Here is a 57,671-nt window from a genome sequence, read left to right as displayed (position 1 = left end):
CACTAGAAATATGGGTAAATCGGCCTAGACAATATGTTGAATTAATACAAAACCTTGCGGATCAATCATTTACACCAGAAACAGGCATTAAAGTACAATTCTCGATTATGCCGGATGAAAGTAAATTGATTTTAGCTAGTGCAGCCAATAATCAGCCGGATGTTGCAATCGGAGTAAGTAACTGGTTGCCATATGAATTAGCGATTCGGGATGCAGTATACGACCTACATCAATTTGGTGATTTTGAGAGCTATAGTAAGCAGTTTTCACCTGGTGCATTCCTGCCGTTAATGATTGATGATTCTGTTTATGCAATTCCTGAAACGCAAGATTTCTTTGTGCAATTTTATCGGAAAGATATTTTGGAAAAGTTAAATATTCCAGTGCCAAATACTTGGGATGATGTTGTACAAATATTACCAGAATTACAGAGATATGGAATGAATTACTATACACCAATTGCAGGTGCGACAGGTTCGAAGCCGTTTGCTACTACTGTACCGTACGTATACCAATTTGGTGGAGAGCTATATTCCGAAAATGGGATGCTAACAGCAATTGACGAAGAAGAATCATTGCAGGCTATTCAATTCATGGCCGATTTAAATACAATTTATAGTATGCCGATGCAAGTGCCAAATTTTTATAATCATTTTCGATATTCCACATTGCCTGTAGGGATCGCGAATTTTACCACATATGTGCAGTTAACCTCTGCAGCACCAGAAATTGCGGGATGGTGGGACATCTCACCATATCCAGGAGTTGAACAGGAGGATGGGACTGTTTCCAGATGGGCGACAGGATCTGGTCAATCTGGAATGATATTTAATGGTACGAAGAGTGCAGATGATTCTTGGGAGTTTTTAAAGTGGTGGATGTCAACCGATACGCAAACGGAATTTGCTAACACATTACAATTGCTTTACGGTCCCGAATATATGTGGAATACAGCTAACCTAGAAGCTTTTAAAAATCTTCCTTGGCCAGAAGAACATAAAGAAACAATCTTAGCGCAATGGGAATATTTGAAGGAAGTTCCGAAGACACCTGGATCCTATATTTTAGAACGGGAAATTAGTAATATTTGGAATAAAATTGTGTTTGAAGGCGAGAATACACGAGCAGCAATTGATGACTCTGTTATTGCCATTAACCGGGAGATGATTCGAAAAATGGAGGAGTTTGGTTATATGAAAAATGGACAAGTAGTAAAACCTTATCATATTCCTACCATTGAACAAGTAATGGAGTGGGGTGGCAATGAAAATGAAGAGTAGAAGATTAAATTTAACACCTTGGGGATTTCTATCACCATATTTACTATTGTTTTTATGCTTTATTGTGATCCCGGTAGTTTCAGCCATCGCCTTATCTTTTACTTATTTTAATGCCATTGAGGCACCTACCTTTACCGGTTTAAGTAATTACGTCAATCTTATTACGCAAGATCAAGTGTTCATGCAATATGTATTGCCAAATACATTAACCTTTGCCTTAATTGTCGGACCGGGTGGCTATATTTTATCTTTCTTTCTTGCCTGGTCATTGGCACAGGTTACAAAGAAAATGCGTACTGTCCTAGCATTAATCATATATTCACCATCGATGACCTCAGGGATTGCGATGGCGGTTGTGTGGACGATTATCTTCAGTGGTGATGAAGCTGGTTACTTAAACAGCCTTTTAATAAGAATGGGAGTTATTTTGGAGCCTATTCAATGGCTGCAGTCCCCACAATATTTAATGATTATCATGATTGCAGTTACCCTTTGGGGAAGTATGGGTGTCGGATTTTTGGCGATGCTTTCTGGTGTCTTGAATATTGATAATGAAATATATGAAGCAGGTTATATTGACGGAATAAAAAATCGTTTTCAAGAGATTATTTATATTACAATTCCATCCATGAAACCACAAATGCTATTTGGGGCAGTAATGGCAGTAGTAAATACATTTCAAGCAGGAGCGATAGGTGTCCAGCTCTCGGGTGCCAATCCAACTCCTCAATATGCTGGTCAGCTAATGGTCAACCATATTGATGATTATGGATTTATTCGTTATGAAATGGGATATGCAGCGGCCATCTCTGTTGTCCTTTTATTACTAGTGTATGTATTTTCAAAGGTAGCCTGGAGATTGTTTGGAGATAAGGATTAAGAAAGGGTGAACATATATGGCTTCGTTTCAAGGTACGAAAATTAACCCGACAAAGTTTGATAAAAGCCAATTAAAGTTTTATGCATATTTAATTCCGCTTGCTCTGTTTATGATTATGCCGATCGTCTATATTTTTAACCATGCATTTAAACCAATTGATGAATTGTTCGCCTTTCCACCAAGGTTTTTTGTGGAAAAACCAACATTTCAAAATTTTATCGACCTATTTACGGCAACGAATGATTCTGGAATACCAATTTCCAGGTATTTATTCAATAGTGTCGTAGTAACTGTAATTGTTATGGCGCTTACGATTTTATTTGGAACAATGGCAGGTTATGCGTTCTCCAAACTGCGTTTTAAAGGAAAGAGCGTATTATTTGAAATTAATACAGTAGCGTTAATGTTTGTACCCGCTGCGGTTACAATTCCACGCTATTTGTTTATTGAAAATATCGGATTGATAAATTCATTTTGGGTGCATATTTTGCCAGCTTTGGCGATGCCTATTGGTTTGTTTTTAATGAAGCAGTTTATTGATCAAATACCGGATTCTTTAATAGAGGCAGCGAAGATGGATGGAGCCTCTCATTTTAAAATCTTTTGGAAGATTATATTACCGCTCATTAAGCCGGCGATTGCTACTGTGGCAATTTTATCATTCCAATCGGTTTGGAACAGTGTAGAAGCCTCGACTCTATATATTAATGATGAAGGATTAAAAACATTTTCCTTTTATATGTCAACTTTGGCTTCGCAAACATCTGGAAACACAGTCGCTGGACAAGGTATTGCAGCAAGTGCTTCCTTAATAATGTTCTTACCAAATTTGATTATCTTTATTATTCTTCAAAGCCAAGTAATGAATACAATGGCTCATTCAGGAATTAAGTAACTATGAGGGGGAGGAACATGCGTCGATATTTAAAAGTCTTCCTATGTGCATATATTTTATTTCTTTTTCCCTTTTCAAAGGATGCATCGGCAGCTGCCCCATATTTGACTGGAACACTTTCAGCAGATGGGTATTTAATTGAAACCCAAACAGCGTACGAACCACTGGGAAACTTATTCCCATATACTGAGATCGTTAACCCTGAAGATATTTTTATTGATAATAATGGTTCGATATATGTAGTGGATTCTGGTGCAAAGAGGGTATTAGTTTCAAAGGAAAATGGTGCCAAAAGTTATGTAATAGGTGAAGGTATTTTAGGTTTGCCTACCGGTGTTTTTGTTGATAGGCAAGGAGATATTTATGTAGCTGATTATGAAAAAGAAAAGGTATTCCGCTTTTCGAATACTGGTGAGTTGAAACAGGAGTTTGGAAAGCCAGATTCACCTTTATTTGGAAGTAAGTCTCCCTATAAGCCACAGAAGGTAACGGTGGATTTGCGAGGGAATGTTTATATTATTGGTGAAGGCTCCACCAATGGGATTATCCAGCTAAGCAATAAAGGAGAGTTTTTAGGATATTTTGGTGTCAATCGTACAGAGGTATCCTTTGTTTCTGCTATAAGAGATATGTTTGCATCAGAGGAGCAAAAATCAAGATTATTTATGAAAACTCCACCAGCTCCAAATAATATTTCTATTGATGATCGTGGATTAATTTATACAATTACGGCGGGTACAACAAATGAGGTTGTTAAAAAGCTGAATGTTGCTGGTCAAAATATGTTGCCACCATATATAACTGATTTTTCCAATTTAGTAGACATTACGGTTGATAAAGATGGAAACATATTTGTCCTTAATACAGATGGGCTTGTTATTGAATTTGATAGTTACGGAGATTTGTTATTTGTTTTTGGAGGGAAGGATGACGGCACTAATAGACAAGGTCTTTTTAAACAACCGAGTGGTATTGCTGTGGATGATACAGGTATTCTTTTTATTACCGATAAAGAGCTAGGGATGGTTCAAGTTTTTGAACCAACAGAGTTCTCAAAAATTATTCATAGTGGGATTGCATTGTATAAAGAAGGCTTATATGTCGAAAGCCAAAAGTATTGGGAATCTGTTATTGATTTGAATTCTTCCTTTGGGTTAGCCCACACGGCGATGGGGAAATCATTTTATAAGCAACAAGATTATGAAAAAGCATTAGAAGAATATAGGCTGGCAAAGGACGTGGAAGGGTATAGCGATGCTTTTTGGGAAGTTCGTTATACATGGATGCAGGATCATTTAGAAATTATTTTCTATTATGCACTCGGCATACTCGCACTTTACTTTATTTTAAAATGGCTAGATAAGAAGTTTTCTATCTTTCATGGAGTTCGTCGTTCATTCAAACGATTATCAGCTTATAAACTAGTTAGTGATTTGCTGTTTATGTTTCGATTTTTGAAGCATCCCATTGATAGCTTCTATGATTTAAAACGAAAAGGAAGGGGATCCATTCTTTCGGCAACCATTCTATATTTTGTTCTTTTCGTTTTCTATTTAATTTTCCGTTTTCAAACAGGCTTTATCTTTTCAACGAATCGTAGTGGGGAAGCTAATCTGTTGATGGAATTCTCGATTATTTTTATACCAATTGTATCGTTTATTATTGTCAACTATTTAGTAAGTACCATTAATGACGGAGAAGGTAAATTCCGAGATATTTATATCGGTACAGCTTATTCACTAGTACCTTATCTTTCTTTTGTTTTACCAGTAACACTTATATCGAATTTCTTAACATTAAATGAAGCATTTGTTTATAGTTTTTCGATGACAATTATTTATGCATGGTGTGCTGTTATTTTGTTCATCATGATTAAAGAGATTCATAATTTTACTTTCTCAGAGACATTGAAAAACATTTTCATAACGCTGTTTGGTATTACGATTTTATTATTGGTAGTGGTCATAATATTCGTGTTAATAGATCAAGTGTATGACTTTATCTATTCCATCATAAAGGAGGTTTTACTGCGTGTATAAAAAAATGATGGTTGCAGTAATCCTTTTCATTCTCCCTGTTAGTCTCATTACACATTATGTTTTAGGTGCAAACTCGAACGGTGCAGAGAAGGAAGAAGTAAATTCGCATCAATCGGCATTACGTTACACATCTGCTCAGTTTACACAGCCTGAACCTGCACTTAAAGAGATAAATCAAGCTGTATCATTAGAGGGGTTTACAAAAGCGGCTGAAAGCGACGAAATGGTTTTATATGTAGATGAAGATTCGTTAGCGATTAAGCTGGAAAATAAAACAACTGGTTACGTATGGAGTTCAGGAATAGATAATCCCGATAATTATCGATTAAATAATACTTGGGAACAAATTGTACAATCTGCTATAACGATAGATTATACAGATCGGCAAGGAAAGCTAAAGACCGAAAGTATTTTAACAAATGATTCAACTCCTGAAATTGAATTTACGGATAATGGTTTTACAGCAGATATATTTCTATTCCAAGCAAAGCTTGAATTTCAGTTAAAGGTGGAGCTGGATGGAAATGAGTTAGTTGTTTCCATACCATACGAAAGTATAAAAGAAGACAAATATAATAGGCTTGTCTCCATGCAAGTATATCCATTTTTAGGTGCTGCACATCAAGATGATATACAAGGATATATGTTTATTCCAGATGGTAGCGGGGCATTAATTCGTTTTGAGAAAAGTAAACAGTATTCTGTAAGTCCATTTATCGGCTCCATTTATGGCATTGATGAAGGGGTTGAATCAAAAATTTACTCGGATAGTTATGTATTACCAGCGGAGCAAGTAAAATTGCCAGTGTTTGGAACAGTACATGGTACAGAACAAAATGGATTTATTGGCATAGTAGAAGATGGAGATTTATATGGGGATATTGTTGCATACCCAGCAGGAGCTACGACAGACTTCAATCGAGTATCCAGTCAATTCCGTTACCGAAATGATTATTTTCAACCAACAAGTAAAGATAAGAGTGGCATTTATGTTTACCAAAAAGATATGAATCCGGTCAATGTGAAGCTCCGTTATGTATTTTTAAGTAATGAAGAAGCGGATTATATCGGTATGGCGAAAAAATATCAGCAATTTTTAGTAGATAGCGGACAATTGGAGCAGCAAGAAGATAAAGTAGATGTTCGTTTAGAATTTTTAGGTGGAGAGAAGAAAGAAGGGCTATTATGGGATTCCGTTCTTTCGATGACACCAATTTCTGAGATTCCTAGTTTTGTTAATCAATTAAAGGCACAAGGTGTCGACAATCTTTCTGTTGTTTATAAGGGATGGTCAAAAGGCGGATTAACTGGTAGCCTACCGGATAAGTTCCCATTTGAAAAGTCATTAGGGAATAAGGATGATGTATTGAATACCATTGTTGCATTGAAACATGAAGAAGTACCGATCTACTTTTCCACTGATTATACAACTGCTTTTGATGGAGCAAGTGGATTTTCTAATAAAGATATTGCAAAACGGATAAATTCTGAAACTATTGCAGGAAGAGTAAATGGAGTTTCTTCTTATTATTTATCACCAAATCAATCGTTACAAATCGCCGATGATGATGTTCCACAATATCAGAAATACGGAATTGAATATTTAGCGATTGAAACAAGTGGGAATGTATTATTTTCGGATTACAAGGATTCTGAGGTGCTAACGAGAGAAGGAACAAAAGCGATCTATCATGACTTGTTTGAGAAACTACAAAAAAATGTTGGGCGTACTGCCTTATATGAACCAAATGTATACGCCTGGAAGGATGCAGATAAATTTTTTGATATTCCTATGTATTCCTCAAATTATATGTATGAAACAGATACGGTACCATTTTTACAAATTGTATTAAAGGGGTATTTACCATATTACGCTCCGTATTCCAATTTTAATTCCAATCCTGAGGATGGATTGCTTCGAATGGTGGAATATGGCGCATATCCTTCTTTCTTATTAACGAAGGAACCTTCCCATCTATTAGCAGATACAAGCTCGAGTGATGTTTATACTTCTGAATTTGATATATGGAAAGAGGATATTATCAATCAATATGCATCAGTAAAAAATGCACTAGAATCAGTGGAAGGTGCAACTATCGTGGATAGAAAAATACTAGAAGCAGGAATTGTAGAGGTCCTATACTCGAATGGGAAGTCGATTATTGTGAATTATAACAACGAAGAATATGTATACAACGAAGTACATGTACCAGAAAAAAGCTATGTAGTAGTGGATAGGGAGGGATAGTAGTGAAAAAACTCAGTAAGCTAAGCACGAAAAATAGTTTAATCGGGTTATTATTTGTATCACCATGGATTATTGGTTTTCTGATTTTTACTGCTTTTCCTCTTTTCTATTCATTGTTTTTAAGTTTTCAAAAGGTAAAAATAACAACCGGCGGAATTCAAACAACATTTACTAGCTTTGAGAATTATCGTTACGCCTTTGGGGTGGATGTTGTTTTTGTAGATTATATTTTTCAATATTTAGAGCAGCTATTAGTTTCAGTCCCAATTATTATTGTTATCTCGATCATTATTGCGTTGCTTCTAAATAAAAAAGTAAGATTCCGCGGGTTTTTCCGTACGATATTCTTCCTGCCAGTTATAATTTCTAGCGGTCCCGTTATAAAGGAATTAATTGATCAAGGGGTAACAACGATTCCAGCATTATCACAAATCGAAAGTGTGCTTAGTCAAAGTGGAGATGGCTTTATTATCGGACTTCTACTCTACTTAATTGATAATCTGATAGTTATTCTTTGGTTCTCGGGTGTGCAAATATTAATATTTTTAGCTGCTTTACAAAAAATGGATCCACAAATATATGAAGCAGCCAAAGTTGATGGGGCATCCACTTGGGAATCCTTCTGGAAGATTACACTTCCAAGCCTTGTTCCGATGATTATTGTTAATGTCGTTTATACGATAGTCAATCTCTCCGTATTTTCATTGAATACAGTCATTGGCCATATTCAAAGTAATATGTTTAAAGTCGATACCGGCTTTGGATATGCTTCTGCACTAGCATGGATCTACTTTTTAATTATTACCGTCGTCCTTGCTATCGTTGTTGGAGCGATGACATTGAAAAGAAGGAAAAAGCATGCATATTAAGGAGGGACCCAAGTGCAAAACTTTGCTGGAAAAATAGTAGAAAGTGATGCTTATAAGAAGATTAAAAAAATCTTGTTTGGTATGAATGAGAAGGATGGCTTACTTTTAAAGATTTTAGTTTATATTCTATTAATAGGAATTGGCTATGTCTTTTTATATCCAATCCTACGCATGGTAGTGGAAAGCTTCAAAAGCTTGGATGATATATTAAATCCATTGGTAAATTGGATTCCAACCCAGTTATATTTGGATAATTATTCGAAGGCGAACGATGTTTTGAATTTTTTCCCAACCTTGTTGGAAACACTGTATGTTACTGTACTCCCATCTATAGCCCAGACAGCAGTTGCTGCAGTTGTCGGTTATGGTTTGGCAAGATTTACGTTTCCTGGAAAAAAGATAGTTTTTGCACTTGCATTAATGACATTTATCATACCACCGCAAGTAACATTAATTCCGAAATATATCTTTTTTAGTGATTTAAACTTATTAGGTAGCTTAAATGCCTTTACGTTGCCTGCAATTAGTGGACAAGGTTTAAATAGTGCGATATTCATTTTAATATTTTATCAATTTTTCCGAATGGTTCCGAAGTCATTAGAAGAAGCAGCACAGCTGGATGGTGCGGGACATTTTCGAATCTTCTTTACCATCGCAATTCCGATGGCAGTGCCTGCTTTTATTATCTCATTCTTGTTCTCATTTGTTTGGTACTGGAATGAAACATATTTAGCATCACTATACTTTGGGAATGAGTTGACTACATTACCTTTATCGCTTCAACAATTTGTTGCAACCTATACACAGATGTTCGCAACCGGAGCTGAAGCAGATGTAAATAAAATAAATGAGGGTATTCGGATGGCAGGAACATTATTATCGATCCTCCCATTATTAGTTGTTTATTTCTTAACGCAAAAATGGTTCGTAGAAGGTGTCGATCGTTCAGGTATTACAGGGGAATAATAGAATAGGAGGAATAACGATGGCGAAAACGAAAGTGTTGGATTTAGAAGCAAAAGGATGTTTTGATTTTTTCTGGAATGAGGCTAATTCTGATAGCAATTCACCTGGATATGGGTTGATTTTAGATCAATCAGGAAATAAAAAAGTTGCCAGTAGTGCATCTGTTGGCTTTGGTTTAGCTGCCATTGTCATTGGTATTGAAAGAAACTGGATAACTTATGACGAAGGGTATGTGCGTGCAAAAGGAACATTAGAAACTTGCTTAAACAATGTGGAACATGATAGTGGCTTTTTATATCATTTTTTAAATATCCAAACGGCTAAAAAAAATGAAACTTTCTATGATTGTGCATCCATTATTGATACAACCTTATTTATTAATGGTGCAATTGTAGCAGCTGAATATTTTGGTGGAGAAATTAAAGAGCTTGTCGACCAATTGTACACCCGAATGGATTGGACAGTATACTATGACAAGGATGTTAATCAATATTACATGGGATATACAAAGGAACGTGGGGGTTTTGGCCATTGGGATACGTACGCAGAGCAAATGACACAATATGTACTAGGTGTGGCATCACCTACCCATCCCGTGCCAGTTAAAATATATGAAGGCTTTGAGCGAAAAGTTGGTTCCTACGGTCCATATGAATTTATTAACTCACCAGGTGGTGCTTTATTCGTTCATCAATTCTCTCATGCCTTTATTGATTTTCGTAATTTACTAGATAGTGATGGAATCGATTGGTTTGCTAATTCGGTTAAAGCATCACTCGCAAATCGCCAGTATTGCATTGACAATCCAAATGGTTTAAAAACGTACCATGAAAATTCATGGGGACTAACAGCCTGTGCATCACCAAATGGTTACATCGTACCAGGTGGACCACCATTTTATCCAAATGTAACGCCACCAAATGAGGGAACAGTTCCCCCAGCAGGTGCAGCCGGCTCCATCGTATTTACGCCAGAAGAATCAATCGCTGCTTTAAATTATTTCTATGAAAACCATCCGCAGTTATGGGGAGAATACGGTTTTCAAGACGCCTACAATTTAGATGTAGAACCAGAATGGTATGCAAATCACGTTATTGGTATTGATAAAGGAATTACTTTACTAATGATTGAAAACTATCAATCTGGATTGATTTGGGATTTATATATGAAAAATAAATATGTGAAAAAAGGTATTGAACTTCTAAACTGGAAAGAAAAATAAAAGCGTAAAGATTGGAGCTTGAAAAACATGATTGAAATTAAAAATAAACAAATTTTAATAGATGGTAAGCCTCAATTAATTATGTGTGGAGAAATTCATTATTACCGTTTGGATCGGGAAGACTGGCAGGACCGAATTGATAAATTAAAAATGGCAGGATGCAATGCAGTTGCATCCTATGTGCCGTGGTTACTTCATGAACCAACCGAAGGTGAAATTGATTTACATGGGAACACTCGTCCGGAGTTAGATCTAGAAGCGTTTATCGATTTATGCAATGAAAATGGACTATACTTCTTTTTACGACCTGGCCCCTTCATTATGGCAGAAATGAAAAATGAAGGATTACCATATTGGATTTATAAAAAACATCCGGAAATCGTGCCAGTTGGCTGGGACGAAAATCCTGCGACAACACCAACAGTGGATTATTTACATCCTGGATATTTACAGGATGTAAAAAAATGGTATAAGGCAATTATGGAAATGGTTGCTCCGAAGGTTTATCCGAAAGGGAATGTGATAGCCGTTCAATTAGATAATGAAATCGGGATGCTATCTTGGGTAAGTAATACGCCAGATTTAACCGATGTTACATTAGAAGATTTTTCAAAATGGCTACAAGAAAAATACGAAACGGCAGAGTTGCAAAGACGTTATCCGATTGACTTCGATAATAAAGAAGCAAGAGATAAAGCGTTGCGGTCTCCTAGTGAAGAATATTCTTTATTTCTACTAAAAGATTTGGGCTACTATATGCGATATCGTTTCGCGAAGTATGTTGCGGAATTACGTAAGTATTCTGAAGCATACGGTGTTGGAGATATCCCATTTGTCATAAATATTCACGGTACATCTGCTGGTAGAGGCTTCACGTTCCCTATCGGAATCAGTCAATTATACGAAAGTTACACACAAGAAGAAGGCTATTTATCAGGCTCTGATATTTACTTTGGGGATCTAACAGTTACCGATTTCCAAGATTATTATATTATTAATGGTTTCATGGATGCGGTACATCCCCCTGATCAACCATTAACCTCAGTAGAATTCAACTGTGGAGACGGTAATTTTGGAGATAATCTTGGTGGCAGAATCGATCCATCTGCTGCTGATTTTCGAACGAGAATGGCTATTGCCCAAGGAAATCGTCTGTTAAATTACTATTTATTTGCTGGTGGAAGAAATTATCGTTTTGATGAGCTAGTTCATGATGGAAATGATCGGATTGCAATTACTGGCGAACATCATGGCTTCGCAGCACCAGTGGGGCCAACAGGGAAGTTAAATTATACATTCCCTCGAATGGCTCGCTCCATACAAACAATGATGGCAGTTGCGGATAAACTAGCGGCAATGAACGAAGAAAGAGATGATGTAGCATTCGCATTTATTCCTGATTACTATATGACCGAATATCGCTATCCTCATAGCAAAAAAATGCGTGAAATTCTTGCAAATATCGAGGCAAATCGTGGAGCTGGTGCATGGGAAAGCGTTGGACGTGCACTTTTACTACTAGGTTATCGCTTTACAGCACTAGATATTCAAAACAAGCAATTTACAAAAGAAAATGCGGCTGTATTAGTAGTACCATCTGCTAAGTATTTGGATCAAACAATTCAATCGAAATTAGTTCAATATATGAATGAAGGTGGAACAATCATATTGTACGGAGAAGTTCCACAATTCGATATGGAAGGTAATCCATGTACTATTTTAGCCGAAGCATTAGGAATTGAAGAAATGACCGAACGCTACGATGTTGACCGCTATTGGTTGTCAGTATATACTTCAGGATGGGTGGAAGCTAGACCAGAAAAACGGACCCATTTTGCCCAAGCATTAAAAGCTCCAAATGCCTACGCACTCATAAAGGTTTATGGGACGGGTGAGGTTTGTGGACTTGATGCAACCGTGGGGAATGGAAGAGCAATCGTCCTTGCTGCAGCATATCCATGTGATCTTGATTTCTATCGTTCAATTTTTAAAGAAATTGGCTTAACGGCAGGACTTACACATGATTGTCCGGAACACGGCATCTTTAGTACGGCATCTGTTAATTCGAAAGGTGAAAAATTTATTCATCTTTTAAATCTAGATGGTTTTGATAAGACATTTAGAATTTACAGTAATGGTGAAACTTTATTAGATGGTAAGGAATTCCTTCTACAAAGTAAGGATGGGGTTATGCTACCAATCAATGTTCAGCTTAAAGATTGTAAGGTTGTTTATTCAACTGCAGAAATCACGAAGGTTTCGGACTCAGCTATAGCATTTCGATTAACACAGGCTGAGGATGTTATTCTTTTAAGAACAGAGAAGGGCGTAGCTACAAGTGATGACTATCGAGTAGAAAAACAAGGTGTGTTAACCTATATTTATTCCAATAAACATGGAAAAGTCGATTCCGAGCTAGTAGTATGTTTTAACTAATAATAAATTTACCACCTATAATGAATCTTTCAAAAGATTATGATAGGTGGTATTTTTTATGTGAGGCTATTTTTTATGTGGTCCTTGAACGGAATTTCCCTCTATTAACGATACTTCAATCGTTTGTGGTTCGGATTTTTCATTATGAATAAGTTTTAATATTTGTTCTCCAGCTCTTGAACCCCATTCCTCCTTGGAATAGTGAATTGATGCGAGTCTAGGACGCAAAAACTGGGAAAGTTCGATATTATCGAAGCCGATAATATGAAAATGTTCTCCTACATGGAATTCCGTTGTTTCTAAGTATTGGTACATACCAATTGCCATTTCATCATTTAAGCAAAAAACTGCTACTGGTGTTGTATATTGCTCCACTAATAGCTTGGCAATTTTTGCCCCTGATTGTTTATCGAAATCTCCCTGATACGTAGAAAATTGGAGATTTGGGTATTGCTGGATTATTTTATTTACAGCTTTCATCCGTTCAATAGAATCATAGGAATTATTTGGTCCAGATACGATGGCAATATTTTGATGGCCTTTTTCAATTAAATAATGTAGTGCGATTTCTGCACCAGTCTGATTATCTAATAATACCCGTTCAATATTGGAATGCTCTAGTATCCGGTCCAATACGACTAGCTTATGTCCACGTTCTGCATAGTTAACAATTTCATCATCTAGAAAATTTGCATCTAGAATGATTGCACCATCGATTATACCTTCTGGTAAAAAGCGATGGGATTCCTTTCCTGTACTAACTACAAGATCATAGCCTGCTTCATTTAATTTTTTCCGAAGTCCAGTCAAAAGCTGTCCGAAAAATTGACCACTATAATCAGTAAAAAATGCACCAATGATATTCGTATTTCGTTTTTTTAATGTTCTTGCTGCTGCATTCGGAACATAATTTAGCTCTTTCGCGATTCTTAATACCCTTGCTTTTGTTTCCTCTGTTATTTTCGTACTGCCATTTAAAGCGTATGAAACCGTTGAAATCGAAACATCCGCCTTTTTCGCAATATCTTTAATACTTACCATCCCGTTCGCTCCGTTTCAATAGATTAACTATATATATTTTACAAAACTTATTTGCATTTCACCAATGGTAATACTTAAAAATGGAAATAAAGTAAATTAAATAGGCAGCAGATAAATTATCTGCTGCCAAACGTCCTTTTATAGAGAAATTTCTATTATATTTCTATCATTGTTTAATTTTGTATGAAGAACTTCCTCGTCTATTACAAATCCACCATTACGGTATATGTTATCCAATTGTTCAAAAGGTACGGATTCATTATTTATAACGATGGCTTGTTCATTATTTTGAAGATTATATATGAATGTTACTGGTTTTCCATTTACTTCAAAATGGAAATGTAGTCCATCAAATTGCTTCGGAAGAACAGGATCAATAACTAAATTCCCACGTAAAATTCGAATACCTAACACATTAGAAATTAATTGGTTCATATAAATTCCTGGTCCGCTTGAGTAAATTCTCCAGCCTGCTTTTACAGGTACATCACCAGTCCGAAGTTTATCAAAGTTTTCTTGTGCTTCGTATCTAGTATTAAACTTGCCATCAGAACTACTGAAATAGCTATTGCTTTGGCGGTAATCCGCATTTGCAACTGCTTGCTTAATATTTACTGGATTGATAACTTCTAGACCTCTCCATGCCTCATCAGATTTTCCAAGCTTTGCCATTGCCTCAATAAAGCGAATATGGGCGTGAACATATTGTAAGCCAATTTCCCGACCAAAGTTAGAGGCTTGCTCGGCCCGTTTAAAATGCTTGCTCACACCACCAGTGTAAGTGGAGGGACGGTTCATTAGGCGAACACCGTCTGGATGGTATAAGTTTTCTTTTATAATTTCGTAATGTGCTTCTGCTTGTTCGAGGTCAAATAACTCACTTATAATGCTTTGTTGCATTGGTAATAGACGGTATTGTATACCTGTTTTTGTATCTTCCGGATGAAGCATTTTTTCTGGTTGATTAGGTGATTCCATATATAAGAAGCCAGGGACAATATCTGAATGATTAGGCATCATATATTTATGGAAATCTGCTTTAATCCCTTTTGCCATTGCATGTAATTGCGTAGCTTCCTGTTCCTCAAATTTTTCAAGGGCAAGAGCGTATTGGCTAATAGATTGGTAGGTAAGAGCAATTGTCCAGCTGCTCGCCATAAACTGTTTTAATTGAGCATCCGCAGGCTGTAATGTATCATCCCAATCTCCGTCTCCATAAGAAGATAAATACGTATCATGTAAGAAATGATTTTGAATATATTCGATTTCTTTTTTTACATGATCAAAAATGGTTGCAGTTGTTTCTGTTGACTTTGCAGTTGAACGATCGATATATGGGACTTCTTCCTTCAAAATACTATAGTCTTTTGTTTGTAATAAATAATCACTTAATACTTTTAATGGCCAAACAATGATATCTCCATGACTTTCGCCAGCACGAATATGTTGATATTTATCAAACATGAACCATTGTGGCCAGTTACCATCGTCTGCATATTGGTTAGCATATACGGTTTTTAAAACCTCTTTTACGACAGTAAATTTTTGCGTTGCCATAAAGTATTCCACTGGTCCTTGACAAACGTCGCGAGTACCCCAGGCAGCTCCTCCATATTGCTCTAAACCATGGGGAACCGAATAGTGAACCAACATATTATGTGTATACCACCAGGCTAGCGTATTGAATTTTTCTATTGATTCCGGTGTGGAATCTCCTAAGGAAAGTTGAAAACGATTCATCGTCTCTGCGAAAAACAGTCGATAGCGTTCAATCTCATCCTGCTCATTTTTATAGGTGATTGCATCAAAGCTTCCATTTAATGAACCTTGAATAATCATATTCCAATCAGCTGTTTCCCGCACCTCAAATAGTGCGATAGATGCAGCATTCGGCTCATTATTTTCGGTTAGTAGTCGTTCGTCAGCAATGTGAACCTCTGAACCTGAAATTTGTACACGGTATGCAAGATCAGGATAAATATGTTTGTTATCAGAGCCTTCGCTAGATGTAAACAGGAAGGTACCATTGCTTTCTTCTACGACAAAAGGAGTATGGTACTCATTTCCGTTCATCGTTACTTGATTTGTAACTAAATAATTATATGCTTTTCCACTTAATGCCTGCACATGTAATTGGACTTCTCGTGAATCTAAAGTTGTGAAATTCGTGATAACAAATGTTTCATTTTCTGTTTTATAATACCAACGAGCATAGTTAAAGCCAATTTCAAATAAGGAAGGCATTGTAAATAAATGATAGCTTCCGTCGATATTTACATATAATCGTTGACCAGATGTTTTTAGGACATTTAGAGCATTTCTTGTATTGGAAATAAATTTATTCATCGATGTGTTGCCAATAACAAGCTGTGAGTTGAAAACACCATACATATACGAAGTAGTTGTAATTACTTCTTCGATAGTTTCCACATTGTTACCACTCATTAATATATGACCATGTGGACGTTCTACTAAAAGTTCTTTTTCCTTTAATACGATATGCTCACGAGTTGGGGTAAAGAATGCAAGCAGTTGGTCGCCATCATATTCTTCATGAAGCTTTGTCGGATATAGCTTATTAATTTCTTCTTTTGATAGAGAAACGGTTTTTAGTGGTTCTCCAATAGTAGCAGAAATTTGTACTTTTTCTACGGGAACAAAGTCAGTAGCTTCCATTTCCTTTATTTCATTCCAAGCAGCTAATACTTCATTTTCAAATTCCAGCTCATAAATTGCATCCGGATGGTTTTCTTTAAATAGACCATAAAAAACAAATTGGTCTTCACTTGAAAGCTCAACCTTTTCAGATTGTAATGCCGTATAGGCAAATTCGTATTGGTAAATTTCATTTGCAAGCATATCTGCTTTTAATGCTTCTGGTTGGTTCGTTTCCTTATAGGACTTGCCAAAAAATTGGAATCCATCCGTAGAATAGCCAATAGCTTTCGTTAATGATCCTTGCTGTAAATATGGGAATCCAGTCGATGCAGGTTGATTTTGCCGAGAGCATACAACATATCCATTATTACTGCTGGCAAAAACTTTATGGTCAATATATTGGGATACATATGCTTCATTACTTCTTACTGCTCCCATGTCAGCAAGACCTAAATCCTGTCCATAGATGATGTCTATCTTTTTATTGGAACCTTTTACTTTCACATCCCAAAACCATACGTGTTTGTGTAAAGTAAAGATAATCGTATAGGAGATATCTTGAACTGTACCTTCCCAGCGCACTTGAGAACCTGCGGTGGAAAAAAGACTAGCTGATTTTATCCCTAATAAAGGATAGGATGTAATGCCATCATTATCATGAATACGCAAAAATAAGTTATTAAAAGATCCATCGAAAGGATTGGATATCATTTGATTAATCATTAGGTGATTATATCCGATCATTTTGATATCTCCACTATTTAAAAACGAAAATTGGAGCTCGCCAGAACGAACGGTATAGGTATCTTTCCTAGTTGTCATTATAAAACCTCCATATGTGTATTAAACAAGTGTAAATGTAAAGGCAACTACATCGCTGCTATTTGGTCCTACATAAACTTCGAATAATCCATTATCACTCTTGAATTCTAGATTTCTATGATAGTAACGTAATTGTTCCTCAGTAATCGTGAAGGAAACCGTTTTTGTTTGATTAGCTTCCAGGGCTACCTTTTGGAATGCTTTTAGTTCTTTTAATGGACGGACAACTTCACCAGTAATATCGCGAATATATAGTTGAACGATTTCTTCTCCTGCACGAGCACCTGTATTCCTCACTTGAACAGTTACTGTTATTGGATTATCGGCAGAAAGTGTATTATTAGAAATATAGTGCTTACTGTATTCGAAAGTTGTATAGCTTAAGCCAAATCCGAATGGGAATATTGGCTCGTTCGGGATGTCGATATATTTCGATACATAACGATTATCAGGATCATCTTTCGAAAATGGTCGGCCAGTATTATAGCAATTATAGTAAACAGGAACTTGCCCAACCGAATATGGGAATGACATCGTTAGTTTTCCAGATGGATTAGCATCACCGAATAACAGATCTGCAATAGCTGCTCCGCCCTCTGTACCAGGGTACCAAGCTTCTAATATTGCGTTTGATTGTTCAACAACTCCGTGTAAATCAAGTGGTCGACCATTAAATAATATGGTAACAATTGGTTTATTAAGCTGTTTAAGTTCGTTTAACAATGTAAGCTGTGCTTCTGGAATACGAATGTCCGCTCGACTACCACCTTCACCAGACATATAGGAGCTTTCACCTAAAGCAAGAACGATTACGTCGGCATGTTTAGAAGTTTCCACTGCCTGTTGTAGTTGTTCTTCGGCTATCGTTAATACATCAGAACCTTTGGCTACAAGGAGCTTTTCCTCGGTAACTTTGTTTTGAATTCCCATTTCCACTGTAATTACATCTTCTTTTGCACCGTGCCAAGACCAAGGTCCCATCAGATCACCGCTTTGGGCAAATGGACCAATCAATGCTATTTTTTGGTTGCTATTTAAAGGAAGAATATTTTCGTTTTTTAATAGAACACAAGATTTCGTTGCTAATTCGCGGGCTACCTTTCGATGGGACTCAGATAAGATAACTTCCTTTTCTAACGCTTCACTTGATCCACGATAAGGATCCTCGAACAAGCCGAGTTTATTTTTTAATTCTAAAATTCTTAGAACAGACTCATCTAATAAAGATTCTTCTAATTTTCCTTCTAAAATAAGTGATTTTACATGATGAACATAGCAAGTGGTCATCATTTCAATATCTACCCCAGCACGTAAAGCTTTTATGGCAGCTTCCTTTTCATCTTGCGCGACACCGTGAGGAATTAATTCTTTTACCGCACCCCAGTCTGATATAACTACACCGTTAAATCCCCATTCTTGACGGAGAATATCTCGCATTAAATACTCATTTCCAGAAGGAGGAATTCCATCCACTGTGTTAAACGCTGTCATTACCATTTCACAGCCTTCATCGAGTGCAGCTTTATATGAAGGTAAATATAATTCTCGTAATTGACGCTCAGACATATTTACCGTATTGTAATCACGCCCACCTTCAGGAGCTCCATAGGCAGCAAAGTGTTTCACACAGGCTGCAATATGATTTTTATCATTAGTTAAATCATTCCCTTGGAATCCTCGTACAAATGCGCGTGCATACTCACTATTTAAGTATGGATCTTCACCAGTTGATTCCATTACTCGCCCCCAACGAGGATCACGAACTAAATCCACCATAGGTGCGAACGTAACATGAACACCAGATACTGCACTTTCCTTTGCTGCAATTTCTGCACTTTTTTCTGCTAATTCAAGATCCCAAGAGGATCCGATCGCAAGAGGTACAGGGAAAATCGTTTTAAATCCATGAATGACATCAGCCATAAATAGCAATGGAATTCCTAAACGATTTTCTTTTAAATGTGCTTCCTGTAGATTACGAGTCAGTGTAGCACCAGAAGCGCCAAGTACAGAACCAGTATTAAGTACGACATCCTCAGTTATACCCATTTCTGTTATAGGTCCTGTGATTTCGCCTTCTTCTGAAGCTCCTTTAAAGAAATGCGTTGCCAGCTGTTGAAGCTGGTCTATCTTTTCATCAAGTGTCATTTCTTTTAATAGATTTAGTAATGCTTTTTGCTCCATTGTAAGCCCCCGTTTCCGAATGGTTTCTTTTTGATTTTATCGTTATAGAAACGTTTCAATTTTTGACTAAAAGTTTCCGAATACCGAGAGTATTAGTATTCGGAAGACATTACTTATTAGAAGTTATTTCGTATTACTTTTCTTTTCCGACGATTCTATATAGAGACATTTTTGATGATGCAAATATTATCGCCTGAATTTGTTCCTCGATTGCCGCCGAAGCAATATGTGAAAGCGAGGGTAGCAATCGTTAGTAAAAATCATTATTTTCATTTGGCTCAGCCTTCTTAACGATTAGTATACAAAATCAATTCCCAAGAAAAAAATAATCCAATTGAAACGTTTCACCTGTCCTAATAATAAACTAAATTGTACCCGCTTTCAACTAATTTTTTACATTTATTCGAGTGAAAGGAAGAATAGATAGAGGAAAGAGGATGTGTTCTATTAATGGCGAGTTTCTTCTAATAAAACAAATCTTTTTCCTAATAGATTTCTGCTGGGAAATTCTCTATTATAGTATTAAAATGGATAAAAATTTTGACACGTTAGGGTGGGCATAAAATGAGTCGAATTATGGTAATTGGCAGTCTTAATATGGACATTGTAAGTAGAGTGGAAAACTACCCACTTCCGGGAGAAACGATTAAAGGGATAAAAACAGATGTGAACCCAGGTGGGAAAGGAGCCAATCAAGCGGTAGCGATAGCGCGAGCGGGTGGTAATGTGTCGATGGTCGGTGCTATTGGAACAGACGTATTTGGGGATCAACTGCTGGAGGCGCTACAGCAGGAAAATATTGAAACCAATAATATAATTCGCAAAGAAGGTACATCAGGACTAGCTGTGATTACTGTCGATTCCAAAGGATCCAATAGTATTATTCTGTTAGAAGGAGCCAACGGGTTATTGAGTATGGACGATTTAACCGATATATTGCCAGAAGCTATAAAAGATCCAGCAAATATATTTTTATTACAAAATGAAGTCCCGTGGGAAACAACAAAAAATATAATCGAAAGCCTAAGTGCATCTAACGCAAGCATATATTTAAATCCGGCACCAGCCCAACATATACCTACCGAAATCATATCGAAATTAACCGGTATATTTTTAAATGAAATTGAAGCAACAATCATTACGGGTTTGTCTGTAATTGATCAAGAATCTGCCAGTGCTGCTGCAGAAAAATTAATTGCATATGGTGTAACAGAAGTGATTATTACGTTAGGGGAAAAAGGGTCCTTATATCGCGATTTCCGTGAGCATGTGTATTTTACACCAGGGCGTAAAGTTAATGCAATGGATACTACAGCTGCAGGTGATACTTTTATTGGTGCTTATTTAGCATCTAAGCAACAAGGATATTCGATTGAGGCTAGCCTTGAATATGCAACTGCAGCAGCTGCGCTAACGGTGTCACGAGAAGGTGCACAAAAATCCATTCCATATCAGGAGGAAATCCTCCAGTTTTTAACATGAGGAATGTATCGACCTGTATTCTTTCCTATCAAGTAATGGCCGGAGATTAAATATTCCATCGAAAAAGAAACAAAAAATTAAAAGTGGACGTCATTTGTGTTCGCCTTTAATTGGCCATTTTTTCATTATTAATTATGATGGTTTCGATCTTTTCAAGAATCGCTTGTGTCGAAATATTGTAGGCGAGTGCTAGCTCCTTAAACAAAATGGATTGGATGGAGAGTAACAATTTGCTGTCAAGCTCATATAATTTCTTTCCATCTTTTTCAAGCTCGTATTTTTTCCGTAACAATGTGTTCGCTAGCTTGGCAATTTCCAGACGATTTCTCGAGTTAATAATATTTGAGTATACCTTTCCACGGATTGGTGTTTTTTCGATCCAATCCACACCATCTGAATAAAAGGATTGGAGGACATGATTTGCTTCCTCTTGATCCATTAAATGCATAATGGCTGTCTCATTATCTACAGGGGTACTGATTGTTAATTGTTGGTTATTTTCAATAGGATGTAATACATAGTATGTTTTCGTAATTCCTGCATAGGTTTTATCACAGATTTCATCTATCCGACATATCCCGTGTCCTGCATAGATTATTAAATCGCCAATTTTTAACATGTTTTAATCTCCTTTTGAAAATAAATTCACTTATTTTAATGATTGCATGGAACTAGTTAATGGAATGCATGAAAAGAAGTTTTAAGATGGAAATGGTAAATAAAATTACGGAAAAGAGGTGGCTGAATAAGTACTTTAGTTGAAAAAAATCATCCTAGATTGGGGTGATAATTAATGGTTCGCCCTATCATAACAATTATATCATTGTTTCAGTCACTACACCTAATCATTCGGAAAAGGCGTAGTGAATGTTAACTTTCCTTTCCTTTTCTTTGTGCAAGTGCCTTTCGATCAATTGCTTCGGGCTGTTTTTCTAACCAGCAATGCTTTACTAAAATATTGTAACAAAAGACCACAGCCATCATTGCGTGGTTGAATATTTTTTTATAATTGACAATAATATCAGAACGAAGACTTGATCTAGTGCAGCACCATAATAGGAAAGTGCTGCATTTACTAAAAAGGCAGCATGAAACATCATTAATTTATCCGAAAACGGACTTATAATGGAATCAGTAATTTCTGCATCCCATTTCTCTGGTACCGGTAAATTGTCTTCCTTAATATTACGTCTAAGCTTTCCGCATTCTTTCCTGCTAATTTCGTATTAATGGACATACTTTTTCGAACCTCTTGAAGCTGTGCCACCTGACTAAACGCCAAGCTTAGCGAGCGGATCATTCCTGTTTTCTTCGAATTAAAAAAAGATTGCTGATTTCTGATATATTGAGTGGCCGCTTGTCGCCAAATAAATTGCGAAGAATTCCTGTCGAATCAATAAAGTCCGCTTCATGAGGAGAAGGAATGGTCGGAACACTTGAAAAATTCATTTTTGCTTTTGCTAATACAACAATTTTTTGGAATAATTCTTTTGATGACTTTGTACAATCAAAAAAATAATTTTGGATGTCCTGTCGTTCGGAGTTCGTAATTGCCAAGCTATAGGCTGTTATTCCATGTAAGGTCATAATATAGGAGTAAAAAAGTAGGAATTTGTCCGAGAACAGACGAGGAGCCTCCAGATTTACATCACAATCAGTAAACCCTTTTGGAATTTGAAAATTTGCTTAATGGAAAAACTCCTTAATGGTCGCAATATGATTCGCCGATAAGTATAATGCATTTTCTAAAATCGGCTTTATCTGCTGGTCTTCAACGATTTGAAGAAAATATTTGTAAATACATATTGCCATACTATCACCCATATACTGCAGCCAAAGTGCGGAAACCTCTGCAGCAGTCAAGGGATTTTTTGCTCATTCCTTAAATTCCCCAAAGAAATACCTCCATTGTCTTTGGCATAATCATTCGAAAGGCTAAAGTTATTTTATGGAATTTTTGATGAACTATACAGAAAACTTAGAGAAATTTTCTGTTCTAACAATTAGAGTGGAGATAAAAAGTATAGGATTCAGTTAGCGGATTATTTATGAATAACAACAACACATACAACACGGATACTATTTTTGCCCCAAAATATGTAAAAAAGGCAGGACATTAGGAATCGAGCGAATAGAATTTATTAAAATAGAGACAGTTTACAAGAAAGAAAAGCTGTTATAGAATTTGAAAGGCATGGAAAGTTGTTGAAATCCAAGCGAATAATTTATTCAATACAACCATTTTTTAGGAATGGTTGTCAGACGTTTCGAAAATACTAGAAATATAGATAGTCATTGCACTTATATTATGGGATAGGAGTATTCAACAAAATGAGAAAGAAAATCATCCTGATCATTGCAATTGTTATTGTTGTGTTAGCAATCGCTTATGGGGCAGTTGGCAATTATTTTTATAATTATGCATTAGATGCGAAAGATGAAAAAGAGTTTATGGAAGGAAATCCCCATTTAGAGGAAAGTGTTGCGGTGATGGCAGATGTAGCTGAAGAGGCAGAGATTGCCGATAATGAATTTAAAGCACAATATCCAGCATCTTCCTGGTCGATTACTTCTAAAGATGAGGAAAAATTAAAGCTACATGCAGACGTATATGCAAATGGTAAGGAAAATTCGAAATGGGCAATCGTTGTCCATGGCTATACTAGTAATGCTTCCAAAATGACAAGATACGTTCGAAATTTTTATGAGCAAGGATACAATGTGCTAGCACCTGACCTTCGTGGGCATGGAAATAGCGAAGGCGATTATATTGGCATGGGCTGGCCAGATCGATTAGATATGCTTGCTTGGATTGACGAAATTGTCGAAAAAGATCCAGATGCAGAAATTGTCCTATTTGGTGTTTCCATGGGTGCTGCGACTGTAATGATGGCTTCAGGTGAAGAGCTACCAGTAAATGTGAAAGTTATTGTCGAGGATTGTGGCTATTCATCCGTTAGTGATGTATTCATTTATCAGCTCGATGATTTATTCGGTTTGCCAGAATTCCCAGTAATTCAAGCAGCAAATACGATAACAAACTGGCGTGCTGGCTATGATTTGTATGAAGCTTCAAGTGTGGAACAGGTGAAGAAAAGTAGAACCCCAATGCTATTTATTCACGGTGATGCCGATACATTTGTACCATATGAAATGTTAGATGAAGTATATAATGCGGCAAATGTGGATAAGCAAAAGCTTGTTATACCTGGTGCAGGTCATGGGGAGGCAGAAAAAGTGGATCCGCAAACGTACTGGAGTACTATTTGGGGATTTGTAGGGAAATATATCGAGGAATAAACTCTATCTTTATTGAATAGTGGATTAAACAAGGCAGTGTCTAATTAATTGGACGCTGCCTTCGTCATTTTATTATGATTCTATCGATTTGCGTTTGTCTATCGTATTTTATTATATTTTTGTCTCAACTGAAACGCACCTATAATAGTAAATTGTTTTTCATACATGTAAATGTATAAATGATTAGAAATTTAATTTATTCGACATTTTGATATGGTAGAATAATAATGTGAAGGAATACTCAAATGATATCAAGAACAACAGGAACTAGAAATGGAGTGTTAGTATTGAAGGCAAAATGGTGGCAAACAGCGGTTGTCTATCAGATATATCCGCGTAGTTTTCAGGATAGTAACGGTGATGGAATTGGTGATTTGCAGGGGATTATTACGAGATTGGATTATTTAGAAAACCTTGGGATTTCGGCCATTTGGTTAAGTCCAGTCTATCAATCACCGAATGATGATAATGGGTATGACATTAGTGATTACCAAAATATCATGACAGAGTTCGGTACAATGGAAGATATGGATGAGCTAATAAAACAGGCAGAAAAACGAAACATAAAAATCATTATGGATTTAGTCGTCAATCATACATCTGATGAGCATCAATGGTTTATTGAATCACGTAAAGGTAAAGACAATCCATATCGGGATTATTATATTTGGAGAGACCCAGTGAATGGTCGAAAACCAAATGACTTACGTTCTATCTTCAGTGGATCCGCATGGGAATTTGATGAGGAAAGTGGTCAATACTATCTCCATCTGTTTAGCAAAAAGCAGCCAGACTTAAATTGGGAAAATGAAAGCGTTCGACAAGAAGTATGGGATATGATGAATTTTTGGTTAGAAAAAGGTGTTGGTGGCTTTCGAATGGATGTTATTGATCTGATTGGAAAAATTCCCGATCAAGAAATAACAGGAAATGGTCCGAAATTACATGAATATTTACAAGAAATGAATGAGAAGACGTTCGGAAATTATGATGTTTTAACCGTTGGTGAAACATGGGGAGCAACACCTGAAATTGCAAAGCTATACTCTAATCCGAAGCGTAAAGAACTATCTATGGTATTCCAATTCGAGCATATTGGCCTAGATCAACAGGAAGGCAAGGACAAATGGGATACAAAGCCATTATCTGTAAATGAATTAAAGAAAGTGCTAAGTAAATGGCAAACGTCGTTAGGCAATGAAGGATGGAACAGTCTGTTCTGGAATAATCATGATTTGCCAAGAATTGTTTCTCGCTGGGGAAATGATACAACCTATCATAAAGAAAGCGCAAAAATGTTTGCGATATTGCTTCATCTGATGAAAGGTACTCCGTATATTTATCAAGGGGAAGAAATTGGAATGACCAATTGTAAAATCACCGATATCAGTGAAGTAAATGATATTGAAAGCATTAACATGTATAAAGAACGTTTAGCGCAAGGATATTCAAAAGAAGAAATTATTGATTCCATTAATAAAAAAGGGCGTGACAACGCACGGACGCCGATGCAATGGGATAATTCCGAAAATGCTGGATTTACAACAGGTACACCGTGGTTAAGAGTAAATCCAAATTATAAAGAAATTAATGTTACGGCAAATCTTGCGGATGCGAATTCAATTTTCTATTGCTATAAACAATTGATCCAATTACGTAAGGATAATCCAATCATTGTTTGGGGAGATTATGTGCTTGTTGAAGAAGTGCCAGAACAAGTATTTATGTACTTACGCAAATTTGAGGGAGAAACTTGGGCGGTTGTTGCAAACTTTGGCGATCAAGCAGTGGCAATTCAATTACCTGAGTTTGGTCAAAGTACAAGGATTTTAATTGCTAATTATCCGAGATCCTCTGTTGAATTCAGCCAATTGGAATTAAAACCATATGAAGCATTTGCAGTGAAACTGTAATCTCTTTATTTCTTAAAAATATATGTATTATCCAAAAAAAGTCAGTATCTACGAAAATGGATGCTGACTTTATCTTATCGATATGCTATTTTCGTAAAGATTGTTGCTTTTTCTAAAAAGATCGCAGCCTGAATACACTTCGAGCATTCATTCTGTCGAGCAGCGTGGCTAGCTGCGTCTCCCAGCGATTAGCAAATTTTTCCAACGCTCCGTACGATAAGTCAACATCGGTTGGTAAACTCAACGTGTGCCTTTATCGCCTGCGGATTAGCTTCAGTTTCTACGTCGCTAAACAGTCGCCTCCGCTTTTCAATTAGCCCACAAGATGCAGCAAAACAATTAACGAAAATTGGCAGAACGGATTGGTTAAAATTTAATCGCTAGAATGTTGCGAAATTGTAATACATAATAATAGCTAACGAAAATGTAAAAGAGGAACACACCAACAGAAAATGTGGAGTGTTCCTCTTTTGCTTAATTATTTTTAAAGAAATCAATTGCTTTTTGGATGAATTTTTCCTCTACTTCAGGTACATCCTCTTCGTAATAGATTGCAGCTACTGGACAGACTGCTTCACATGCACCGCAATCAATACAAATATCCGGATCAATGTAATATTGATCTTCTCCCTTAGCAATACAGTCTACAGGACAAACATCCACACAATCTGCTGCTTTTTCCTGCATACATGGAGAGGTAATGACAAAAGCCATTGTAATATCCTCCTTTCAAAATTCCGTACAATTACTTTTATTTTATCACAAATCTTTGAAATGCTTGTCTACGATAATACTATGACGAAGAAATTATACTATATAATACTTCATTCATTCTATTAATATTTTCTTGAATTTTTGTTGCACTTAAGTAATCTATTTTATTGTGATATGTTTCCTTTTGCTCCACCTGCTCCTCAAAAGCCATTTGTTCATAGCTTTCGATTTGATTTCCAGTTGCTTGTTTATACTCCTCCATTAACTGTGTTTCAAGCTGTTGGACTTTCGTATTGATTGCATGTAATTGCTTTGTCATCGAAACAGCAGACTGAATGCGCTGTTCACCAGTATGCTTGCTGAGCGCTTCGACTTTATTGTTTTGTTCTTTTATTGAATGTTTTATTGTACGAAGTATATCGTTATGTACAGAATTAACCTTCATATGATCAAGAATTTGTAATGTATCGCCCATTAATATTTCCAATCGTCTTAAGGCGTCACTCATTTTGACTCCTCCCGTTTAATGTAGTTTGATTTTAATTATTATTAATTGTAAATCTTTTATAAAAAGTGAAGCTGAGGGGATTCGAATCACAATGCTTCTAATAAAAAACGACCAAAACAAAATATATTATTAGTGTGTTCAAAATATTACTGAATATACTGCCAGAAGCGTTATAATATACGTGGAAAAATAGAAAAGATAGGTCTGAATAATATCCAATGACTAATAAATGAAATAAATGAATATGATTTGGCTTTTTCTTACATAAGATTTAATATGCCTATCCTTATTGTTGGTGCATAGTCGTTCTTTATTTGGTAAATATAAGTAATGCCATTTCATGTGAAAATGAATTTCTTTTTTTGGGATGTTGGTTCCATTAATGTATTTAGTATAGAAGGCAGGGATAGAGGTTATGAATAAATTTTTTTCCATACTTGTAATTGCTGGGGTTCCGTTATCGGTGATCGGGTCTCTTTTTCATTGGTCAGCAATCATTATGTTTATTGTGTACTGTTTAACAATTATAGCGCTAGCGAGTTTTATTGGAAGGGCAACGGAAAGCCTGGCAATCGTTATGGGACCAAGAATTGGTGGCTTGCTTAATGCAACCTTTGGTAATGCTGTGGAACTGATTATTTCCATTTTTTCTTTAAAAGCTGGTCTTATTGGTATTGTTTTGGCTTCGTTAACCGGTTCAGTATTAGGAAATTTATTGCTTGTTGCCGGACTTTCCTTTTTTGTTGGCGGTTTGAAATTTAAACGCCAATCCTTTGATATTTATGAGGCAAGACATAACTCTGGGCTACTTATTTTTGCGGTTATCGTCGCATTTGTTATTCCAGAGGTATTTACTAATACGATGAATGATCAAGAAACAATGATGCTTAGTGTAGGGGTTTCGATTATTTTAATTCTATTATACTTAGCAGCATTATTATTTAAATTTGTTACGCATCGTGGGGTTTACCAAAATATTGATGATACGAATAAGGAGCATGATGAAACACCGGAATGGGGAAAGGTAAGGGCGATGTTAGTGCTAGCATTAGCAACTGTCGCTGTCGCCTATGTGTCAGAGCACTTAGTCGATACGTTCGATGTCGTTGGCGAGGCATTTGGCTGGTCAGAGTTATTTATCGGGATTATTATTGTAGCCATCGTAGGGAATGCGGCAGAACATGCTTCGGCCGTTATTATGGCTTATAAAAATAAAATGGATGTGGCAGTGGAAATCGCGGTAGGCTCTACTTTGCAGGTCGCTATGTTTGTCCTACCATTGCTTGTGTTACTATCTCTTTTCTTTCCTACGACAATGCCACTTGTGTTCACCTGGCCCGAGCTAATTAGTATGGTAACAGCTGTTCTATTAATGATAATGCTATCGAATGACGGGGATTCCAATTGGTTCGATGGATTAGTTTTATTGGCAGCATATGTCATCATGGGCATCGGTTTTTATTATGTATAGGCTTTTTGTTTTTTCTACTAGAGCAGAATTTTAGTGAAAATGGCGTGTGTAATACACGTCATTTTTTTGTTATGATGCTTCGTCTGTTATGCCCGAATATCGTAATCAATCCAATGTAGGACGGTAAATAATTTATAATAAAGTATTGGAGACATATTAAGAGTACTATTCAACCACTAGCGGTTGAAATGATAGGGGTCTTTTAATCCCAGATTTCTCGTATACATTCCCGGAAGAGGATAGCCATCTATTAAAGGGATTTGGGCATGATAACTTGCTCAACTTCCTGATGTACCCTCCATTAAACGGATTTTGGCTAGATTTTTTTCATAGAAACCTATTGATAGAATCCATCAAACGGATTTCAGCTAGAAATTTCTCTTAGAATCCTATTGATACTACCCATCAAAAGGATTTGAGCAAGAATTTTTTCAAAGAATCCTATTGATACTACCCATCAAAAGGATTTGAGCAAGGATTTTTCCTTAGAATCCTATTGATACTACCCATCAAAAGGATTTGAGCAAGAATTTTTCCTTAGAATCCTATTGAACCCACCTATCAAACGGATTTGAGCAAGAATTTTTCCTTAGAATCCTATTGAAACCACCCATCAAAAGGATTTGAGCTAGAAATTTTTCAAAAAATCCTATTGGTACTACCCATCAAACGGATTTTGGCTAGAATTTTTCCCCCGAATCCGATTGAACCCCTGCATCAAACGGATTTCGACTAGATTTTTTTCAAAGAATCCGATTGAACCTACCCATCAAAAGGATATGAGCAAGAATTTTCCCACAGAATCCTATTGATACTACCCATCAAAAGGATTTGAGCAAGAATTTTTCCTTAGAATCCTATTGAAACCACCCTTCAAAAGGATTTGAGCTAGAAATTTTTCAAAAAATCCTATTGATGCTACCCATCAAAAGGATTTTGGCTAGAATTTTTCCCCCGAATCCGTTTGAACCCCTCCATCAAACGGATTTCGACTAGATTTTTTTCAAAGAATCCGATTGAACCCACCCATCAAACGGATTTGAGCAAGAATTTTCCCACAGAATCCGATTGAACCCACCCATCAAACGGATTTGAGCAAGAATTTTCCCACAGAATCCTATTGATACTACCCATCAAAAGGATTTGAGCTAGATATTTCTCTTAGAATCCTATTGATATTACCCATCAAAAGGATTTTGGCTAGATTTTTTCCACCGAATCCGATTGAACCCACCCATCAAACGGATTTGAGCAAGAATTTTCCCACAGAATCCATTTGATACTATCCATCAAAAAGATTTCAGCTAGATATTTTTCTTAGAATCCGATTGAACCCACCCATCAAACGAATTTCGACCAGATATTTTCCCAGAAAATCCAATTGATCCCAGCCATCAAACGAAATTCATACTAAAAAAGCACAATATGTGAGTGCGGTTGGACTCATAAAGTAGCGATTAAAAATATCGTCCAGGAAAACAATGGCTGGTTCCTAAAGCAATAGAGTTTTGCAGGTAAGGAGTGGAGATGATAGAATTAATTTGTCTATTAATGTCATTGAAAGGAGCGGAAAAACATGAAGGTTAGTCTTAATCATAAAATAATAAAAGAATTGTGTGGATCCGTCTCCTTCAAAAGAGGAGATTCTTTTTATCAAGCAAATAAAGTTGCAATCCATGAGTATCGCGACGATTTTGTTGATGCGATTGTGCATGGTTCTGAAGATTTTCATGTTACGGTCGAAACAAATGGTTCTCGTGGCATTCAAACGAGCTGTAGCTGTTCAGCACTACTTGATTTTCACAAGAGCTGTCAGCACGTTGCAGCGGTGTTATTGGCAATTTATGAACGGAAGCGGCAAGGAATCACTGGTAGGAAGAATAATTGGCAACAATTAACTGATAATGAACTAACAGAAGACTTCCTAGCAATTTTTCAAAAGCGAGTCACTCCGTCGAGTGGTCATCAGCTTCATTTTGAAAAGCGGGAAGTACTAGATGTTCAATTTACGATAAAGCCACTTGTTTTGGCGGATAGCCAGCATTTGATCGGCATTGAGGTTGCCATCAATGGGAAGAAAATTTCAAATATCCGTAGCTTTTTAGAGGATATTAAAGATGGGAGAACAAGCGAAATATCGCCATTATTTATTTATGATCCAGCACTGCATTGCTTTCGAAAGGAATCCGATGCAGTTCTTCATTTACTCATTCGCGTTTCCAAGGATGAGAGTACCTTTTTAGATGCCATAGCAAACCTTTCAAATGAATTTATCAATCAACAAACATTATTTTTAACACCATCTTCCTGGAATGAGCTTTGCGAAATAGTATTAACCGAATCATTCCTTTCTTTAGAATACAAAGGCAAACACTATGCGAGCGTAAAAATTATCGATGGACCACCTCCGATACAGTTTACATTAGATGAAAGCACTTCCCATGATTATCAATTGAATATGAATGGCTTTGAGCGAATGATTGTATTTCATACTTATCGTTCCGTTCTATTTGAAGGAAATGTGTATCGTTTAGAGCAACAGGATAGTGAACGGTTATTTGAATTAAAGCAAATGATTGTTACACCTGGTATGAAATATATTCCAATTTCCAAGCGACAACTGAATTTTTTCCTGAAAAAGGTTGTCCCAGGGTTAAAACGAATTGGAAATGTTCAACTATCGGAAGCAATCATGCTAGAGATGAGGAGAACGCCACTAGTTGCAAAGCTTTACTTTGATCGTGTAAGAAATCGGCTTCTGGCAGGTGTGGAATTCCATTATGAAAATGTTGTTATTCAGCCATTAGAGAATGCAGAAACACGAACCGGACCTTTGCTCATACGGGACGTGAAAAAGGAAGCAGAAATTCTGCAGCTGATGGAAGAAAGTGGATTTTCAAAAACAGAAGGCGGCTATTTTATGCAAAATGAAGAATTGGAATATGACTTTTTAGTCTATTCACTTCCAAAGCTGCAAAAGCTTGCACAAGTTTTTGCAACTACAGCAGTCCGCAATCGTGTCATTCGCAACAATGCCAACCTAAAAATTCGAGTGAAGGTGCAAAAGGAGAGAACGAACTGGCTAGAGTTTAAATTTGAAATGGACGGCGTTTCTAATAGACAAATTAAAGATATTTTACAAGCACTTGAAGTAAAACAAAAATATTATCGACTTCCGAATGGCTCCTTACTATCCCTTGAAACAAAGGAAATGGAAGAGGTTCGACGTTTCTTACAAGCAGAGCCTATCCAGGATGACCAATACGAAGCGACGCTCAATAGACCAATTTTGCAAAGTCTTCCGTTTTTAGATTTAATGAATGAATCCGAAGTCTTTGAACCTGAACAATCGTTTCACCAGTTTCTTGAGCAATTACTGCATCCAGAACGATTATCTGTTGAAGTACCAAAAAGCTTGGATACTATTTTACGTGATTATCAAAAACATGGGTATCGTTGGATGAAGCTACTTGCTCAGTATGGATTTGGTGGTGTACTTGCCGATGATATGGGGTTAGGGAAAACAATACAAAGTATAAGCTATATTGTCTCAGAGCTAGCAAATATTCGCGAGCGAAAATGTCCGGTGCTCATTGTATGTCCATCCTCTTTATCCTACAATTGGCTGCATGAATTCATGACGTTTGCCCCAGATCTACAAACCATCATCATAGATGGAACGAAGACAGAACGTGAAGCACTACTACAGAGGATGAATGAAGTTGATGTAGTAATCACTTCCTATCCATTATTGCGAAGAGATATTACTACCTATGAAAAGGCAAGCTTTCATACCATTTTCTTTGATGAAGCACAGGCATTTAAAAATCCCTTTACACAAACAGCACGTTCAGTGAAAAAACTTCAGGCGGAGCATCGCTTTGGTTTAACAGGCACACCAGTGGAAAATTCATTAGAGGAACTCTGGTCTATCTATCATGTCATTTTTCCTGAACTCTTCAAGGGGCTTGAGGAATACAGCCATTTAACAAGAAAAACAATTGCTCGACGAGTACGCCCTTTTTTGCTACGGCGGATGAAGGAGGACGTATTAGGGGAACTACCGGGAAAACAGGAGACGCTAGAAATAACAGAGCTACTACCGGATCAAAAACGGCTTTATGCTGCTTATTTGGCAAAGCTGCGGCACGAAACATTAAAACATCTTGATAAGGAAACATTCCGGAAAAATCGAATTCGAATTTTAGCAGGCTTGACGAGATTACGACAAATTTGCTGTCATCCTGCCTTGTTTGTAGAAGGCTATGAAGGTTCCTCTGCAAAATTTGAACAGCTCATGCAAATATTGGAGGAATCTCGGCTTTCGGGAAGAAGAGTGTTGATATTTTCTCAATTCACAAAAATGCTAGCGTTAATTGGCAAGGAAATTACGAAGCGTGAACAAGCATTTTTTTATCTTGATGGACAAACACCTGCGGAGGAGCGTGTTGGGCTCTGTCAGCGATTTAATGAAGGGGAGCGCGATTTATTTTTGATTTCCTTAAAGGCTGGTGGCACTGGGTTAAACTTAACTGGTGCAGATACTGTCATTTTATATGATTTATGGTGGAATCCAGCAGTAGAGGAACAAGCAGCAGACCGGGCCCATCGGATGGGTCAGCAAAATGAAGTACACGTAATCAAGCTACTATCTCGAGGAACGATTGAGGAAAAGATGAATGAGCTACAGGAGAAAAAACGAAATCTTATTGCTGAAATTCTAGATTCAGAGAATAAAGCACCAACCGCATTAACGGAAGAGGATATTCGGGAAATTTTAATGATTTAATTTTGTCCGTAGAAAAATAAGTAAAAGATTTTGGGCTATTCTTTAATTGTGAAGGATAGCTTTCCTTCTTTTTCCAACTATCCATGAGCAAAATAAATGAATACTTGCTCTCTACAATATTGCGCATGAAATCTTCTATAGTTACTTACAATTTTGTTTTTTCATGAAAGGACGAGCAATTTTGATTATTTTTTCAATTGTAGCATTGACAATGAATATTGCAATCAAATAAAATAAACGTATAAAGTATTTTGTTAAACAAAGTAGTGTATTCGCGCACTATCTTGTTAAACAAAATAGTATAAAATCATTCACTATCTTGTTTAACAAGGTATTGATAGGAAGGATTTTGCTATGACATTAAGAAGTCAGCTATTAAAAGGAATTATGGATGGATGTGTTCTTGCAGTAATTGAAAAAGAACCAGTTTATGGCTATGTGCTATCGAAAAAGCTGCAGGATATTGGATTGGTTGATGTAACCGAGGGCACTATTTACCCAGTATTATTACGTTTGCAAAAAAAGGGATTCATTGTCGGAGAAATGCAGCCATCAGAAGCAGGTCCAAACCGGAAATACTACTATTTAACTTCAGAAGGAAAGGAAGAACTGGAGCTGATCATCGAAGAATGGGACAATATTGCTTCACCTATTGAAAAATTATTTAAACGGAGGGGAAACAATGCTTGATACAAAGCTATTAATCGAACAAAACAATCAAAAAAGGGAACTTCTTACCCAAGAAAATGAAAAATATTATTCTGATATGCTTCTCTATATTCGTCTTCAATGGAGTCTGTCGGAACAACAGTCTGAGGAAATATTAATGGAGTTATTAGATCATCTACTAGAGGGACAAAGCGAAGGGAAAACAGCACAACAAATATTTGGAGCTGACCCGAAAGCATATGCAGATGAAATTATTCTCCAGCTACCAAATGAAGAGAGGAGAAAAAGGCTCCCATTTATAGCAGGACTAGTTGGAAATCTATTAGGCTGGTTTTTCATTATTCGTGGTGTTATTCTCTTGATTGCTCCACTTTTTCAAAAGCAAGAGGTAAATGAATCGTTTTATCTCCTATCTGCAATTATTATAGTTTCGGTTATTTTTGTAATCATTCTTTTTAGCATACGAATCATTTTTAAAATAATTTCCAATTCCTTATTCCAAGAAGGAAAATCAAGAGAAACAGTAAAGGTTGGTTTAGTTGGAGCCGTTGGGATGGCGATTATTTTAGCAGTTACCTATTTTCTACCCGATTTCGGTCCAAAAATACATTTTCCTGCGTATGCATCAGTCATTATTGGAGCGATTTTTTGGATTGTATCGCGTTTTTTAGAAAAGAAGAGATAATAACACTGTTTTACCTTTTTAATCATGTTCGACATAATTAAAAAAAATTTATTTTCACCTGTCCATTTTTGTGGAAACTTCCTATAACAATAGTGAAGGAGGTGAGAATGAAATGGCAATTTCCAATCCATTTGATACAAATGTTCAGTTAGTTTTTGATGCCGGTGTAGATGGTGAGGGAAAACCTGTTTTTAAGAAAAGAACGTATAGCAATTTTAAGACTGATAGTACCCCTGACCAAATTTATCAAGTGGCACAAGCACTTTCCTCATTAAATAATTTGCCACTTTATTCCGTCCAACGAGTGGACAAGCACGAAATTGTAGAATAATCGTTGAAAGCGAGGACGAATGAAATAGGAGGTGAATTTGAATGGAAACAAATTTAGAGCTCGTTTATTTGGCAACTGACGGAAAAACCGTTCGGATATCCGTCAATGATCCGAAAGAGTCACTAACAGAAGTAGAAATTCAGCAAGCAATGGAATCAATATTAGCAGCGAATGCGATTATGACAGCGAGTGGAGCGGAGCTGGCTTCGCTTAAAGAAGCACGAATCGTTAACCGTGAAGTGGAAGTATTTGAATTTTAATTTCCTTCGTTATCGTGAATTTCCTATATAACAATTGGAATGGCCGGATAATTAATGAATATCCGGCCATTTGCATTGTGTAGCCGGGAGAATATGGTTTTAGCTTATTGTCTATTTTTTAAACTGATTATTTTGGCTGTTTTTCTTATCAACATGTGCCTTTTCATTCCCAGGACCTGCATTGCCTTGAACACTTGCAGCACTTACGCCAGCCTTCGAAGGATTTTTTTGTCGCTTCGCCATCTTGAAACCTCCTCACAAATATTTACATTCAATAGAGTTCCACTTACATATAGAAATATGAAAAAACTTAATGAAAAACAAAATGGCATTAGCTGTTAAATTGAGCATACGAATATTTTCCTTTGCTCTTCTCATAATAAAAAGCAAGAAGGAGGGATAGTTAAATGGCCAAAAGAAATAAGAAAAATGATCCGCAGCAAAAAAATAAACAAGGATTTGATTCCAGTAAACAAGATTCCGAGTTTTCTACTGAATTTGGTAGTGCTAAAGCTAATCAAGCACATAAAGAGAAAGCAAAAAAGGCAAGAGCTAAATTTTAATGAAAAATTTACGATTTAACTATCGAAATGATATTTTAGGAAAAGGAGAATGTTTTAATGGCATGGTCTAAGGGAACAGAAGAAAGACAATGGAAATCCCGAAAACAAGCAAAGAATCCACACGATAAAGTAAAATCATATAAGCAGCTTGCGGAAGAAGCAGGGAAGGACGAGAATAAATAATCTAAATAAATTGGCACGAACTATGACGTACTATAGTAAATCATACAGCAAATAGGGTATGGAATCATAAGGATAACCGTATCCTATTTTTTTATGCACCGAAACTTTTGAGAACTGGCAGATAAAATCATATACAATCCAGTCATTGTCCAAAGATGTAGCATTTATATGCTACTTTCTTTAATTCTCTCCCTTTTTTCTAACATTCCATAGATAATAGGAGTAAAATGCAAAATAGGACATGAACAGCCCTAAAATAAAGAAGGCTAAAACGATTCCGTAATCTTGGCTGGATACTTCCCTGCCTACAAATATTCTTATTCCTGCTTTCATTCCGATATAGAGTAGGATAAAGAATATAAGTATACCGAAACGTTGATATTTGTTTTTATTTTTTATTGATTCTCTCTTTTTTTGCATAAGGTATCGAAAATATCCGACAATTAAGCCAATAATAAATAAAATAATAAAAATAAATCTTAATGGGTGTTGACTCACAAATACCTCTATCACGGTAGTGACAGACAAAACGAAAAGTATGAGCCATGCAATAATATAGAAACTTAACGAGTACGATTTCATCATTCAATCTCCTTATTCTTTATTCAGATTATTCCTCGTCCTTCAAGCTAGTTTTCTTAATATGAAATACAAAACGTAATAGATCAACAGTTGTCCAACAAATAAACAACTTAATACCATGGTGTAGTCTGTCATATTTAATGCTGTGAAAATAATGATGATAATGGCTTCTATAATTACAGAATAATTAAAGGCTTTGGATCGAGCTTCCTTTGAAATATAAATATTTCGTTCATCATGGATTGTGATGTTCCTCTTTTCGGCGTAGTTTTTATTAGTTTTCCAACGTAATATTTGAAGTAACCGTAGTGTGGCAAAAATAAATGAAGCTAGCCCTAATCCTCCCCAAAAAGAATCAATTTCACCTACTATTTCAGATAAAACGAATAATAGCGCTCCGACTATTACGATAATTGCATAATAAACTGTTCTATTTCGCAACTTCATTACCATCTCTCCTTAGTCTTCAAATATAAATACTTCTTCAATTGTTTTCCCAAAAATTTTTGAAATCGTATAAGCAAGTGCAAGGGAAGGGACGTAATTCCCTTTTTCAATGGAAATTATTGTTTGCCTGCTAACACCTGCTTTGTCTGCTAATTGTTTTTGCGTCATTTTATGTTCGGCTCTTAATATATGAATTCGGCTTGACAACAAAGTTCTATTTACATCCACAAAAATTGAGTCTCCTTTCCAGTAAGCTAAATTCTTTTATAATAGTAAAGTTAAATTAACAAAATGTCAAGCAAACTTTACTTTTTGCGATTGCAAGTATTCCTACCTTCTTACGATTGATTTTAACCGATATATCGATTAAAATATATCGATATAAAGTTGTTTTTTAGGAGGGATTGGATGAGAAGAAAGAGAGGCTTTGTCCAAATAGCCATTTTGCATTTGCTGAAGGAGTCTTCTATGCATGGCTATCAAATTATGAAGGAATTAGAGGAACGTTCTGGTGGGGTTTATAAATCAAGTGCGGGAACCGTATATCCTGCCCTGCAAGAGCTTCTTGATACGAACCAAATTGAACTTTCAGATGCAGACTCAGATAAGAAGATTTATTGTATTAGTGAAAAGGGTCAGAAGCGTCTAATGGAACATGCCGAGAGAGCGGAAGGAGATTTCTGGTCGGAATGGGTAGAACGTGTAAGCTGGCGACAATCAAAGGAATATGAACGGCTAACCATTGCGCTGAATAAATGGGAGCATGATCTTAAAATAACGGTCAAAAAATTACATAAACATCCGCAAAATACCGACCGATTAATTTCCATTCTAGAAGAAACGACGGACCGGTTAAAGAAAGAATTCAATCGATAAGGGGAAATACTATGAATTCCATGAAAAAGCTGTTTCCATATATAAAACCATATACTATCTTTGCTATTGTTGGACCACTTCTCATGTGTATCGAGGTGGCAATGGATTTATTACAGCCAAGCTTAATGCAACGAATAATAGATGAAGGGATTGCCCATCAGGACAATAGCTATGTTATTCAGTTAGGATTATTAATGCTTTTAAGTGCTGCTATTGGATTACTCGGTGGAGCTGGTAGCTCGATATACGCATCTAAAGCAGCCGTCCATTTCTCCACCGATATTCGCCGTGATCTATTTCATAAAATGGAGAGATTTTCAAGTCAAAATACGGATACATTTGGTAAAGGAAAATTAATTACAATAGTTACTAATGATATTGCAGCGATTCAGCAGGCATTAATTATGACGTTGCGGGTATTCGTTCGTGGTCCGCTCTTGTTCGTAGGTTCGGTTATTATTGTTTGGGTAACCGCTCGGGAGCTGTTCCCTATTTTACTAGTAGCAATTCCGATTTTAATAATATTTATTTATTATTTTTCGAAAAAATCGAGTGCTCTCTATAGTAATGTGCAAAAAGCAATGGATAAAGTAAACACGAAGCTACAAGAAACATTAAGCGCAATTCCACTTATTAAAGCGTTTGGACGCGAGGACTATGAAAAACAACAATTTAAACAAACCAATGACTCCTTAACAAATCATATGCTAACTGCTGAGCAAGTTGTTTTAAAATTAATGCCGATGATGATGCTTGTTGTCAATATTGGAATCATTGCTGGACTATGGTTTGGTGCAATTAAAGTTAATGAAGGTACACTACAGGTCGGGGTTATTTTGGCATTCATAAATTATTTAAACATTATGATGAATGGATTAATGAGCAGTAGTAATGTACTCATGCAAATTGCTCGTGCATTCCCATCTGCCCAGCGGATTCATCAAGTGTTAGAAACAGATATTGAAATTAAAGAAATAGAGCATCCAGTACCTTTTAAGAAAATCATTGGAGAAGTGGAATTTCGTGATGTGAACTTTAGCTATAGTAAAAATGGCGAATATGTTTTAAAGAATATTTCATTTACAGCTAAACAAGGGGAAACGATTGGAATCATTGGCCCAACAGGAAGCGGAAAATCGACGCTAGTGAAACTAATCCCAAGATTGTATGATCCGGATAAGGGAGTAGTGTTGATTGACGGTATCGATAGTAAGACGTACGCGTTGAAAAATTTACGGGATTCCATTGGGTTCGTAACGCAAAAAGCAACACTATTTTCCGGAAGTATTCAGGAAAATTTACAATATGGGAAGGAAAATAGCACCATTCAGGAAATGGAGGAAGCGGGTCAAATGGCTGTTGCCAGTGAGTTTATTGACCGATTGGAGGGAGGATATTCTCATAGTCTATTACAAGGCGCAACAAACCTTTCTGGTGGGCAACAACAGCGGTTATCAATGGCTCGAGCTTTTATTCGTAAACCTAGTATTCTCATACTCGATGATTCTACATCTGCCATTGATGCATTATCAGAAGCAAAAGTACAACAAGCGTTACATCAAAAATTTCCAAGTACTACCGTTTTTATTATTTCCTCGAAAATTTCATCGGTAAAGGAAGCAGATAAAATTCTAGTCCTTGAGGATGGAATGCTAGAGGCAATTGGAAGTCATGAAGAATTATTAGTTAGAAGCAAAGTATATCAGGATATTTACCAGTCACAACGGGCAAGGGAGGCATCACGCAATGAGTAAAAATAATCCGGGGGCTGCTCCAAATATCATCAATCGTGCACGTGGACCAAGAGGGATTCATGGACCAGTGGAAAAGGCAAAAGATAGAAAAGGAACATTGATACGAATTTGGCGGTATATGGAGAAACAAAAGGCAACATTGCTTGTTGCTATTTTATTCGTGATTATTTCCACATTACTGAGTATTGCCGTTCCATATGTAATTGGTGTGGTTATTGATGAATATATTCTTCCAAAAGATTTACTTGGAACCTTTCGCCTACTGATTTTGCTGATGGTAATTTATGTGTTAACTGCTTTATTTACATGGCTTCAGAGCTTTATGATGGTGCGTGTATCCTTGAAAACAATCCGTCAATTACGCGAGGAGTTATTTTCAAAGTTTCAAAGCTTATCGATCAGATTTTTTGATAAGCATTCCCATGGTGACCTAATGAGTCGGGTAACGAATGATATTGAAAGCTTAAATAGTGCGTTAAGTCAAAGTGTAATCCAAATCTTTTCTACTATGTTAACCGTAATTGGTGTGACGATTGCTATGTTTTCGTTACAGTGGGTGCTAGCTCTCGTATCCCTTTTAATTATTCCATTAATGATTTGGACAACGAAAAAAATCATTAAATATAGCAGCAGCTTTTTTATTAAACGGCAGCGGGACTTAGGAGAACTCAATGGATTTGTAGAAGAAGCCATTTCCGGAAGTGAGGTTGTAACTCTTTTCGGAAAAGAAAAAATGATGTTTGATAAGTTCTCAGACGTAAACGAACGATTACGTCATTCAGCGATGAGTGCAGATATGGTGTCAGGGTTTGTAGGACCGACAAACAACTTTATAAATAATTTAGGATTAGGACTACTAATTGGTGTTGGTGCAGTTATGACGGTAAAAGGGTGGAGTACGATCGGAGTTATTGCTGCATTTGTAACTTATTCCCGACAATTTTTTCGTCCAATCAATCAGCTTTCTAGTTTATTAAATATGCTTCAATCAGCCATTGCAGGCGCGGAACGTGTATTTGAAGTAATGGATGAGGTCCCGGATATTGTTGATCGAAAGGAAGCAGTGCCAATCAAGGCTTTTAATGGAGATGTAGCATTTTCCGATGTATGCTTTAGTTATGAAATAGGTAAACCAATCTTACAAAATATTAATTTCCAAGTGCATGCAGGAGAAAAAATTGCCTTAGTCGGACCAACTGGATCAGGGAAAACGACCATTATTCGTCTATTCATGCGATTTTACGATGTAACAAGTGGTGAAATTAAAATTGACGGCAGAAATATTCAGGACTATAAGGTGAACGATTTACGGAAACGAATTGGCATCGTACTTCAAGATACGTTTTTATTTTCTGGTACGATAATGGACAATATTCGCTATGGTAGATTGGAAGCAAGCAATGAAGAAGTGATCGAAGCGGCGAAAATGGCGTCTGCACATCAATTTATTAAATATTTGCCAAAAGGATATGACACACCAATTCAATCTGGCGGGACGAATTTAAGTCAAGGACAAAGGCAGCTATTGGCAATTGCGCGGGCAATTTTAGCAGATTCCGATATTCTTATTCTTGATGAAGCAACTTCTAGTATCGATACTAGAACAGAACTAGAAGTACAACAAGGGCTAAATAATTTAATGAAAGGTCGGACAAGCTTTATTATCGCTCATCGCTTGAAAACTATTGAAAACGCCGACAAAATACTTGTCATCCAGCACGGTAAAATTATAGAAATAGGAACACATGAAGAGCTTTTGAAGGCGAAAGGTTTTTACTTCAATATGTACGAAAGTCAGTTTGGACAACTACATTGATTTTAGTAAAATATATAAATAGCATGGAAAATATAGTCATAATAGTATGTCATAAAATTTGCAATGGGAGGAATATTAATTTTTCTCTTTAGTGCATGGTTTTTCAGCTTTAGTGGAACTGGAGTGAAAAAAAGGTATCATCGATATTCAAAGCTATTGTAATGAAGAATGGCAAGTAAAAAAATGATGTTTATCGTGCTCCTTCCTCTCCTATTTTTATGTGGAAACAAATGAAAGTAAACTGACCCTTTTCTAGGAATCGATTTCCATCCAAGAGAGTCAATCATATCAATTCACCTATTTGACGGCGAGTACTGTTATAGCAATAAAAGAAATGGAGTAATAATGGAGTCAATGATTATTATTTCTTAATAATAATAGGGATAAAATTTATTTTCCTTTTGATAATCAAAAATAACAAAAGATGCATGAAAAAACATCAGGTAGCTAAGAGCGTTACTTTTGCTGAAGCATCTCCATGCATTTTTAAACCTCACCATTTGCAGTATCTTTCTATAAAGTAATCGTGAGATTCTCTTATTGGAATGGAAATTTTAAACTAATTAAGTAGCAAAGCCAAAATACTCGTAAAAATTTTACGAGTATTTTATTATGGGAATTTTAAAAAAATACATTCTTGACAATGATATATTATTTAATTATTGTATAAAATATAGTATTTAGATAATATTATAAATATTTAAAAACTATATGGAAGTTAATGTAAAAAGGAAAGGAAGTAGATAGTTTGGTGGTTCCGAGCTATACCGAATTTAAAACGTATTTTCGTAATTAACGAATATAGGAATCCAATGAAAACCTATGGGAGGAGTGAGAAATAATGAGTAAAAAAATGCCACTCGAAGGATTGCGTGTACTGGAATTAGGAAACTTTGTAGCTGCACCCTTTACTGGGAAAATATTAGCTGAATTCGGTGCGGAAGTGATTAAAGTTGAGGATCCGTCTAAAGGTGACCCTTTGCGAAGCTGGCGAAAGCAAATAAAGGATACTTCTCTTTGGTGGTATGTGCAAGGGCGCAACAAAAAGTCTATTACCGTAAACTTACGTGAGCCACAAGGACAAAGCATAATTAAAAGATTAATACCGCAAATGGATGTTGTGCTGGAGAACTTTAAACCAGGAGTGTTAGAACGATGGGGATTGGGCTATGAGGAATTAAAAATGATTAATCCTTCCATTGTGATGACAAGGATATCAGGATATGGGCAAACAGGCCCATACCGGGATAAGGCAGGGTTTGGAAGTGTAGCTGAATCCATTGGCGGTCTTCGCAATTTAACCGGGTACCCAGATCGCCCACCTACAAGGGTAGGGATTGCGATTGGGGATTTGGTTTCTGGTTTATATGCAGTCATTGGGACGTTAATGGCTTTACGGGCACGCGATAAATTAGCTAATGAACAAGGGCAAGTAGTAGATGTTGCATTATATGAATCTGTCTTTAGTTTGTTAGAGGAAGGATTACCAGAATACTATATTACTGGAGAAGAAAGAAAAAGAACAGGATCTACACTTCCGGGAGTAGCCCCTACTAATACATATCAATGTAAGGATGGGAAGTATTTAATTATTGGGGGAAATGGGGACAAGATTTTCCAACGGTTAATGAATACGATTGGTCGTCCAGACTTGGCAAATGATCCGAGGTTTGCCAATAACCAAGGAAGGGTAGAGCATTCTGAGTTTATTGATGCGACAATAGAAAGCTGGACAAAGCAGCATACGTTACAAGAGGCTAATCAAATTTTAGACAATGCTTCTGTCCCATGTGGTCCAATTTACGGTATGAAGGACATTATTGCGGATGAACATTATCAAGCAAGAGATATGATTCGTGAAGTAGAGGTTGAGAGTGGTAAAAAATTACTAGTTCCTGGCATTGTACCGAAGCTAAGTGAAACACCAGGTGATATTTTATGGAACGGTCCGAAGCTTGGCGAGCATAATGAAGAAATTTTTTCGAACTATTTAGGGATGACATCAGAAGAAATTAGTCGATTAAAAGCTGAAACTGTTATTTGACCGGTTAGCTGGAAAATATTTGTTAACTTTACTGGTTGTTGTAAACGATTACAAAAAATAAGGAGGTTTCTTCATGAGTGCATGGAATTTGCCTAAAGCAATCGAAATTAAAGAAGTTGGGACACGTGATGGTTTTCAATTGGAAAAGAGTATTATTCCGACAGATGAAAAGGTTCGCATCATTAATGCATTATCAAGGACTGGGATAAAAGAAATTCAAGTGACCTCTGCAGTACATCCAAAAGCTGTACCACAGCTGGCAGATGCAGAGGAAGTCATGGCGAAAATTGATCGTGTACCAGGGGTACTCTATAGTGTGCTAGTTCCAAACTTGCGTGGCGCAAATCGAGCGTTGGCAATGGAAGCGGACGAATGGGAATTGATGCTCTCTGTTACCGAATCACATAGTATTGCAAATTCAAATCGTAGTGTAGATGCGGTTCTTGAGGAGCATACAAAGGTTGTTGATTTAGCAGTAGCGAATGGGGTGCAGGTCCGCGGTTCCATGGCTACTACATTTGGCTGTCCATTCGAAGGAAGAGTGCCATTTGAACGGGTGCAATATGTGGTGCAAGCCTATTACGATATGGGGGTTCGTTCCATCAGTGCGGCAGATACTATCGGTGTTGCGGATCCAAAGCTAGTCTTTAACACAATGTCAAAGCTAATCCATCAATTTCCAGATGTACAATTCAACCTTCATTTACATAATACTCGGCAAATGGGACTAGCAAATGTCATTGCTGGCATTCAAGCAGGAGTTCGGTCATTTGATTCCTCTATCGGTGGACTTGGAGGTTGTCCATATGCACCAGGAGCAACAGGAAATATTTCAACAGAGGACACGGTCCACATGCTTCATTTAATGGGAATTGAAACGACAATTGATTTAGCAAAAGTATTGGATGTGACGAAAGAAGTACATCAGCTTGTTCATCATGATCTAGAAAGTTCCATTTATCGTGCCGGTGTATCTTACCAAATCCATGAGGCGCCAAAAACGCAAGAAAAAGTTGGAGAGTAATAGGAGGAGATCATTATATGAATAGAAAAGCTTCGTTATTATGGAGTGTTTTAGCAGTCATTACGCTTCTTTTGAGTGCTTGTAATGGAGGGAACTCCCCTTCGAGTTCCAATGATAATGGTGAATATAATGCAAAAAAACAAGCAGTCGAGCTCGTTGCACCAGCAGATCCAGGAAGCGGTTGGGATACAACAGCACGGGCAATCGCGCAAACATTAGAAAAAGAAAAGCTGATTAATTTTCCATTGCAGGTTTTAAATGAACCTGGTGCTACAGGTGCTGTTTCATTATCCCAGCTTGTTACCCAGCATAAAGGCGATGATTTAAAATTAAGTATCACATCAACACCAATTCTATCAAACTATTATTATGGAAACTCCGAGTATTCGTATAAAGATGTCACGATGATTGCTCGTTTAATTACCGAGTATTATGTCATCGTTGTTCCAACTGATTCTCCTTTTCAAACATTAGATGATTTACTGCAGGCAATAAATGATGATCCAGCTAATATTGCTTTAGGTGCGGCTGGAGATGACCGTTTACCATTTGCATTAATTGTCCATGAATCTGGTGGCGATGCGAAAAAGGTTAAGTTTATTGACTATCCAAATGGTGGTGGGGATATTGCAAATGCCCTATTAAATGGCGATTTAGATGCTGGTATTTCTGGTGTCAGCGAATTTAGAGGACAAATTGAAGCAGGAAATTTCCGTGCATTGGCCGTAACAAGTAAAGAGCGATTGAAAGGTAGTGTCAGTGAGATTCCAACGGTTATTGAGCAAGGAATTGATGTGGAATTTGGTAACTGGCGTGCAATCATGGGGCCACCTGGAATGTCCGAAACAGCAATAAAATATTGGGAAGATATTATTAAAACCACATTAGAATCGGAAACATTCCAACAGTTTGCGGAAAATAATCAATGGGATATTACTTATCTTGTAGGAGATGAATTCCAAGAATATCTGAAGCAATCGGATAGTGATATTAAAACAGGGTTGGAAATTACTGGGCAAATCGAATAAGTAGCTTCCATGTGAAAGGGGGGATTACGTTGCATAAGGATTTTCTTGGTGGTTTATTGTCTCTCATTGCAGCTGTAATATATACAATTATTGCGTTTCAAATTCCTGATTCCAATTTTGCAACAGATGTTATACAGCCGAATGTATTTCCAATATTAATCGGAATTGCCTGGGTTATTGTTTCATTTCTACTAGCGATTAAAGGGTTTTTATTGTATCAAATGACTAGAAAGGAAAATGTTGCAGAACATAAAGCACGTAATCAAGCGCCTTCAACAGAGGGAACAGGTGAAAACGAAAAGCAGGATCCGGTTAAGGTAACGGTAATTTTAGCAATTTTTTTAGCCTATCTTTTATTGTTTTTCCCGCTTGGCTATGTACTTTCAACCATATTATTTATCGCAGGCTTAACTATCTATTTGGAACGTCGGAAATGGAAGCGGAACTTAATTTATGCAATTGTTTTTCCGCTAATTATCTATTTTGTATTTAATGATTTGTTATCTGTTTATTTACCAACTGGACCATTCTTTTAAAGAAATAGGATAAATCCTTTGGATAAATCTCTTGAATGATATTTGAATAAAGGGGTTTATCCGGATTCAATTATTCTCAGAAATTATTATTTTTTCGTAAGGGGGGAATTATGCTTGGGAGATGTTTTTTCTAATCTATTAACGGGTTTTCAAAATGCACTCACATTGACCAATATTGGATTTGGTTTCCTCGGTGTTTTCATTGGAACGTTAGTTGGTGTAATTCCTGGAATTGGGCCAATTAATGCGATTGCACTTTTAATTCCGCTATCCTTTGGTTTAGACCCGGTAACAGGATTAATTTTACTGACAGGTGTCTACTATGGCTCCATGTATGGGGGCTCAACCACATCTATTTTAGTACGTACCCCCGGAGAGGTAGCTTCCATTGTTACTACTTTGGACGGCTATGAGATGGCTAGACAGGGGAGAGCTGGCCCAGCTTTATCAACTGCAGCAATCGGTTCTTTTATCGCAGGAACATTAGCGTTAGTAGGATTGATGTTTTTAGCGCCAGTTATAGCAAAAGCAGCATATTATTTTGGCTCCGCTGAATATTTTCTATTAATCATTTTAGCAATGTCCATGATTTCCAGTTTATCAACAGGCTCTGCATTAAAGGGCTACATATCCGTATTTATCGGGTTAGCTGTTGCAACGGTTGGTATTGATCCACAATCAGGGATTAACCGATTTACCTTTGGCATTACAAATTTACTAGATGGAATTGATTTTATTTTATTCTCAATCGCACTTTTCGCCATACCGGAAGCATTGTCGAATATCGGAAAAAAGAAATTAGAAACAAAAATGCAAATCCAAAAAATTAAAGGTTCTTTATGGATGAACCGAGAAGACTGGAAACGCTCTATTGGTCCGTACGGGCGCGGATCTGTTCTAGGATTTCTAATTGGTGCATTACCAGGCATCGGCCCATCATTAGCCTCCTTTATGTCCTATGCAATGGAGAAAAAAATCTCCAAGCATCCAGAGAAATTTGGAAAAGGTGCTATTGAAGGAGTTTCTGGACCGGAAGCTGCTAATAATGCAGGTGTTGGCGGCGCGCTAGTTCCATTGTTTACGCTTGGAATTCCTGGTTCTGCGACTACCGCATTATTGTTATATGTTTTCATGATGTATGGATTACAGCCTGGCCCTGGTATGTTTGAGACGAACTCTACATTAATTTGGGCAATTATTGCGAGTATGTATGTAGGAAATGTTATTTTGCTTTTGTTGAACTTACCATTAGTCGGTTTATTTGCATCTCTATTAAAAATACCGTTAGTTCCATTATTTGTTGGAGTGTTAGCTTTTTCTGTATTAGGCGTATATAGTATCAATTTTAATTCCTTTGATTTAATCCTACTATTCATCTTTGGCTTAGTTGGATATGGTATGCAATATTTTAATATCCCACTTGCACCTGCAGTGATGGCACTTGTGCTAGGCGGATTAATGGAAGAGAATTTCAGGAGAACGATGAATATTTCCAATGGTAATATTTTTGTCTTTTTTGAACGACCAGTATCCATTGCCTTAATCATTGTGATTGTATTAGTCGTTATAGTACCTGGCATTCTATCGATTATGAAAAAAAGACGGCAGAAAAATGCTAGTGCAGAAGAGGGAATAAATATTAGCTAATATGAATAGTTAGTGTGAGATATTACACATTAGGCATTTGTGATACTTCTATTTTCAATAATAGAAGATATTGCAAATGCTTATTTTTTGCATACTAACAATAAACGTTTCGGAAGATTAGATAGAGCCTTTTAGAGGGAACTATTTTAGTGAAAATATTTAAAACTTTTCCAAAAGTATCTTGACACTATATATACGTGAGAGTATATTTTAATTGTAACCGATTTCATTTATTTAATATTTTATAAATTTAATATAAGTTAGTATTGTGAAAACATTCAGGTAGAAACTATTGCTTATTTGAAAAACAATAGGTAAATAGAGAAATTATACATTTTTTTAGACTGACTCCCTCCATTAATTAATAGAATTTATGAGAAATAGAAGGTGATATGGAACGTTATATTTTTTAACCATAATTGACACCGGTTTCATAATTTTATTGCAACCGGTAACATTATCTTTTACGTAAGTTTATATGTTAATTAAATTAAAGAATTTTGTGGTCTAACTCGAGGTAGAAAGAAGGGAAAAAGTTGAAAAAAGCTAAAAGACCAAAAGTGTTACTTGTTTTTTTGTGTTTATTGTTATTCGTTCCAGCAATTACACCAAAGCCAACCGTACTTGCAAATACGAATGATGAGGAATCGAAAAATGACCTACTAGAAAATCATTTGTATTCTGATCCCGCAACGGAAAATACCTTTGCGAAATTTACATATCAGGATTATTTAGACAAACATCCGACTATTACAAGACCAGATGAAGAAATTGTTATTGAAGCAGCTGATTATGTGAATGGTAGCCCGGAGCCTGAAATGTATGAAAACTATGAAGGGATGTCAGGAACCTCTATTTATAGTAGTGAAGAAGGATCAATAAAATGGGAGGTAGATGTCCCAGAAGCTGGCTATTATAATATTGAAATTGCATATTTCCCTATTAAAGGAAAAGATATGAATATTGAACGACAGTTAAAAATTAATGGGGAAGTCCCTTTTGATGGAGCGAAATATTTATCATTCTCACGAGTTTGGGCAAATGAAGCGGAAATTAAAAAGGATGAAAATGGTAATCATCGACGTCCTTCCCAAGTAGAGAAACCAAAATGGATGACAACTTATTTGAAGGATTATATGGGCTATGAGGAAGAGCCATATTTATTTTATTTTGATAAAGGATTAAACACTATTGAATTAGAATCTGTCCAAGATATGATGCTAATTCGTACAATTACATTAAAACAAATGGATAAGATTCCTACTTATGAGGAGCTAAAATCATCATACGAAAATAATAATTACGAGCTTGTCAAACTAGATGACAATATTAAAAAGCAGGCTGAACTAGCGGAATTAAAATCCGATGCAATGTTATATCCAACATATGATCGTTCCTCTCCGGCTACTGAGCCGAGTGATCCCTCAAAAATACGATTAAATACAATCGGGGGAGAAACATGGAAAAATGTTGGCCAGTGGTTAACATGGGAAATTGATGTACCAGAAAATGGATTATATGAAATCGGCCTTAAATATTGGCAAAATTCAAAAAGTGGTCGTTATGTATCACGAACATTGTTAATCGATGGAGAAGTACCATTTAAGGAAATGCAAAACTTAAAATTTCCTTATAGTAGTGATTGGAATGTGATGACGATTGGTGACGGACAATCTCCATATGTTTTTTATTTAGAAGAAGGCAAGCATGAAATAACATTAGAAGTGTCACTTGGAGATTTGGCTGGAATGATATCCGAGGTAGAGGATAGCTTATTTCAATTGAATGCAGCATACCGTCAAATGCTTATGGTTATTGGTAATACTCCGGATGTTTTTCGAGATTATCAATTAGAAAAGAAAATGCCTGAAGTATTAGAAGTTCTTAATCAACAAAGAACCGTGCTAGAGAATGTATCTAGTCAACTAGCAGAAGAATCAGGAAGGAAGGGAATAACAACTTCTACGCTTGATACGTTAGTCGTTCAGCTTGGTAGTATGTATGAAGAACCAGAATCAATACCAGAAAGATGGGCAGCATTTAAAACAAATCTCTCTTCATTAGGTGCATGGATACTAGAAATGCAGGAACAACCATTACAATTGGACTATTTATTTTTGTCCTCAGATAATGTTGAAAAACCAAAAGCAAAAAGTGGCTTTTTTAAGAATTTATGGTTTTCTGTAGAGTCATTTTTTGGTTCATTTGTTGAGGATTATTCTAGTATCGGGGAATCTGGTGAGGATGCGTTAACCGTCTGGGTAGGTAGTCGGGACTACGGGAATATTCTAAATTCATTGGCGGAAAATTATTTTGAACCAGATTCAGGTATTGATGTAAATATTGAAATTGTTGATGCAGCAACGCTTTTACCTGCGACTTTAGCGAATCAAGGACCAGACGTAGCATTACAGGTGGGAATAGGCGACCCTGTTAACTATGCGATCCGAAATGCAGTTGTAGATTTAAGTCAATTTGATGATTTTGCTGAAGTGGCTGATCGTTTTGATCCAAGTGCAATGGTGCCATTCGAATTTAATGAAGGGTATTATGCGGTACCAGAAACTCAAACCTTTCCAATGATGTTTTATAGAAAAGATATTTTTGAGGAATTAGGAATAGAGGCACCACAAACATGGGATGATTTATATGAAATAATGCCTTATATTCAGAAAAACAACATGAATATTGGTATTCCTATTAATGGAGTAACTGGTACAGGCTCAGTAACGGGAATCGCATCTACATTAAGCTCGTATACGATGTTTCTTTATCAAAATGGCGGTACGTTATATCGTGAAAACGGAGCAGCCTCAGCATTAGATGAAGAGGAAGCGGTTACAGAGTTTAAAGAATGGACTTCTTTATATGTCGATTATTCAATTCCGGTTTTATATGATTTTGCAAATAGATTCCGAACAGGAGAAATGCCTATCGGAATAGCTGATTATTCTACGTATAATTATTTATCGGTGTTTGCACCTGAACTAAAGGGATTATGGGAAATGGTACCGGTTCCAGGTACTGTAACAAATAATAACCAAATAAATCGTGCAGTTAGTAGCTCGGGAACGGCCAGTATTATTTTAAAAAACTCAACACATCAAGAAGATGCATGGGAGTTTATTAAATGGTGGACTTCAGCAGATATCCAAGCGAAATTTGGTAAAGAGCTAGAAAGTATTATTGGTGTAGCAGCAAGATATGCTACGGCAAATTTAGAAGCAGTGGAATTACTTGGTTGGTCCTCGAAGACTTATCGAAATATTGCCGAACAATGGGAAGAAGTAGTTGGAAATCCAGAAGTTCCTGGCGGTTATTTTACCCCACGACATGTAGAAAATGCATTTCGTAAGGTATACAACGATTTAGATGATCCACGGGAAACAATTCTAGATTATGCGATAACGATAGATTTAGAGATTAATAATAAACGAATAGAATTTGGCTTGGAGACACTTGAATAATGAAAAAGAGAGGGTGAGATACATGTTACCAGACAATGAACTCCCGATAGAATACCCTAAAAAACCTACTGTCTTGCGTAAAACAAAGGGAAAATTAGCTACCTTATTGAAGGAGATAAAAAGAAATAAAGTTTCCTACTTTTTTATCGCTCCTTTCGGCATTATCTTTATTGCCTTTTATGTATTACCGGTATTGATTTCCATTGGGTTAAGCTTTACTTACTATAACATCTTGGAAAAGCCTCAATTTATCGGATGGCAAAATTACTTAAATCTCTTTGTATCGGATGATTTATTTTTGAAGTCGATTAAAATAACCTTTTTATTTGCATTATTTACCGGGCCAATAAGTTACCTTGCTTCCTTCCTATTTGCCTGGTTCATAAATGAATTACCACGGAAAATTAGGACGATATTAGTTGTTGTTTTTTACGCACCATCATTATCTGGCCAAGTATTTGTTATTTGGGGCATTATTTTTAGTGGAGATCAGTACGGCTATATAAATGGTTTCTTAATGAAGCTAGGGTTTATATCAGAGCCCATTCAGTGGTTTACAAATCCAGAATATATGCTGACAACATTGATCATCGTTATTTTATGGACATCCATTGGTGCAGGATTTTTAGCATTTATTGCTGGTTTGCAAACTTTAGATAAAAGTTTATTTGAAGCTGGATATGTAGATGGCGTCAAAAATCGTTGGCAGGAACTATGGTATATTACATTACCACAAATGAAGCCGCAATTATTATTCGGTGCTATTATGACGATTACAAGCTCTTTTGCGATCCACGATGTTATTGTTCCTTTAGCTGGCTTCCCTACCACAGATTATGCAGCACATACGGTAGTATCCCATTTAGTTGACTATGGTACTATTCGATTTGAAATGGGCTATGCATCAGCAATTGCAACTTTATTATTTATCGTCATGCTAGGTACAAATATTGTAATACAAAAACTATTAAAAAAGGTAGGGACATAGAATGGCAGTTAAGGTTAAACGCCGAACACCCAACCGTTCGTTATATGGTGATTTAATTAATATTCTAGTGTTGGCAGGTTTTGCAATGTTTATGGCTTTGCCATTAGTATATGCCGTCAATAATGCATTCAAGCCATTAGAAGAATTGTTCCAGTTCCCACCAAAATTCTTTGTGCGCAATCCAACATTAGATAATATACGGGATTTATTTACTTTAATGAACTCGTCTTGGGTTCCGTTTACACGATATATTTTTAATACAGTATTTATTACTGTTGTAGGATCGGGAATTCATATGTTTGTTGCCTCACTCGCAGCTTACGCATTGGCAAAGCATCAATTCCCTGGTCAAAAACTATTTTTCAACATGGTAATATTGGCTCTAATGTTTTCACCACATGTTACAGCAATACCGAACTATTTAATTATTTCAAAGCTGGGTTGGCTAGATACTTATCTCGCGCTTATTGTTCCAGCAATTGCGGCACCATTAGGATTATTTTTAATGAAGCAATTTATGGAACAAATACCAGTTTCACTATTAGAATCTGCACGACTAGATGGGGCTAGTGAATTGACAGTGTTTCGAAAGGTTGCATTACCCATTGTTAAGCCAGCATTAATGACGTTATTAATATTTTCCTTTCAATCGTTATGGAATATGAATGGTGGAACTTTTATTTATAACGAAGCATTAAAGACATTGCCGACAGCTCTACAACAAATTGTTGCTACTGGATTTTCTAGGGCAGGTGCTGCATCTGCCATCGCGTTATTTATGATGATTGTTCCTTTATCGGTATTTATTATTTCGCAAAGTAATGTAATGGAAACAATGTCAACATCGGGAATTAAAGACTAGGAGGGAGTGAGTATATAGTGAAAAAATTAAGTAAAAGAATAATAGTCGGAGTTCTTACCTTAATGCTGCTCTGTTCCTCCCTATTTATTCCAACTGCTAAGGCAAGTGTTCCATATGATAGCTATACGTATAATTTTTGGCTAGATCCTGTGGAAAGTCCAAATCCTTATGTACCAAAGGACGAATTTACTGGGGATCCGACAACTATGGGAAAATTTAATAACCCACAAGACTTATTTATTACAAAAGATGGAATAATTTATGTTGCAGATACGGATAACAATCGGATTGTTTTTCTAGATACGAGCTTTCAGTATATTGGAGAAATCACCACATTCCATAATGGGGATACATTTAATAAACCCCAAGGAATATTCGTTACTGAAGGAAATCATATTTTTGTAGCAGATACAGAAAATCAAAGAATCGTAGAGTTTGATGAGAATAAACAGTTTGTAAGAGAAATTCTCCGGCCGGAAACAGAGCTTATTACGGATAATACTTCTTTTAGACCAACAAAGGTTGTCATTGATGGTGCGGGAAGAATTTATACCCTTGCGATTGGAATTAACTCAGGGATTGTGGAATTAAATCCAGATGGTACATTTCAAGGGTTCACAGGTGCAAGTGAAGTTAACATAAATCCAATTAGCTATGTTTGGCGACGCTATTTCGCAACAGATGAGCAGAAAAAACGGATGGAGCTAATTATTCCTACAGAATACAACAATCTATTTTTAGATAATGAGGAGTTTATTTATGTGACGATGGGAAACGTTGATGTGAAGGATTACGGCATAGATGTTATCAGACGTTTAAACCCATCTGGTATTAATGTTATTCGCGATTTTGGCTATGGTTCACCGATTGGCGATTATTTTGTCCGAGATCAACAAGATATTACTCGATTTAATGATATAACTGTTACAGATTATCAGGTATATACAGCATTAGATGGAGTAAACGGGAAATTATTTACGTACGATTATGATGGAAATCTCCTTTATGTTTTTGGTAGTAATGGTGCCAGACAGGGGAATTTCAAAAATGCAGTTTCTGTTGAACAATATCAAGGTACTTTGTATGTATTGGATAATGGAAATAATTCGATTACATCCTTTGAACTAACGGAATATGGAAGTTTGGTTAACAATGCGATAAAGCTTCATTATGAAGGTAAGTACGAAGAGTCAGCTGAAAATTGGCAGCAAGTGTTAAAGTTTAATGCGAACTCTGATATGGCCTATATCGGTTTAGGGAAAGTATATTTACGAAATGGCGAATATAAAAAAGCAATGGATTACTTTAAACTAGCAAATAATCGCAAGTATTATAGTAAAGCGTTTACTTTCTATCGTAGACAATTTTTAGGTGATAACTTCGGATTGATCATGACGAGTGTAGTCATCATTATTATTTGTATTCTAGGTCTACGAGTCTACTTGAAAACGAAGAAAATAAATGTCCAAAAAAGGGAGGTTAATGGAATATGAGTACATATATCAGTACACTCCGTTATAGTTTATATGTCATTTTCCATCCTTTTGATGGCTTTTGGGATTTGAAAAGAGAAAAACGAGGATCATTGAGTGCCGCATTAACAATTACAGGTATATTAATTTTAACGTATGTTATCCGTAGGCAGTACACTGCATTTCTTTTTAATACGAATGATATTAAAGAATTAAATCTAATATTAGAGATTATTAGTGTATTATTACCGTTCCTGTTATGGTGTATATCAAACTGGTGTTTGACAACGCTGGCTGACGGGGAAGGCACATTTAAGGATATTGTCATTGCGACATCTTATTCTTTAACACCATTAGTCATCATTAATTTACCATTAATACCTTTAAGCTATTTGTTTAACTTAGAAGAGGCATCAATGTATTACTTTTTTCTTACACTGTCAATTATTTGGACCGTTGGGCTGATGATTTTTAGTACGATGATCACCCATCAATACACAATGAAGAAAACATTACTTACAATAGTGGGAATCCTTATTGGAATGGCAGTAATGATTTTTATCGGATTACTATTTACAAGTATCATTCAACAAATTATTGGCTTTTTCTACATCATCTATAAAGAAATCGTATTTAGATTTTAGGAGGAGGATAAAATGAAGAAAATACTTATAACTGGGCTAATAGTCCTCCTAGTATTCGTAAGCATAACCACTGCTAAGCCATTACCGAATTCAGTAGAAGCAGCAGAATCGAATGAACAAAACCAACAAGAACTTCACAAATTAAAAATGGACTTGATGGTTGAGAATGAGGATTTAGCGTTTTATATGAATAAGGATACGTTTGAATTTGCCATTACAGTAAAAAGTACCGGTGATATTTGGTTTTCCAATCCAAAGGATAAGGAACAGGATGCAATTGCAACAGGAGTAAGTAAAGATCAATTACAATCCCAGCTGTTTATCAAGTATTTCAATGCAAAAGCACAGGAAGGAACAATGAATTCCTACACTGATAGTGTGGCGATTAATCAGGCTGGGGCAGAAGAAATAGAAAATGGTGTAAAAGTTATCTATAAATTAGGAAAAGAGGTGGATGGCCATTTAATTCCTAACTTCATTTCTATTGAAAGAATGGAATCCTTTCTTGAGAAAATGGATCAAGAGGGTAAAGAATTGATTGATTCCATTTACAAAAGGGATGAAGAATTAGCGGTTTATTCTTTACGAACTGGATCAGCGGAATTTAAACAAAAGAAGGCAGAGACATATTTTACAGAAGCAGGTTATACGCTAGAGGATTATATTGCAGATAATGAAGCAAACGGTGTAGAAAGTACGGCGGGTGCAGTGTTTACGATTCCAGTTGAGTACACATTAGATGGAGATAAATTTGTAGCAACTATTCCTGTAGATGAAGTGGAATATAATGAAGCATTTCCATTGACGGAAATTCGTTTATTAGAATTTTTTGGAGCAGGAAATTTAACTGACGATGGTTATATTTTTGTACCAGATGGCTCTGGAGCGCTTATTCACTTTAATAATAATAAAACACAGGCAACGACTTATGTAGCAAAGGTATATGGAGAAGATGAAACAATAAAATATGAAACCGTTACACATTCGGATAAAGATTTATCGGCTAGAATGCCTGTTTTCGGTTTGAAAAAAGGAAATCAAGCTTACCTAGCAGTAATTGAAGATGGGGAATCCTACGCAAGTATTTATGGAGATGTTGCTGGAAAAACAAACTCCTATAATACAAGCTTTGCAGAATTTAACTATTTGCCAAATGGGGAAAGTTCACTAGACAGTATGACAGGAACTGGTGTTTTACAGCTATATCAAGATAAACCATATGACGGAAACTTTCGAGTGACCTATGGATTTTTATCCGGAGATAATGCATCTTATGCAGGAATGGCAAGCTATTATCAAAACTATTTAGTGGACCAAGGAGTTTTCACTGAAAAAGTGGACAACGAGGAATTGCCATTTTATTTAGGTGTAATCGGAGCCGTCAATATTAAGAAAAAGTTTCTCGGGATACCGTATCAAGGGACAGAGATATTGACCTCCTATAATCAAACGAAAGAGCTTATTGAGAAATTAAAAAATGAGCAGATAAATAATATCAAAGTTAAGTATAGTGGCTGGTTTAATGGGGGACTAAATCATTCCTATCCAAAAAATGTCAATACTATCAATGCTTTAGAAAAAGAACTCTCCATGAAGTCATTTCAGGATTATTTAAAAGAAGAAAAAATTCCACTGTTCATGGATGTTGATTTTGGCTATGTTTATCAGGATACATTATTTGATGGATTTTCATCGAGTAAGCAAAGTACAAGATACTTTGATAATAGTTTAGCAAAATTAGTCGAATATAATATTGCAACGAAGACGATTGGAATGGGAGAGGATGATACAAAAACTAAATATATTTTAAACTCCTCCAACTATAAAGATTTAGTAAATAACTTCCTGGAAGATAGTAATAAGGATAGCCTTACAGGTCTTTCTTTACGAACAATAACGTCAAGTGTATCTTCTGATTTTTCAAGTAAACACTTTGTTGATCGGCAAGGAAGTGTACAAAATACGGTAGAGGCACTGCAAACTTTACAAGAGGCTGATCTCCAACTAATGGGAAATAATTCGAATGCTTATGCATTTGGATATACAACAGATATAGTTAATGCACCAATGGATTCC

Annotated in this window: 46 protein-coding genes and 1 pseudogene (2 of these 47 only partly in view); 34 read left to right on the top strand and 13 right to left on the bottom strand. The window is 36.3% G+C overall.

Going from position 1 to position 57,671, the window contains the following annotated elements:
• The 9 genes in view from OEV98_RS03770 to OEV98_RS03730 are tightly spaced (at most 27 nt apart) and all read left to right on the top strand, a layout consistent with a single transcriptional unit that may run on beyond the window.
• Positions 1 to 1,280, top strand: partial view of an extracellular solute-binding protein gene (locus OEV98_RS03770; protein WP_263071865.1) — the 3' portion only. Its footprint begins 1,708 nt before the window's first position; the window shows 1,280 of its 2,988 coding nt (coding positions 1,709-2,988); its start codon lies beyond the left edge, outside the window; it ends in the stop codon at positions 1,278 to 1,280.
• Positions 1,270 to 2,160, top strand: a complete 891-nt coding sequence (locus tag OEV98_RS03765; RefSeq protein ID WP_407676488.1) for a carbohydrate ABC transporter permease — start codon at positions 1,270 to 1,272, stop codon at positions 2,158 to 2,160. Before OEV98_RS03770 ends, OEV98_RS03765 begins: the two co-directional genes overlap by 11 nt.
• Before the next feature lie 16 nt (positions 2,161 to 2,176).
• The gene (locus OEV98_RS03760) at positions 2,177 to 3,055 is read left to right on the top strand and encodes a carbohydrate ABC transporter permease (RefSeq protein ID WP_263071863.1); all 879 of its coding nucleotides are present in this window, start codon (positions 2,177 to 2,179) and stop codon (positions 3,053 to 3,055) included.
• 17 nt (positions 3,056 to 3,072) lie between these two features.
• Positions 3,073 to 5,094 (top strand): YIP1 family protein, encoded by a 2,022-nt coding sequence (locus tag OEV98_RS03755; protein ID WP_263071862.1) that lies wholly within the window; start codon positions 3,073 to 3,075, stop codon positions 5,092 to 5,094.
• Positions 5,087 to 7,342, top strand: coding sequence for a DUF5696 domain-containing protein (locus OEV98_RS03750; protein ID WP_263071861.1), 2,256 nt, complete (start codon positions 5,087 to 5,089; stop codon positions 7,340 to 7,342). The genes OEV98_RS03755 and OEV98_RS03750 overlap by 8 nt, the downstream gene beginning before the upstream one ends.
• 2 nt (positions 7,343 to 7,344) lie before the next feature.
• Positions 7,345 to 8,211 (top strand): carbohydrate ABC transporter permease, encoded by an 867-nt coding sequence (locus OEV98_RS03745; RefSeq protein ID WP_263071860.1) that lies wholly within the window; start codon positions 7,345 to 7,347, stop codon positions 8,209 to 8,211.
• Between the two features lie 12 nt (positions 8,212 to 8,223).
• On the top strand, positions 8,224 to 9,177 hold the full coding sequence (locus OEV98_RS03740) for a carbohydrate ABC transporter permease (RefSeq protein WP_263071859.1): 954 nt from the start codon (positions 8,224 to 8,226) through the stop codon (positions 9,175 to 9,177).
• 19 nt (positions 9,178 to 9,196) lie between these two features.
• Positions 9,197 to 10,399: a glucoamylase family protein gene (locus OEV98_RS03735; RefSeq protein ID WP_263071858.1), complete on the top strand. Its 1,203-nt coding sequence runs from the start codon at positions 9,197 to 9,199 to the stop codon at positions 10,397 to 10,399.
• A 27-nt stretch (positions 10,400 to 10,426) separates the two neighbouring features.
• A complete protein-coding gene (locus OEV98_RS03730; RefSeq protein ID WP_263071857.1) occupies positions 10,427 to 12,835 on the top strand; it encodes a beta-galactosidase in 2,409 nt (802 codons plus the stop codon).
• Positions 12,836 to 12,901: 66 nt separating this feature from the next.
• On the opposite strand, the gene OEV98_RS03725 is transcribed toward OEV98_RS03730, so the two are convergent.
• From OEV98_RS03725 to bglX, 3 genes are all read right to left on the bottom strand, one after another.
• On the bottom strand, positions 12,902 to 13,876 hold the full coding sequence (locus OEV98_RS03725) for a LacI family DNA-binding transcriptional regulator (RefSeq protein ID WP_263071856.1): 975 nt from the start codon (positions 13,874 to 13,876) through the stop codon (positions 12,902 to 12,904).
• 138 nt (positions 13,877 to 14,014) lie between these two features.
• The gene (locus OEV98_RS03720; protein ID WP_263071855.1) at positions 14,015 to 17,356 is read right to left on the bottom strand and encodes a GH36-type glycosyl hydrolase domain-containing protein; all 3,342 of its coding nucleotides are present in this window, start codon (positions 17,354 to 17,356) and stop codon (positions 14,015 to 14,017) included.
• Positions 17,357 to 17,377: 21 nt separating this feature from the next.
• The gene (gene bglX, locus OEV98_RS03715; RefSeq protein ID WP_263071854.1) at positions 17,378 to 19,540 is read right to left on the bottom strand and encodes a beta-glucosidase BglX; all 2,163 of its coding nucleotides are present in this window, start codon (positions 19,538 to 19,540) and stop codon (positions 17,378 to 17,380) included.
• 564 nt (positions 19,541 to 20,104) lie between these two features.
• Between bglX and rbsK the strand changes: the two genes are divergently transcribed.
• Complete coding sequence (gene rbsK, locus OEV98_RS03710; protein ID WP_263071852.1) at positions 20,105 to 21,022, top strand: ribokinase; 918 nt, start codon at positions 20,105 to 20,107, stop codon at positions 21,020 to 21,022.
• A gap of 106 nt (positions 21,023 to 21,128) precedes the next feature.
• On the opposite strand, the gene OEV98_RS03705 is transcribed toward rbsK, so the two are convergent.
• The 4 genes and pseudogenes from OEV98_RS03705 to OEV98_RS03690 form a co-directional block, all read right to left on the bottom strand.
• Positions 21,129 to 21,641 carry a CarD family transcriptional regulator gene (locus tag OEV98_RS03705; protein WP_263071851.1) on the bottom strand — a complete coding sequence of 171 codons (513 nt, stop codon included), beginning with the start codon at positions 21,639 to 21,641 and terminating at the stop codon, positions 21,129 to 21,131.
• A gap of 361 nt (positions 21,642 to 22,002) precedes the next feature.
• Positions 22,003 to 22,206 (bottom strand): DUF3231 family protein, encoded by a 204-nt coding sequence (locus tag OEV98_RS03700; RefSeq protein ID WP_263071956.1) that lies wholly within the window; start codon positions 22,204 to 22,206, stop codon positions 22,003 to 22,005.
• Positions 22,143 to 22,322, bottom strand: a complete 180-nt coding sequence (locus tag OEV98_RS03695) for a hypothetical protein (RefSeq protein ID WP_263071850.1) — start codon at positions 22,320 to 22,322, stop codon at positions 22,143 to 22,145. Before OEV98_RS03695 ends, OEV98_RS03700 begins: the two co-directional genes overlap by 64 nt.
• Positions 22,319 to 22,885 (bottom strand): annotated as a pseudogene (locus tag OEV98_RS03690) (DUF3231 family protein). The gene OEV98_RS03695 and the pseudogene OEV98_RS03690 overlap by 4 nt, the downstream one beginning before the upstream one ends.
• 468 nt (positions 22,886 to 23,353) lie before the next feature.
• Here OEV98_RS03690 and OEV98_RS03685 point away from each other — a divergent pair.
• The gene (locus OEV98_RS03685; protein ID WP_263071849.1) at positions 23,354 to 24,322 is read left to right on the top strand and encodes an alpha/beta hydrolase; all 969 of its coding nucleotides are present in this window, start codon (positions 23,354 to 23,356) and stop codon (positions 24,320 to 24,322) included.
• Between the two features lie 245 nt (positions 24,323 to 24,567).
• Positions 24,568 to 26,235, top strand: a complete 1,668-nt coding sequence (locus OEV98_RS03680) for a glycoside hydrolase family 13 protein (protein ID WP_317633777.1) — start codon at positions 24,568 to 24,570, stop codon at positions 26,233 to 26,235.
• A 474-nt stretch (positions 26,236 to 26,709) separates the two neighbouring features.
• Here the strand turns inward: OEV98_RS03680 and OEV98_RS03675 are convergent, their stop codons facing one another.
• A complete protein-coding gene (locus tag OEV98_RS03675) occupies positions 26,710 to 26,949 on the bottom strand; it encodes an indolepyruvate ferredoxin oxidoreductase subunit alpha (protein WP_263071848.1) in 240 nt (79 codons plus the stop codon).
• 79 nt (positions 26,950 to 27,028) lie between these two features.
• Positions 27,029 to 27,457 carry a hypothetical protein gene (locus OEV98_RS03670; RefSeq protein WP_263071847.1) on the bottom strand — a complete coding sequence of 143 codons (429 nt, stop codon included), beginning with the start codon at positions 27,455 to 27,457 and terminating at the stop codon, positions 27,029 to 27,031.
• 415 nt (positions 27,458 to 27,872) lie between these two features.
• Here OEV98_RS03670 and cax point away from each other — a divergent pair, with 415 nt between their 5' ends.
• The 6 genes from cax to OEV98_RS03640 all read left to right on the top strand — a co-directional run bounded on the left by cax (position 27,873) and on the right by OEV98_RS03640 (position 35,662).
• Entirely contained in the window at positions 27,873 to 28,928 is a 1,056-nt protein-coding gene (gene cax, locus OEV98_RS03665) for a calcium/proton exchanger (protein ID WP_263071846.1), read from the top strand.
• A 1,576-nt stretch (positions 28,929 to 30,504) separates the two neighbouring features.
• Positions 30,505 to 33,717, top strand: a complete 3,213-nt coding sequence (locus OEV98_RS03660; RefSeq protein WP_263071845.1) for a DEAD/DEAH box helicase — start codon at positions 30,505 to 30,507, stop codon at positions 33,715 to 33,717.
• 354 nt (positions 33,718 to 34,071) lie between these two features.
• On the top strand, positions 34,072 to 34,407 hold the full coding sequence (locus tag OEV98_RS03655; RefSeq protein ID WP_263071844.1) for a PadR family transcriptional regulator: 336 nt from the start codon (positions 34,072 to 34,074) through the stop codon (positions 34,405 to 34,407).
• Complete coding sequence (locus OEV98_RS03650) at positions 34,400 to 35,071, top strand: DUF1129 domain-containing protein (protein WP_263071843.1); 672 nt, start codon at positions 34,400 to 34,402, stop codon at positions 35,069 to 35,071. Before OEV98_RS03655 ends, OEV98_RS03650 begins: the two co-directional genes overlap by 8 nt.
• A 112-nt stretch (positions 35,072 to 35,183) precedes the next feature.
• Positions 35,184 to 35,402: a DUF1659 domain-containing protein gene (locus tag OEV98_RS03645; RefSeq protein ID WP_263071842.1), complete on the top strand. Its 219-nt coding sequence runs from the start codon at positions 35,184 to 35,186 to the stop codon at positions 35,400 to 35,402.
• Positions 35,403 to 35,443: 41 nt separating this feature from the next.
• A complete protein-coding gene (locus tag OEV98_RS03640; RefSeq protein WP_263071841.1) occupies positions 35,444 to 35,662 on the top strand; it encodes a DUF2922 domain-containing protein in 219 nt (72 codons plus the stop codon).
• 111 nt (positions 35,663 to 35,773) lie between these two features.
• Here OEV98_RS03640 and OEV98_RS03635 read toward each other — a convergent pair whose 3' ends face one another.
• On the bottom strand, positions 35,774 to 35,905 hold the full coding sequence (locus OEV98_RS03635) for a YuzL family protein (RefSeq protein ID WP_263071840.1): 132 nt from the start codon (positions 35,903 to 35,905) through the stop codon (positions 35,774 to 35,776).
• A 164-nt stretch (positions 35,906 to 36,069) separates the two neighbouring features.
• Between OEV98_RS03635 and OEV98_RS03630 the strand changes: the two genes are divergently transcribed.
• Complete coding sequence (locus OEV98_RS03630) at positions 36,070 to 36,225, top strand: hypothetical protein (protein ID WP_263071839.1); 156 nt, start codon at positions 36,070 to 36,072, stop codon at positions 36,223 to 36,225.
• A gap of 57 nt (positions 36,226 to 36,282) precedes the next feature.
• Entirely contained in the window at positions 36,283 to 36,408 is a 126-nt protein-coding gene (locus tag OEV98_RS03625; RefSeq protein ID WP_263071838.1) for a DUF6254 family protein, read from the top strand.
• Between the two features lie 180 nt (positions 36,409 to 36,588).
• Here OEV98_RS03625 and OEV98_RS03620 read toward each other — a convergent pair whose 3' ends face one another.
• The 3 genes from OEV98_RS03620 to OEV98_RS03610 are packed head-to-tail and all read right to left on the bottom strand — an operon-like array spanning position 36,589 to position 37,665.
• Positions 36,589 to 36,990 carry a hypothetical protein gene (locus OEV98_RS03620; RefSeq protein ID WP_263071837.1) on the bottom strand — a complete coding sequence of 134 codons (402 nt, stop codon included), beginning with the start codon at positions 36,988 to 36,990 and terminating at the stop codon, positions 36,589 to 36,591.
• A 42-nt stretch (positions 36,991 to 37,032) separates the two neighbouring features.
• The gene (locus tag OEV98_RS03615) at positions 37,033 to 37,437 is read right to left on the bottom strand and encodes a hypothetical protein (RefSeq protein WP_263071836.1); all 405 of its coding nucleotides are present in this window, start codon (positions 37,435 to 37,437) and stop codon (positions 37,033 to 37,035) included.
• A gap of 12 nt (positions 37,438 to 37,449) precedes the next feature.
• Positions 37,450 to 37,665 carry a helix-turn-helix transcriptional regulator gene (locus OEV98_RS03610; RefSeq protein WP_263071835.1) on the bottom strand — a complete coding sequence of 72 codons (216 nt, stop codon included), beginning with the start codon at positions 37,663 to 37,665 and terminating at the stop codon, positions 37,450 to 37,452.
• A 180-nt stretch (positions 37,666 to 37,845) separates the two neighbouring features.
• Between OEV98_RS03610 and OEV98_RS03605 the strand changes: the two genes are divergently transcribed.
• From OEV98_RS03605 to OEV98_RS03540, 14 genes are all read left to right on the top strand, one after another.
• Positions 37,846 to 38,313 (top strand): PadR family transcriptional regulator, encoded by a 468-nt coding sequence (locus OEV98_RS03605; RefSeq protein WP_263071834.1) that lies wholly within the window; start codon positions 37,846 to 37,848, stop codon positions 38,311 to 38,313.
• Positions 38,314 to 38,324: 11 nt separating this feature from the next.
• Positions 38,325 to 40,067 (top strand): ABC transporter ATP-binding protein, encoded by a 1,743-nt coding sequence (locus OEV98_RS03600; RefSeq protein WP_263071833.1) that lies wholly within the window; start codon positions 38,325 to 38,327, stop codon positions 40,065 to 40,067.
• 118 nt (positions 40,068 to 40,185) lie between these two features.
• Positions 40,186 to 41,883 (top strand): ABC transporter ATP-binding protein, encoded by a 1,698-nt coding sequence (locus OEV98_RS03595; RefSeq protein WP_407676487.1) that lies wholly within the window; start codon positions 40,186 to 40,188, stop codon positions 41,881 to 41,883.
• 841 nt (positions 41,884 to 42,724) lie between these two features.
• The gene (locus OEV98_RS03590) at positions 42,725 to 43,927 is read left to right on the top strand and encodes a CaiB/BaiF CoA transferase family protein (protein ID WP_263071831.1); all 1,203 of its coding nucleotides are present in this window, start codon (positions 42,725 to 42,727) and stop codon (positions 43,925 to 43,927) included.
• 73 nt (positions 43,928 to 44,000) lie between these two features.
• Positions 44,001 to 44,951 carry a hydroxymethylglutaryl-CoA lyase gene (locus OEV98_RS03585; protein WP_263071830.1) on the top strand — a complete coding sequence of 317 codons (951 nt, stop codon included), beginning with the start codon at positions 44,001 to 44,003 and terminating at the stop codon, positions 44,949 to 44,951.
• Between the two features lie 17 nt (positions 44,952 to 44,968).
• Positions 44,969 to 45,979, top strand: a complete 1,011-nt coding sequence (locus OEV98_RS03580; protein ID WP_263071829.1) for a tripartite tricarboxylate transporter substrate binding protein — start codon at positions 44,969 to 44,971, stop codon at positions 45,977 to 45,979.
• A gap of 29 nt (positions 45,980 to 46,008) precedes the next feature.
• The gene (locus tag OEV98_RS03575) at positions 46,009 to 46,515 is read left to right on the top strand and encodes a tripartite tricarboxylate transporter TctB family protein (protein ID WP_263071828.1); all 507 of its coding nucleotides are present in this window, start codon (positions 46,009 to 46,011) and stop codon (positions 46,513 to 46,515) included.
• Between the two features lie 114 nt (positions 46,516 to 46,629).
• Positions 46,630 to 48,162 (top strand): tripartite tricarboxylate transporter permease, encoded by a 1,533-nt coding sequence (locus tag OEV98_RS03570; RefSeq protein WP_263071827.1) that lies wholly within the window; start codon positions 46,630 to 46,632, stop codon positions 48,160 to 48,162.
• 536 nt (positions 48,163 to 48,698) lie between these two features.
• On the top strand, positions 48,699 to 51,629 hold the full coding sequence (locus tag OEV98_RS03565) for an extracellular solute-binding protein (protein ID WP_263071826.1): 2,931 nt from the start codon (positions 48,699 to 48,701) through the stop codon (positions 51,627 to 51,629).
• Positions 51,630 to 51,651: 22 nt separating this feature from the next.
• Complete coding sequence (locus tag OEV98_RS03560) at positions 51,652 to 52,617, top strand: carbohydrate ABC transporter permease (RefSeq protein ID WP_263071825.1); 966 nt, start codon at positions 51,652 to 51,654, stop codon at positions 52,615 to 52,617.
• Between the two features lies 1 nt (position 52,618).
• On the top strand, positions 52,619 to 53,479 hold the full coding sequence (locus tag OEV98_RS03555; RefSeq protein WP_263071824.1) for a carbohydrate ABC transporter permease: 861 nt from the start codon (positions 52,619 to 52,621) through the stop codon (positions 53,477 to 53,479).
• 17 nt (positions 53,480 to 53,496) lie between these two features.
• Positions 53,497 to 54,972, top strand: coding sequence for a tetratricopeptide repeat protein (locus OEV98_RS03550; protein ID WP_263071823.1), 1,476 nt, complete (start codon positions 53,497 to 53,499; stop codon positions 54,970 to 54,972).
• Positions 54,969 to 55,595, top strand: a complete 627-nt coding sequence (locus tag OEV98_RS03545) for a Yip1 family protein (protein ID WP_263071822.1) — start codon at positions 54,969 to 54,971, stop codon at positions 55,593 to 55,595. The genes OEV98_RS03550 and OEV98_RS03545 overlap by 4 nt, the downstream gene beginning before the upstream one ends.
• A 12-nt stretch (positions 55,596 to 55,607) precedes the next feature.
• A protein-coding gene (locus tag OEV98_RS03540; RefSeq protein ID WP_263071821.1) for a DUF5696 domain-containing protein crosses the window boundary here: on the top strand, positions 55,608 to 57,671 show its 5' portion. 447 nt of this gene lie beyond the right edge of the window; only the first 2,064 of its 2,511 coding nucleotides appear in the window; the start codon lies at positions 55,608 to 55,610; its stop codon lies off the right edge, out of view.

The sequence above is a fragment of the Perspicuibacillus lycopersici genome, from assembly GCF_025660475.1.
GTDB lineage: Bacteria > Bacillota > Bacilli > Bacillales > Caldibacillaceae > Perspicuibacillus > Perspicuibacillus lycopersici.
Note: the sequence above shows the minus strand (reverse complement) of the source record. Positions and strands in the feature narration are given on the sequence as shown.

Coding starts and splice junctions, on each gene's coding strand:
- OEV98_RS03765 (WP_407676488.1), top strand. CDS start 1,270: ATGAAGAGTAGAAGATTAAATTTAACACCTTGGGGATTTCTATCACCA.
- OEV98_RS03760 (WP_263071863.1), top strand. CDS start 2,177: ATGGCTTCGTTTCAAGGTACGAAAATTAACCCGACAAAGTTTGATAAA.
- OEV98_RS03755 (WP_263071862.1), top strand. CDS start 3,073: ATGCGTCGATATTTAAAAGTCTTCCTATGTGCATATATTTTATTTCTT.
- OEV98_RS03735 (WP_263071858.1), top strand. CDS start 9,197: ATGGCGAAAACGAAAGTGTTGGATTTAGAAGCAAAAGGATGTTTTGAT.
- OEV98_RS03730 (WP_263071857.1), top strand. CDS start 10,427: ATGATTGAAATTAAAAATAAACAAATTTTAATAGATGGTAAGCCTCAA.
- OEV98_RS03725 (WP_263071856.1), bottom strand. CDS start 13,876: ATGGTAAGTATTAAAGATATTGCGAAAAAGGCGGATGTTTCGATTTCA.
- OEV98_RS03720 (WP_263071855.1), bottom strand. CDS start 17,356: ATGACAACTAGGAAAGATACCTATACCGTTCGTTCTGGCGAGCTCCAA.
- bglX (WP_263071854.1), bottom strand. CDS start 19,540: ATGGAGCAAAAAGCATTACTAAATCTATTAAAAGAAATGACACTTGAT.
- rbsK (WP_263071852.1), top strand. CDS start 20,105: ATGAGTCGAATTATGGTAATTGGCAGTCTTAATATGGACATTGTAAGT.
- OEV98_RS03705 (WP_263071851.1), bottom strand. CDS start 21,641: ATGTTAAAAATTGGCGATTTAATAATCTATGCAGGACACGGGATATGT.
- OEV98_RS03695 (WP_263071850.1), bottom strand. CDS start 22,322: ATGATCCGCTCGCTAAGCTTGGCGTTTAGTCAGGTGGCACAGCTTCAA.
- OEV98_RS03685 (WP_263071849.1), top strand. CDS start 23,354: ATGAGAAAGAAAATCATCCTGATCATTGCAATTGTTATTGTTGTGTTA.
- OEV98_RS03680 (WP_317633777.1), top strand. CDS start 24,568: ATGATATCAAGAACAACAGGAACTAGAAATGGAGTGTTAGTATTGAAG.
- OEV98_RS03675 (WP_263071848.1), bottom strand. CDS start 26,949: ATGGCTTTTGTCATTACCTCTCCATGTATGCAGGAAAAAGCAGCAGAT.
- OEV98_RS03670 (WP_263071847.1), bottom strand. CDS start 27,457: ATGAGTGACGCCTTAAGACGATTGGAAATATTAATGGGCGATACATTA.
- cax (WP_263071846.1), top strand. CDS start 27,873: ATGAATAAATTTTTTTCCATACTTGTAATTGCTGGGGTTCCGTTATCG.
- OEV98_RS03660 (WP_263071845.1), top strand. CDS start 30,505: ATGAAGGTTAGTCTTAATCATAAAATAATAAAAGAATTGTGTGGATCC.
- OEV98_RS03655 (WP_263071844.1), top strand. CDS start 34,072: ATGACATTAAGAAGTCAGCTATTAAAAGGAATTATGGATGGATGTGTT.
- OEV98_RS03650 (WP_263071843.1), top strand. CDS start 34,400: ATGCTTGATACAAAGCTATTAATCGAACAAAACAATCAAAAAAGGGAA.
- OEV98_RS03645 (WP_263071842.1), top strand. CDS start 35,184: ATGGCAATTTCCAATCCATTTGATACAAATGTTCAGTTAGTTTTTGAT.
- OEV98_RS03640 (WP_263071841.1), top strand. CDS start 35,444: ATGGAAACAAATTTAGAGCTCGTTTATTTGGCAACTGACGGAAAAACC.
- OEV98_RS03635 (WP_263071840.1), bottom strand. CDS start 35,905: ATGGCGAAGCGACAAAAAAATCCTTCGAAGGCTGGCGTAAGTGCTGCA.
- OEV98_RS03630 (WP_263071839.1), top strand. CDS start 36,070: ATGGCCAAAAGAAATAAGAAAAATGATCCGCAGCAAAAAAATAAACAA.
- OEV98_RS03625 (WP_263071838.1), top strand. CDS start 36,283: ATGGCATGGTCTAAGGGAACAGAAGAAAGACAATGGAAATCCCGAAAA.
- OEV98_RS03620 (WP_263071837.1), bottom strand. CDS start 36,990: ATGAAATCGTACTCGTTAAGTTTCTATATTATTGCATGGCTCATACTT.
- OEV98_RS03615 (WP_263071836.1), bottom strand. CDS start 37,437: ATGAAGTTGCGAAATAGAACAGTTTATTATGCAATTATCGTAATAGTC.
- OEV98_RS03605 (WP_263071834.1), top strand. CDS start 37,846: ATGAGAAGAAAGAGAGGCTTTGTCCAAATAGCCATTTTGCATTTGCTG.
- OEV98_RS03600 (WP_263071833.1), top strand. CDS start 38,325: ATGAATTCCATGAAAAAGCTGTTTCCATATATAAAACCATATACTATC.
- OEV98_RS03595 (WP_407676487.1), top strand. CDS start 40,186: ATGGAGAAACAAAAGGCAACATTGCTTGTTGCTATTTTATTCGTGATT.
- OEV98_RS03590 (WP_263071831.1), top strand. CDS start 42,725: ATGAGTAAAAAAATGCCACTCGAAGGATTGCGTGTACTGGAATTAGGA.
- OEV98_RS03585 (WP_263071830.1), top strand. CDS start 44,001: ATGAGTGCATGGAATTTGCCTAAAGCAATCGAAATTAAAGAAGTTGGG.
- OEV98_RS03580 (WP_263071829.1), top strand. CDS start 44,969: ATGAATAGAAAAGCTTCGTTATTATGGAGTGTTTTAGCAGTCATTACG.
- OEV98_RS03560 (WP_263071825.1), top strand. CDS start 51,652: ATGTTACCAGACAATGAACTCCCGATAGAATACCCTAAAAAACCTACT.
- OEV98_RS03555 (WP_263071824.1), top strand. CDS start 52,619: ATGGCAGTTAAGGTTAAACGCCGAACACCCAACCGTTCGTTATATGGT.
- OEV98_RS03545 (WP_263071822.1), top strand. CDS start 54,969: ATGAGTACATATATCAGTACACTCCGTTATAGTTTATATGTCATTTTC.